Consider the following 57,671-nt stretch of genomic DNA (forward strand, 5'->3'; position numbering starts at 1 on the left):
GATATATATGATACTACTAAATATGCTTTAAATATAGGAATTAAAATGGAAAAAAGTAAATAAGGATTTTAGAATAGTTATATTTATATAAAACATACAGTTTGACACGATATTAGTTAAATCAGATGATGAATAAATTAAAATAAAATCTTGATAGTAACAACAATGGCTCATTAAATTAGGCTGGAATTAAAACCATTAAAAAAATTAATTTAGAAAGTTCGACCTTTGGAAATGTAAAAGCAGATCAAGAAAAATCTACAAAAAATAGATGAAGTTATTTCTACAAAATGGCTCTTGACAGGGTTATAGGATGCGGAAATGATAAAAGCGAATCCGTTTATGATGATAGAAGATTATTAGTTTTTTAACGTTTTTATAATAGGTTTCTAAACTTGACATACATAAGAACATTGACTTTAATAATAAAAGTGTATATAATTTAAGTGTAAATAATTAAAGTTATACAATATAAATACTATTAAAGAGTTAATTCAATAGGGTTAATTAAAATATTGTAAGGAGGCGAAATTGTGGATAACATAAACTTAGACTACCAAATGAAAGAGAGGGTATACCTAGCTAATAAAAATAATCCATACTGTGATGTATTGCCTTTTGAGCTGAAGATGAGCTTCCCAAAAGTAAACTATACTGGATTTTTTCCACAAAAGAATGAGGCAATAATCTATGTGGTTCCGGCATATTCATATGTAGAGAAGGAAAAAACAATGGGATATACTGGTAAATCTGCGGGTGTAAGCATGAGAGTTGCCAAAGGTTTAACTGTAAGAACTGGAGGTAGTGGTGGTAGTGTAGTGAGACAAAATGTTAGAGAAGAATTTGCAGGTGATTATATTATAACTAATAAAAGGATAATATTTGTTGCTGAGAAAGCTGGTTTTGAATATAAGCTTGATAAAGTGACAGCTGTAAAACTAACAAGTAGGGAGTCTTTTTATATTCAGTCAGGAAAACCTATAAAGAACATAAGGGTAGATAGTAGCGGATTAGCCTACGCTTATAGTTTAACTCAGACGGCAGTTGATAACTTTATAAATGATGTAGACTTATATAAAGATTTACAAATATCATTTAGTGAAGAACAGGAAAGATATTTATCAAGTGCAAGAAGTCAGATTAATGATTTTGCTAACAGGTCACAACTACCAGTTTATACAACAAAAACATATGATAAGAATGACTATAAGGATAATAAAAGGAAACCAAGAAGAAAGTTTACCTTAAAACAGATTATTATTATAGGGTTAATCCTTTTATTCACCGCATTTTTTGTAGATTTACTCACTTAATAAATAAAAAAACTTTGATGGTTCTGAAGATAATTTAGATAGAATTAATTTAGAGGTGTCTAAACTAGTTAAAACTGAAAATTATCCAAGAATATTTGATGATATTGATGATGTAAAAAATTTTTACGAAAGTAGAAGTGATAATGCTGTTAAAACAAATTGACGGTATCTAAGTAATGACTACAAAGCGGGAAAAGATAATGTTATTGAATACAAAAAAGCACACTCTTCTTTTTAGAAGATCCGAGTGACAATAATAGCTTAGGATATATAGAATTTTATATAAAAGATTCAAAATCCCAAAAATACACTTTAGATGAATGAATACAAATAGCTGTAGATTATTTACCTAAAAAATTTTTCTATGTTTATAAAGTTGATGCTGCATATAATATTAAGGGAATTAATACTTACTATATATGTGCATTCAGATTAAGTTATGAAGGGGTTGATTATGTTAACAGCACTAATAGTAAATGTTCATATTATTACAGTATGTATATATATACTGATGCTGATAACAAAGATATATCTAGAATAACTGGAAGATTAGAACAGATTATTTTCCATATGGAGATAGTGAAATAGATTGAATAAAGGAAAATACTGAGTCATGGGAAATTAATTTAAAAAATTATGTTAAATAATGATTATTGCATCTACGAAAGTAGATGTTTTTTTATTAAAGAATTCCCACAAAATACTTGAAAAATTTACTAAATCTAATACTTTTGTAAATTCTAGATATAAATTATCAGGAAGGTATCCTGCAAGTGGTATGATAGGGAATAATTTTTAATTAATGCTTATTTTTCGTTATTTCACTTGATTTTTATTCGCAATTGGTATATCATTATATGAGAGATTAATTTCAAATAAAGAAAGGGTGTTTAGATGAAAATTTTAGTAATTAATTGCGGAAGCTCAAGTTTAAAATATCAATTGATCGATATGGCAAACGAAGATGTTATGGCAAGTGGATTAGTTGAAAGAATCGGGATTGAAGGCTCGAAGTTGACACACAAGAAAGACGGAGAAAAGTTTGTAACAGAAACAGAAATGAAGGACCACAGAGTTGCTTTGAAACTTGTTTTGGACGAACTTTTAAACAAAGAACACGGAGCAATTTCCGATTTGAAGGAAATCAATGCTGTTGGACACAGAGTTGTTCACGGTGGTGAAAAGTTCAATGATTCAGTTGTTGTAGACGACAAAGTTTTACAAGAAATCAAAGAATGTTTTGCACTTGCACCGCTACACAATCCTGCAAACCTTATGGGAATTGAAGCTATTCAAGGTTTGATGCCGGATGTACCGAATGTTGTAGTTTTTGATACAGCTTTCCACCAAACAATGCCGGAAGAAAATTATTTATACGCTCTTCCTTATGAATATTATGAAAAATACAAGGTTAGAAGATACGGCTTCCACGGAACAAGCCACAATTTTGTTTCAAAGAGAGCTGCTGATATGCTAGGAAAGAAACGTGAAGATTTAAGAATCATCACATGTCACCTTGGAAACGGAAGCTCAATGGCTGCTGTTGACCACGGCAAGGTTATCGACACATCAATGGGTCTCACACCGCTTGAAGGTGTATGTATGGGAACAAGATGCGGAGATATGGACCCTGCAATTGTTACATTCATTATGGAAAAAGAAGGACTTTCTCCAAAGGAAATGGACAATGTTATGAATAAGAAGAGCGGTGTTTTAGCTCTTTCAGGCATTTCATCTGACTTCAGAGACATCGAAGCTGAAGTTGGCAAAAACAAGAGAGCGGAAATTGCTCTAAATCAATTTGCTAACCGTGTAAGAAAATATATCGGTGCATACGCAACACAAATGGGTGGCGTAGATGTAATCGTATTCACAGCAGGTGTTGGTGAAAACTCAATCGAAATGAGAGAACAAATTCTTTCAAAACTTGAATTTATGGGCGTTAAAGTCGATAAAGAAAAGAACAATGTTAGAGGAAAAGAAGCTATCATAAGCACAGACGATTCAAAGATTATTGCTATGGCAATTCCTACAAATGAAGAACTTATGATTGCAAGAGATACAAAAAGACTTACGGAAAATAAATAAGCTATTGACAAACACAAAAAAATAGTTTATAATATCCTATTGACTGATAAATTTTTAGGAGGTGTAATTTATGGCAGTACCTAAGAGAAGAACGGGCAAAGCTAGAAAGAACAAAAGAAGAGCTTCATCCTACACTCTTCCAAGAGTTAGCGTTATGAAATGCCCGGAATGCGGAGAACCTAAGAGACCGCATAGAGTATGCCCACACTGTGGATATTACAATAAAAGAGAAGTTATAACTGTAGAACAATAATTTGTTTGGGAGCCTTACTTTTGATGTTAAAAGTACGGCTCTTTTTTACGCTTGAAATAATATGATTTTTATCATATAATTATTATATATGGAGGTCGGTATGAAAATTTTACTTGATTCGAGTGGTCTTGATAAAGGACCCGACATTGTCATTGAGGCTGCCAAAAAAGCCAAAAATGATTTAAATATTCAAGTTGCAATTGTCGGTCTTCCCGATTTGAAAGAAAAGGTCGAGGAAGCGGGCATTGAGTTTGTACCGGCTGAAACAGAGATTACTCCTAATCACGAAAATCCGGCACTTGCAATCAGAAGAGAAAAGACCAGCACTATTGTTGTCGGACTTAATCTTTTGAAAGAGGGCAGTGTGGATGCTTTCGTTTCAGGAGGAAGCACCGGAGCAGTTCTTGCAGGCGGTATGCTTGTTGTAGGAAGACTTCCGGGCGTCAAAAGAGCGGCACTCTCGACTTATGTCCCGACAAAAAAAGGATATGTCGTTTTGATAGATATGGGTGCTAATGTCGACGTCACGCCGGATGTGCTTTATTCATTCGGGGTTATGGCAAAATGTTATGCGGAGTCGATTTTAAATATCGAAAATCCGAGAATTTCACTTTTAAATAACGGTGCCGAAGAACACAAGGGCAACGCTCTTACAAAGGAAGCATATCAGCTTTTCAAAAACAGCGATTTGAACTTTGTCGGAAATATGGAAGCAAGATATATTTTTGACGGAGATGCGGATGTTGTCGTTATGGACGGCTTTGCGGGAAATGCAATTGTCAAGGCGCTTGAAGGCGGTTTTAGATTTACAAATTATCTTTTGAAAAGTGCTGCTAAAAAAAGTTTCATAACAAAAATCGGTTTGGGACTTGCAAAAGCGGGCTTAAAAAAGGAAATGAGCATATTGGATTCTTCACAATATGGCGGTGTGCCTCTTTTGGGGCTTAAAAAACCGGTCATAAAAGCACACGGAAGTTCCGATGCTAACGCAATTTACAATTCGATTATAGTTGCGAAAAACACTATTGAGTCCAACATGATTGAAAAGATAGAAAAATCGTTTAAAGGAGAAGAATAATGGATATTGAAAAAAAGATTTATGAGTCTATAGCTTCACAATTTGGCGTTGAAGCAAACACTCTGAATGAAAACACTTCATTTAAAGAAGATTTGAATGCGGATTCGCTCGATTTAGTTGAACTTATCATGGCTCTTGAAACAGAGCTTAATATCGAAGCGGATGATGATGATTTAGAAAAGATTGAAACAATCGGCGATTGCATTAAGTTTGTTAAAAAGAGCATTTAAGAAATGGTAATTTATCCGGTGGGCATATCTACCGGATTATTTTTTGAAGTTGAGGGATTATTTTGTTTCTAAAAGAATTGACCATAAAAGGTTTTAAAAGTTTTTTGAATACAACAAAGCTTGATTTTTTTCATGGGGTTACTGCTATTGTCGGACCAAACGGAAGCGGCAAGAGCAATATTTCCGATGCCATCAGATGGGTTTTGGGAGAAACAAGTATAAAAACTCTTCGCGGAAACAAGATGGAAGATGTTATTTTCACGGGAACGGATGATATCAAGCCGGTCGGATTTGCGGAAGTTGAAATAAAGTTCAGCGAATGTGAACTCGAAAGGTTTCCATATTCTGAAATCGTTGTTTCAAGAAGAGTGTACCGCGACGGAGAAAGCGAGTACTACATAAATAAAAATAAGGTGAGACTGAAAGATGTGCGTGAGCTTTTCATGGACACAGGTTTGGGGCGTGACGGCTACAGCATCATAGGTCAGGGGCAAATCGACAATGTTCTCTCGACGAAGCCTGAGGACAGACGTTTTATTTTTGAAGAGGCAAGCGGAATAAGCAAGTTCCGTTATAAGAGAGAAGAAGCACTCACGAAAATAAAGAACGCGAATGACGATCTCGACAGACTCACTGATGTTTACAGCGAAATAAAAAAGAATTATGAACGCTTGAAGACGGAAAGTTCAAAAGCGAAAGAATATACAGAGCTTGCAATTGTAAAAAAAGATTTGGAGCTCGATTTGATGTACAAAAATTTAATCAAAAACGCCGAAGACAGAAAGAAGCTTATCGATTCTATTGAGATTTATGAAAACGACAAGAAACGTGAAAACGATAACATCGTCAAGCTCAAAGAAGACTCGAAAGAAATCGAGAAAAAAATCGACGAACTTTCAATTGTAATCGACAATGTATCAAAAGAGAAAATGGAAGTCATCAGAAGTTTCACCGAGTCAAAGGGAAACCACAGGCTCGAAGCTGAAAATATCAAGAGACTCGAGTCGGACATTTCAACTTTCAAGAGCACAATCGAGACGAATCTCGAAAAAATCGAGCAATATAAAACTGCGAACAAAGAATTGGCAATTATTTTAAATTCTACGGATGACGGCGGACTATCAAGTGACGAAAAGGAAAAGAGAACAGAACTTTTAGAAAAGTTAGATGCGATGTCGAAAAATCTCGAAGCTCTTAGAGACAAGATGATGAGCGAAAATCTTTCGTACAACAAAAGTAAACTCGATTTTGACTCGAACAAGAAGCGTGAGGAGTTTTATGATGAAAGAATCGAAAATCTCGAAAGTTCTCTCGAAGATTTAAAGAGTACGCTCGAAATTTCGAGAAAAGATTTCGAGGATTTATGCGAAAGTCTGGAGAAAAAACATGAGTCATTAAAAGAACTCGAAAGCACGATAGGCGAATCTCGAGAAACTTTAGCACGCATGCAAAAAGAGACTCAGGAGTTTAATAGAAATAAAGAAAATCTCGAGAACAAAATCAGAAACTATAAATATGAACTCGCACTAAAGAACAATATTTTAGAGCAGTATCAACTTTCGGGTTTCTCTAACAAGAAAGTGAACGAAAAGTTTAAAAATGACAAGGGCTATCTTGCCGAAGTCACATACAATATCGATGTCGATTCGAAGTACACAAAGGCGATTGAAACTGCATTCGGTGCAAAACTGGGCTATATAATAACGAGAACGCAAGACGATGCAAAGGAAATGGTTGAATTTTTAAAGACGAACAAATTCGGAAGGGCGACATTTTTACCGCTCGAGCTTTACAACAAGCCGACAAATTTCAAAGCTTTAAAACCTGACGAAGACTGTCTCGGTTATGCGGCGGATCATGTTAAAACAAGTCCGGAACTCGAGAATCTTATCAGGAGTGTTTTGGGACCGATTGTGATATTTAAAGATTTAAAAAGTGCGACTTTAAAACGCCGTGAATATAATTCGAGCATCGTGACGCTTGACGGAGAGTTTCTCCACTTTTCCGGCTCTATTACGGGCGGTGAAGGGAAGAAAGAGCAAATCACACCTCTCTCTATCAAAAACGAAATCAAGGCGTTAAAAACGGATTTAAACGCGAATGAAGAGGCTCTTAAAAAATTGGGCGATGCCGAGGCACTTATAAATAATTTCAACAGCTTTAAAGAGAAGTACGACTCGAGTGTTCGAGATTATGAAAATTATAAAATTGAATTTGCCAAAGATAAGAACGAGAAAAATCTTATGGAAGACAAACTCGGCGCACTTGAAGAGAGAAAAGCCGGACTTTTGGAGGAATTAAAAAAGATTCATGCCGAAAAGAGCTGGATTTTGATTGATGAGATTTCGGACGAAGCGTACAATAAATCGAAGACGGAATACGAAAACTACAAGTCCGAGTTCGAGAAATTCAAGGAGTCGGCCGACGAAACTTTGAGGGAGTTAAACGAAAAGGAAAACAATATAAAGCTCTTTTTATATAAAAAAGAAAACGCACAGTCGAGAATCGATGAGAACAATTTGCAAGTTAAGAATTTGGAAATTGAAAACGGAAATCTAAAGAAGACTCTCGAAGAAAACAAGAAAATGCTCGAAGAAAAGGGAGAAATAAAAGATTCACTCTTTAAGAGTATGACTGAGTTTGAAGAAAAGGAAAAATTAATCGATTCAAAAACGAATGAACTTTATAAAGAACGAAATGAGCTCAGAGCAAAGTTTGAAACTCTCTCGATTCAAGAGGACTCGATAAGAGAAAACATTACGGGGATAAACGAAAAGATAAATTCCGATAATTTAAAAATAGCGAGAATAGATGAAAATCTCGAGATTAAAAAGAATGATTTATTGAATGAATATAATATTTCATATGACGAATTTATCTCAAGCGAAAGAGAAACAGCGTCTTTAAGAGAACTCACCCAAAATATAAACGAAATCAACTCAAAGATTGAGCTGATGGGACCGGTTAATATGTCGGCAATTGCAGGATATAAAGAAGCACTTGAGAGAAAGACTTTCTATGAAAAACAAATTGCCGATTGCAAGGATTCGATTGACGACTTGCTTTCGATTTTGAAAAAAATAAATCGCGATATGAAGTCGCAGTTCAACGAGGCATTTGTAGAAATAAGAAACAACTTCAAATATGTTTTTGAAGAACTGTTTAACGGCGGAAAGGCGGACCTCACGATGACGGATCCTGATGATCCGCTGAACACAGGAATTCAAATTATTGCAAAACCGCCCGGAAAGAAAGAACAACAGCTTAGCCTTTTGTCGGGCGGAGAAAAAACATTGACCGCAATGGCACTTCTCTTTGCATTCTTAAAACTTAAACCGTCACCATTTTGTATACTTGACGAGATTGATGCGGCACTCGACGACGCAAACATCATGCGTTATACAAATTTCTTAAGAAAGTTGAGCGAAGACAGTCAATTCTTAATCATCACGCACAGAAAACCGACACTCGAAGTTGCGGACACAATTTACGGTGTGTGCATGAGAAAGAAGGGTATAAGCGATATCATAAGCATGAGAATTGAAGAATATGAAGAAGAATAATAAATAATAATATTTTGATGAAAGCGGCAGAGATGTCGCTTTTTTTGTGTGTATAATGATTGAAAAGAAATATATTTTAATGTATAATTAAATGTAATGTTAAATTAAGGAGAGATTGAATGTTTAATTGGTTTAAAAACAAATTTTCTAAGAAAAAAGAAAATGATGAGAATAAGATTGAAGAAGTTATAGAGGAGTCAACAAAAAAAGTTGATGAAGCGGAAATATCAGAACCGATTTTCCAAAAGAAAACCGAGTCACATGAAATAAAAAATGAGCCGACTTTTGAAAAGAAGGTTGAAACTCATGAAGAAGCATTTAAAAATGAAACTATAAAAACAGAAGTTCCTGAAAAGAAAGAAGAACCTGTTGTAAAAGAAGTTGTTACCGAAGAAAAGCATGTTGAACCGGCTCCAAAGATTGAAACTCATGAAGAAATAAAAGAAGAACCGAAGCAGGAAGTAGTTCAAGAAAAATATGAAGAGCCGAAAAAAGAATTGATTCATGCAGCAGTGAAGAAAGAACTTGAAAATACGAATGACGAAGAAGAGCTGAAAGATACAAAGGAAAGCATATTCAAGAGATTTATTAAAGGCGTCAACAAGACCAGAAAGAATTTCAGCTACCAAATCAACTCCGTATTTACAGAAAACGATATCGACGACGATTTCTATGAAGAACTTGAAGAAGTTATGGTTATGGGTGACATCGGAGCTTCGACAACAATGACTATTATTGACATTTTGAAGGAAAGAATTATCGATAAAGGCATACACAAAACTTCGGAAGCGAAGGAACTTTTAAAAGAAATTATTTTGGAAGTTATGAACGAACATATCGAGGACAATTATCTTCACCTCGAACCGTCACCGGCAATTTTGATGCTTGTCGGTGTTAACGGAGTCGGAAAGACAACGACATGTGGAAAGCTTGCATATCAATTTAAACAAGAGGGCAAGAGTGTTGCTATTATCGCTGCTGACACATTTAGAGCTGCCGCAATCGAACAGCTCGAAGTTTGGGGCGAAAGAGCAGGCGTTAAAATCATTAGTCAAAAAGAAGGCTCGGACCCTGCTGCAGTTGTTTTTGACGGACTCGATTATTCAATCAAAAACAATATCGACATCACAATTATCGATACAGCGGGACGTCTTCACAACAAAGTGAACCTCATGAATGAGCTCAACAAGGTAAAAAGAATTATTGACAAGAAGATGCCGAATGCAACAATGGAAGTTATATTGGCACTCGACGCAACTACGGGACAAAACGCACTCCTTCAAGTTAAAGAATTTAAAGAAGCCGCTGAAATTACAGGTGTTTCTTTAAATAAACTCGACGGCACTGCAAAGGGCGGAGTTATAATTCCGATTCAATACGAAGAAAAAATTCCGGTAAAGATTGTCGGTGTAGGAGAATCGATTTACGACCTTCAACCTTTCGAGCCGGAACTCTTTGTAAATGCTATATTTGAGTAATTTATAAATATTTATGAAAATTGCGAAAAAACTATTGACAAGCGGTTATTTATTTGATATTATATCTATGTCAACAAAAAAGGTTGACAAGGGGTTGTTGTTATGATAGAATATTTTGAGTTGGGACGGCTTTATGATTTTTACAAAGAGCTGTTGACCGATCGACAAAGAGAAGCACTTGATCTATATTACAATGACGATTTGACAATGATTGAAATTGCGGAAGAACTTGGCATAAGTAAACAGGCGGTTTCAACAAATATCAAAAACGGAGTTTCAAATCTCGAAAAATTCGAAGAAAATCTGAAACTTGCGAGAAATTATTATATTATAGAAAGTGCAAAAGATAAACTTGAGAATTTATATAATAACTCTGTAAAGAAAAAAGATTTACCGACAGATGTTGAAGAAGAAATTTTTGCAATTCTAAGTATGCTCGATGAAATTTGATTAAAGGTGATTATATGTTTGAAAGTTTAAGTGAAAAAATACAATCCAGTCTCGCAAAGATTACCGGAAAGGGCAAGCTCAACGAAAAAGATGTAGACCTGGTAATGCGAGAAGTAAAGATGGCACTTTTGGAGGCAGATGTAAACTTTAAAGTTGTTAAAAGCTTTACTAAAACCGTCAAAGAAAGAGCAATTGGAAAAGAGGTTATGGAAAGCCTCACACCGGCTCAACAAGTTATAAAAATTGTTAATGAAGAGCTCACAAATATCATGGGCGGCAAGGAAGAAAAACTTGATTTTTCGAGAAAGCCGACAGTAATCATGATGTGCGGTCTTCAAGGTGCCGGTAAAACTACAACCACAGCAAAGCTAGCAGGGCTTTTAAAGAAGGATAACAAGAGACCGCTTTTGGTCGGTGTTGACATCTATAGACCTGCAGCAATTAAACAACTTCAAGTTGTGGGTGAACAAGTTGGTGCACCGGTTTTTGAAAGGGGAACTCAAACTCCGTCAAAAACTGTTCTCGAAGCTTATGAATATGCAAAGAGAGAAAACCACGACGTAATTTTGGTCGACACGGCAGGAAGACTTCACATTGACGAAACTTTGATGGACGAGCTTAAAGATATTGAAAAAGCTGTGCCGGTGAGTGAAGTTTTACTCGTTCTTGACTCGATGACGGGACAAGATGCTGTAAATGTTGCAAAGACATTCGATGAAAGCTTATCGATTACGGGCGTTATTCTTACAAAGCTTGACGGTGACGCAAGAGGCGGTGCCGCACTAAGTATCAGATCGGTCGTTGACAAGCCGATAAAGTTCATCACAACAGGTGAAAAACTTGACAAGATCGAGTCCTTTAAACCGGACAGACTTGCAGGAAGAATTCTTGGCATGGGCGATGTTTTGAGCTTGATTGAAAAAGCTGAAGCGGTTTATGACCAAAAGAAAGCTGCAGAACTTGAGCAAAAAATGCGTGATATGAGTTTTACATTTGACGATTTCCTCGAACAGATGGCGGCTCTAAAGAAGATGGGACCGATAAAGGACATTCTGGGAATGATTCCGGGAATGAACAGTAAAGCACTTGGCAACATTGAAGTTGATGAAAAGCAAATGGGACACATTGAGGCGATAATAAGAAGTATGACACCGATGGAAAGGATAAATCCTGATATTATCGATGCTTCGAGAAAAGAGAGAATCGCAAATGGTTCCGGAACGTCACCTGTCGAAGTTCAAAAACTTTTGAAACAGTTTAAAGACACGAAGAAGATGATGAAGAAGTTCGGCAATATGACAAAGAAAAAGAAACCTGGCAAAATGGGATTTCCATTTTTTAAATAGGTAATAGATTTTTGAGGAGGTGAATGATTTGGCAGTTAAAATCAGATTAAAGAGAATGGGTTCAAAGAAAAGACCATATTATAGAGTTGTTGTTGCAGACGCAAGAGCACCTAGAAACGGACGTTTTATTGAAGAAATCGGCTTTTACAATCCGGTAAGCGAACCAAAAGCTTGCAAGATTGATAAGGAAAGAGTTGAATACTGGATTGGAGTTGGTGCAAAACCGACAGATACAGTAAATTATCTCTTAAAAACTTATAATATTAAGAGCGACAAGAAAGCAGAAAAAGCTCCAGAAGCAAAAGAAGCTGAATAAACAGAAGAATAGGTGAAATATGAAGGATTTATTGTATCATATTGTAAGTAATTTGGTTATAAATACCGAAGCCATTGAAATTACGGAAGAAGAAAAGGATAGAGAGATTACTTATTTTCTCAAAGTCGCAAATGAAGACTTGGGAAGGGTTATCGGCAAAAGAGGAAGAATTGCAAACAGCATCAGAACTATTGCACGTGCTTCCAAAAACGAATCCGGCAAAAATATTTTTGTGGAGATAGTCGATTAGTGAATAATCTCAGAGAGGTTGGAAAAATCGCTTCACCTTTTGGTCTTAAAGGTGCTTTCAAAGTCATGCCGTCGGTCGACAAAAATGAACAGTTTTTTGAATTTACAGAAATGGTTATTTTTGGAATGAGCGATAGTTTTGAAATTGAAGACGTTTGGACTAAAAAGAAAAGTCTCTATGTTAAACTAAGGGGACTTGATTCGATTGACGATATCGAAAAGAGAATCGGTTATTCGATTTATGTTTCGAACGATGAATACGAAAACAGTTTGCAGGAAGGAAGATTTTTTGTAAACGATTTGATTGGTATCAAAGTTTTTGTCGGCGAAAAGGAAATCGGCGAGGTGAAGGATGTTATAAATGGACCGGGACAAGACATATTTGTCATTACAAATGGCGAAGATGAAGCAATGGTTCCGTTTGTAAAAGCTTTTTTTGAAGATGTCGACACAAAGTCAAAGAGAGTAAATTTTAAACCTGTGGAAGGATTGATACCTTGGATATAAATATTTTGACAACATTTCCGTCGTTTACGGATTCCATAAAGGACTACTCGATGATTAAACGAGGGGTTGAGGCGGGAATTGTGAGTATTAATTCAGTAGATATTCGTGCTTTTTCGAATGATCCGAATCAGCGTACCGACGATTATCCATACGGTGGCGGAAACGGTATGCTTATGTGCTGTCAACCGATATATGACGCTCTTAAGTCGATTGAAAACCCGGGAACGGTGATTTATATGTCGCCGCACGGAAAGACAATCAACCAGGAAGTCTTGAATGAACTTTCAAAACTTCCGGCAATGACAATACTTTGTGGACACTATGAAGGCGTAGACAGAAGAATTATTGACAATTATGTGAATCTCGAATTAAGTGTTGGGGATTATGTCCTGACAGGAGGGGAATTACCGGCGATGATGCTCATTGATGGAGTATCAAGGTTGTTACCGGGACTTCTTAAATCGGAGGATTCTTATACCGAAGAGTCTTTTTATCACGGTTTATTGGAGCATCCTCAATATACGAGACCATATGATTTCAACGGATTCAAAGTACCGGATATACTTCTTTCCGGCAACCACAAGCTGGTCGATAAATATAATTTGATGGAAAGTATAAAACTTACAAAGAGATTGCGTCCCGATTTGATTGATGAATTGGACGCGGATAAATTTGAAGACAAAGAAATTAGAAATTTCATTATAAAAATGAAGGAAGGAGGATATGATGAACGTTATTAATGCACTTAATCAAGAACAGTTAAAGAATGATATTCCTGAATTTAGAGTTGGAGATACTGTTAAAGTTCACTACAAAGTCGTTGAAGGTGAAAAAGAAAGAATCCAAGTTTATGAAGGTACAGTTATTAAACGCCAAGGCGGACAAGTTCAAGAAACATTTACTGTAAGAAGACTTTCTTATGGTGTAGGTGTAGAACGTACATTCCTCTTACACTCTCCAAGAATTGCAAAATTGGAAGTTGTAAGAAAAGGTCATGTACGTAGAGCTAAACTCTTCTATTTAAGAGGCCGTCAAGGTAAAGCTGCTAAGGTTAAAGAAATCAAATTTTAATTATAAGGATGAGCCGAAGTATCTTTATGCATAGGTTCATCCTTTTAATATACTTATTTTTATTTTGCTGAAGGAGGCATTTATGAGTTGGTATCCCGGCCATATGAAAAAGGCATTGGACGAAATTAAAGAAAAGATTAAACTGGTTGATGTAGTCGTTGAAGTTATTGATGCGAGAATGCCTTATAGCACAAAGAATCCTTACGTCGCAAAAATTGCGGAAAATAAGGAACATATTTTACTTATGACAAAAAAAGACTTGGCTGACAAAGAAGAGACGGCGAAATGGTTGAAACAATTTCGTGAAGACGGTTTCAGTGCTTTTGCGATAAATACATTTGATAAAAGAGACATTTCATCGTTCAAGAGATTTTTAAAAGATGTGAAACAAGATATTCTTGAAAACAAAAAGTCAAAGCGTGAAAATTTTGAGATGAAGGTCATGGTTGTCGGCATGCCGAACGTCGGTAAGTCGAGTTTTTTGAATGCGTTTAAAGGCACAAAGAGTACGAAAGTCGGAAATACTCCGGGAGTTACGAGAAATATGCAGTGGGTGCGAACAGGTGAAGACATTCTTCTTTTGGATACGCCGGGCATTTTGATGATGAGTAGGAGCGAGGAAAACAGAGTGACGAATCTCGAGGTTTTAAACTCGATTGACACATCGGAAGTGGATGCGGCTGAAACGGCACTCTTAATGATAAAGATTTTGCAAACTCGCTATCCGGGACTTCTAAACAACAGATACGGAGTTGACGAATCGGAAGAACCGCTCGCAGTGCTCGAGGGCATTGCAAAGAGGCGCGGTGCACTCATAAAAGGCGGCGAGTATGACTACTCAAGAGCCGGTTCGATTTTGGTCGACGAATTTAGAAAGGGTGTTCTCGGCAATTTGACATTGGAGTCGGTCGATGAGATATATTGAAGAGTCGCTCGATGAAACATATATCTGCGGCATAGACGAGGTCGGTCGCGGGCCGCTTTTCGGCGATGTCGTATGTGCTGCGGTAATCATGAAAAAGAACAACTACATCGTCGGTATCGATGACTCGAAGAAACTTACCGAAAAAAAGCGAAATATATATTTTAACGAAATTTACAAAAGAGCGTGTGCAATCGGGCTTGGAAGTGCGTCAAAAGAAGAGATTGACGAAATCAATATACTAAATGCGACAAAGCTTGCGATGACAAGAGCACTCAATGAAGCAGCGAGGATAGTTCAACCTGACATAGTTCTTGTGGATGCCGTGAAGCTCGACATTCCGTACAAGACGCTCTCAATCATACACGGCGATCACCTTTCGTACAACATCGCAGCTGCGTCAATTATTGCAAAAGTTTCGAGAGACAGACTCTGCTACGGTTGGGACAAGATGTATCCGGAGTACGGCATTTTAAAGCACAAGGGCTACGGCACAAAAGCTCATCGTGAAGCGATTTTAAAATATGGAAGAACACCGCTTCACAGAGAAAGTTTCAAGGTGAAGCTATGAAATCAAATAACAAAATTGTAGGAAATCTCGGGGAGGATATGGCCGCCGAATATCTTGAAAAACATGGTTACATGATTTTTAAGAGAAATTATAGAAATCGATACGGAGAAGTGGACATCATTGCAATTAAGGATGAGTTTCTCGTGTTTGTCGAGGTTAAGGCGAGAAAAAATCGGATGTTTGGAAATCCGCAGGACGCCGTTGACGATGAAAAAATTCGTCACATTGTCGACGTTTCGGACGGCTTTATGAGAGAAATGAATTGGTCGGATATAACGGTCAGATTTGACATCGTGGAAATTGTTTTCGATGAGAATTATATAAATCATATTGAAAACGCATTTTATAGTTATAGATGATGGAGGAGTTATGTATTCAAGCATAAGAAGTGCAGTTTTACTTGGCATTGTCGGCGCGGAGCTAAAAGTTGAATGCGACCTTGCACAAGCAAAATGCAATTTTACTATAGTAGGCCTTGCGGACAAGGCGATAAACGAAAGCAGAGAAAGATGTACGGCGGCGATTTTTAACAGCGGATTTCGTTTTCCGCAAAAGAAAATCACGATAAATCTTTCGCCTGCAAACATAAAAAAAGAAGGCTCGCACACAGACCTTCCTATTGCAATTTCAATTCTTGAAGCTGACGGCGTCATCGAAGAAAGACGCACGGACGACTTTGTTTTCTTGGGCGAACTTGGGCTCGACGGAAAAATTGTCCCAATTGACGGGGTGCTCCCGATGGTTTTATCGATGAGGGATATGGGATTTAAGAAATTTGTCGTACCATATGAAAATCGAATGGAATGCTCGATTCTTGATGATGTAAAAGTATATCCGGTGAAAACTCTAAAGGAAACGGTCGACTTTTTAAACGGCAATCTAGAAATCGCACCGTCACACATTGTCGAACCGATGGACCTTGAGCCGGAATATGACGTGGATTTTTCTGAAATCAAATCGCAAGAAAATCTGAAGAGAGCATTTGAAATTGCAGCGGCAGGAAACCACAACATACTTATTATCGGACCGCCGGGTTCCGGAAAAACCATGGCGGCAAGAAGACTTCCGACAATTCTTCCGGACATGACTCTTGAAGAATCAATCGAAAGCACAAAAATATATAGCGTAAGCGGGCTTTTAAAGGAAACGGGACTCATGCGCACGAGACCGTTCAGATCTCCGCACCACACCGCAAGCTCGGTTTCAATCGTGGGCGGCGGTCGCATTCCGAAGCCGGGCGAAGTGAGCCTTGCACACAACGGGGTTCTCTTTCTCGACGAACTTCCGGAATTTCAAAGGAGCACTCTCGAAGTTTTAAGACAACCTATGGAAGACAAAGTTGTAAGCATTTCAAGAATTAACGCACAGATAAAATACCCGGCGAACTTTATGTTCGTCGCCTCAATGAACCCTTGTCCATGCGGATATTATGGGGACCCGAACCACAATTGCACTTGCACGCAAAGCCAAATCGACAGATATCTCGGAAAGATTTCAAATCCGCTCCTCGACAGAATCGACATTCACGTCGAAGTGAATGCGGTCAAATACGATGAGCTAAAGAGCGATAAGCCGGCGGAAACGTCAAAAGAAATCAGAAAGCGTGTAAACAAAGCTAGAAATCGTCAAATCGAAAGATATAAGGACATCGGCATAACTAACAACGCCGAGCTAAATGGCAAGGCGATAAAGAAGTTTATACATCTGGGCGAAGCGGAAACGCAAATTTTAGATATGGCGTACAAAAAATACAAATTCAGCGCACGTGCATACAACAAAATTTTGAAACTCTCAAGAACTATTGCGGACCTTGCGGAGTCCGACGAAATAAAGACGGAGCATGTGCTCGAAGCCCTGAGATACAGGTCGTTCGACTCGAAATATTTCTAGATATGGCTTATTCAAATTGTGATGCGTATATCTTTTTAAATTCTATAAATTTGTCGAACAAAAAAATCATTGCAATCAAAGAGAGTCTCGAAAACATCTCAGAAATTTTCGAAATGACGAAGAATGATTTTATGAGTCTCGAAATTTTGAAGGAAAAAGATATCGATTATATTTTAGAAAATAAAAACTACGATAAGCTCGAGTGGACAAAGGAATATTATAGAAATCTCGGCGTTCACGTGATGACGATTGAAGACGAGGACTATCCGTACAGTTTGAAAAATATCGAAGATGCGCCGCAGATTTTATATATCAAAGGTGAGCTGAAACCTGAAGATCACATCGCACTTGCTGTTGTAGGCTCGAGGCGTTTGAGTGACTACGGAAAAGAAGCGACAAAGTTTATTGCGAGCGAGATTTCAAAACTCGGAATAACTGTTGTTTCGGGAATGGCTGACGGAGCGGACTCAATCGCTCATCGTGCGGCTCTTAAAGAAAACAATCGAACAATTGCGGTTATGGGAACGGGTATCGACGTTATTTATCCGCAGAAAAACAAAGTGCTATATGGAGAAATTTCCGAAAAAGGTGCGGTTATAACGGAGTTTCCGGCGAAAATGAAAGGAGCGCCGTACAATTTTCCGAGAAGAAACCGGATTATAAGCGGACTTTCGCTCGGCGTTGTCGTTGTCGAGGCAAAAGAAAAGTCGGGCACACTTATCACGGCGTCGTTTGCCGCAGAGCAAGGACGAGATGTTTTTGCAATTCCGGGAAACATAAACAGCATCTATTCGAAGGGGACGAATAAGCTCATCCAAGACGGTGCAAAACTCGTTATGGGTGTTGAGGACATTGTTTCGGAAATTCGTGAGCTTCGAGAACTTGCTGAACCGAAAAAGGAAAAGAAGAGCACGAACTTTACGGATGTGCAAAACTTAATCATAAACGAACTTCAAAACGGCGAAGCAAACGTCGATAAGCTTATAGCGAGAACCGGACTTGACGTCACAACACTTCAAGTCACACTTGCGGAACTCGAACTCATGGACTTCATAGTTTCGACAAGGCGCGGCACTTATATGTTAAAAATGAAATGATTTGCATTTTAAGTATAAAAATTTTTAGAAATTTTGACATTATAAATTGATTTATAATATAATCTATTTAATGAAAATATATATTAGAAGGTGTACGTATTATGAAAGACCTGTTTGTACTTATTATACTAGTTGGAATTTTTCTGTTTTCTTGCGAGAATTGTTTACGTCTTAAAAATGATGATTACAATAGTTCAAGTAAATTTTCGAATTATGAATCAAAACATTATTATTCAAGCACTAATGATTCAAAAGATTACGATTTTGATGATTTCGATACAAATAATTATGATGGGGTAGACGCTGTTGCTGATTTTAAAAAAGCTAAACTTTCATTAATAAACGATGCTGATACATTTGAGGTTAATATAGATGGTTCTAGTACAGAAGTTAAACTTATTGGAGTTGGCACACCCAAATTACACAACTCTAACAATGTTCCGGATTATCTATTTAAAGAAACTGTTAAATGTATAGTAGAAAAGCTTAATGGCAGCAGGGAGATTTATATCGAAAAAGATTTACCTGACGATAAAGGATATCAATTAACATATAGGTATATATGGACAACTTTACCTAAACATCCATACAACCCAACTTATGAGGAATTTCAAAATCAATGTTTGAATGCTTATTTGGTACGTCAAGGTTATGCTAAAGTTTCAAAATCTATACCTTATGTAAAATATTCTGACTGGCTCGTTCAACTTGAAACTAGTGCTCGCATAGCTAATAAAGGTATTTGGAATGAAACTGAAAGAGTGAAATGGGAAAATGAAAACAATCAACAACAAGCTGTTTCAGAATCACAGGAAGTTAACACTGATCAAGTAAAATGGGTTCAAACGACCGAAGAAATTACAAACAGGGGAAAAACATATATTGCTGACACAACGCAAGGACCAATTAAGGGAAATATAAAAAGTAAGATTTATCACGTACAAGGGCAGAATAGTTATGATAAAATTTCTGTTAATAATGTTATTTGGTTTAATACTATTGGAGAAGCTGAAGCGGCAGGATATAGACCAGCTGAGAGATAAAATATAAATTATTGTGCAAGCATTTAAGGTTATATTGCGGTTAATAAAACGGCGAAGTAAACGTCGATAAGCTTATAGCGAGAACCGGACTTGACGTTACAACGCTTCAAGTCACACTTGCGGAACTCGAACTCATGGACTTCATAGTTTCGACAAGGCGCGGCACTTATATGTTAAAAATGAAATAATTTGCATTTTTTTTAATAATCTGTTAATATAAGTTTTTGAAGAATATATTGGAAGTGATCAATTGGATTTATTTATAGTTGAGTCGCCTACAAAGGCGCGTGTTATCTCAAAATTTTTGGGAAAAGATAAGAAAGTATTGGCAACAAAGGGACATATAAAGGACCTTCCGCGTTCACGCATGGGAGTCGACATGGAAACTTTGGAGCCTGAATATATAACCATTCGCGGCAAGGGACCGCTTATCAGCGATTTAAAAAAAGCGGCTGCAAAGTCGTCAAATGTCTATATCGCAACAGATAACGATAGAGAGGGAGAAGCCATCGCATGGCATGTTTCGAAAGTGCTCGATGTGGAAGGCAAAAAGAATAGAATTGTTTTTAATGAAATCACGAAACGTTCGATTTTGGAGTCGATAAAATCTCCGAGAGAAATCGACATAGACCTCGTAGACAGTCAACAGGCAAGACGTGTTCTCGACAGAGTTGTGGGCTACAGTATAAGTCCGCTTTTGTGGAAAAAAGTTAAAAATAAACTCTCCGCGGGAAGAGTGCAATCGGTTGCACTCATGCTTATCTGCAAGCGTGAAGACGAAATAAATGCGTTTGAGCCGACTGAATATTGGAATCTTAAAGCTTCGTTTGAGAAAAAGGGAGACTTGTGGTTCGATTTAAAGCAAATCATGGAAAACGGAAAAGCCAAAAATCTCACAGTTCCGAATGAAGTAACTGCAAAAAAAATAGAAAAATATTGCAGCGAAAATAAATATAAAGTCATTGAAAACAGCAAAAACAATCGACAAAAGAGTCCTCAATCTCCGTACACAACTTCGCTTTTGCAACAAGATGCAAACAGACGATTGAACTTCAAATCGGGTTTTACAATGCAAATTGCACAAAAGCTCTATGAAGGTGTGAAAGTGGGAAGAGAAGAAATCGGTCTTATCACATATATGAGAACCGACTCGAAGAGAATTGCACCTGAAGCAATCCAAGCTGCGGGTGAATTTATAGTCGATAGATTCGGAAAAGAGTATTACGAAGGCCCTAAGCACTATGTAAACAAGGGCAAAAACACTCAAGATGCGCACGAAGCGATTCGTCCGACCGACGTTATGAGAACGCCGTCGATGATGAAAAAATATCTCTCTGACACAGAATACAAGCTTTATAAACTTATCTGGGAAAGATTTGTTGCGTCACAAATGGCAAAAGCAAAAGTTATTTCTACAAAAGTTTCGCTTCAAAACGGCGACTACATTTTTAGAAATGTGGTCAACAAGCTCACATTTGACGGATATATGAAAGCGTCAGGCATCGAACCGGGCTACACGGATATCGACTTAAACATGTTTAAAGTCGGATCCCTTCTTTCACATGAAAGATTCACAAAAGAACAACAATTCACTAAACCGCCGGCAAGATACACCGAAGCAAGCTTGATCAAAACACTTGAAAGCGACGGAATCGGAAGACCGTCAACCTATGCTCCGACAATCTCTACACTTGTCAACAGGACTTATGTGGTCATAGAAAACAAGAGCATAAAGCCGACAGAACTCGGAGAACTGGTAAACAAAATTCTTCTTGAATACTTTCCGTCGATTATAAATGTTAAATTCACTGCGGAGCTTGAAGTAATGCTCGACAAAATTGCGGAAGGCAAAGAAGATTGGAGCAAAGCTTTGAGAGAATTTTACGGAATTTTTGAGAAAGACTTGAAAGTTGCAGAAGAAGAGATGGAAAAAATCGAGATAAAAGATGAAGTCTCGGATGTTAAGTGTGAACTTTGCGGCAGAATGATGGTCATTAAACAAGGACCGTACGGAAAATTCCTTGCATGCCCGGGTTTCCCGGAATGCAAAAATACAAAACCGATTGAGGATAAAATCGGAATCAAGTGTCCGAAGTGTGGCAAAGGTGACATCGTTAAAAGAAAGAGCAAGAGGGGCAGAGTCTTCTACGGTTGCAACAGATATCCGGAATGCGACTTTGCGTCATTCGATCTTCCAATCGAAAAGAAATGCCCGAAATGTGGCGGAGTATTGACGGAACGGAAAAAGGCAAAAACGAATCTCATAAAATGCTTGAACTGCGACTATGAGGAAGAATACGAAAGAAATAAAAAATAAATTGGGCGGCTAAACGCCCTTTTTTGTTGGAATGAAACTTTGGAATGATATTTTGAACATGATAAATTAAGAGAAATCGTTTGTCCGGTGCCATAAAAATTCGTTGCAGTTAATTGTTTTAACACTTCTCAGGGTATAAATAAAAACAGAGGTTGATAATATGAATAGAAATAAATATAGACTTGTCGCAATTCTTTTGGCGGCAATCATTCTTGTGGGTTGTATAAAACAGAATAAAAATCCGAAAATAAATAAAACGAAAGAAACTATCGACGCAAGTGATTTAAAGACAATTTACTTTGCCGGCGGTTGCTTTTGGGGAATCGAAGGATATATGGAAAGAATTTACGGCGTGTACGATGCGACGAGCGGATATGCGAACGGTAAAACCGAAAATCCGACCTATGAAGAAGTTTCGACAGGAGAAACGGGGCACGCTGAAACTGTGAAGGTGCAATATGAGCCGAAAAAAATCTCGCTAGAAAAACTCCTCAGTTATTTTTTGATGGTTGTGGACCCGACGAGCCTCAATAAACAGGGAAATGATGAAGGAACGCAGTACCGCTCGGGAATTTATTATGTCGACGACTCCGACAGAGATATAATTGTTGAGAAACTTAAAAAAGAACAGCAAAAATATGATGACGAAATTGTTGTTGAGGTAAAAAAGCTGAACAATTTTTATAATGCCGAAGATTATCACCAAGACTATTTGGTGAAAAATCCGAAGGGCTATTGTCACATCGACCTTTCAAAGGCAAATGAAGTGATAATCGACGAGGACGATTACAAAAAGCCGTCCAATGACGAAATAAAGAAAAAATTGACCGGCGAAGAATACAAAGTCACCCAGGAAAGTGCAACTGAGCCTGCATTCGACAATGAATTTTGGGACAACAACAAAAAGGGAATCTATGTTGACGTCGTTACAGGCGAGCCGCTTTTCAGTTCGACCGACAAATTCGACTCGGGTTGCGGGTGGCCGTCTTTTTCAAAGCCGATTTCAAAAGATGTGCTAAAATACAACAAAGACAACTCGCACAATATGGAAAGGACCGAAGTTAAAAGCAGATCCGGCGACTCGCATTTGGGACACGTGTTCAACGACGGACCGAAGGAGAAGGGTGGACTAAGATACTGCATAAACAGCGCAGCATTAAAATTCATTCCGCTCGAAAAAATGGACGAGAAAGGCTACGGATACTTAAAACACTTGGTAGAATAAATAAAGCACATGAAAATTGCATCTATCTAAGAATTCACTGTGCTTTTGATTGCGTTTAATTTATGAATATGTTGTCCGTGAAATAATGCACTGTCTGTGGTATAATAAATGAAAGGAGAGTGAATCATGTTAATTTTAAAAATCATGCTTATCCTTCTCGGAGTTTCTTTTCTCACATTCGGATACTTAATCTACTCGAAAAAAAGATATGATTTGATAAACGGCTACGAATCGGATTTAAAAGTGGGAAGAAAAACAGAAGAATATGCGAAAAAAGTTGGAAAAATCGAACTTGCAATTGGAGCGGTGCTACTCATTGTAGGGATTATAGTTATTATAAAATTGTAAGAAGGAAACTAAGGGGGAAATATGGAGCTTGTATTAGGAATCGCGGCAATAATATTCGCGGTTTTAAACATTGTTTTTACACTGAAAAAGAAAAATGCGGAACTGTACAGATATTTAAGCCTGTCGTTCACCGCAGTAACTGTGTGCGCATTCTACTCGAGTGCGGCGAGAGACGTCGCCGAAAAAGACTGGAGCGCTCTCATGGACACAGTACCGACAATTAGCACTGCACTTTGGGTGCTTGTTCTAATATCAATTTTAATAAACTCCGTTTCGCTTTTTAAGGGGAATAAATAGGCACTTATGTTTGTAGGTGCTTTTTTTGTGGGGAGATTAAGTTGAATATTTTCGGAGAATTACTATTCCAAAATTAGTAATAATAGTGCAAAAAAATAATTTATAGCAGATCCACAATATCAACGATGAGTAATGCACGGCAAATATACTTTGGATCAATTAAAAATTACAAATCGCCAAACATCATAATAACAAAAATCTCTAAACACGTGTAATCTATATCACTACACAAAAATTCAAAAACTCTAATTATGCACAATAGATATTTATTATAAAGAATCAAAATCTTTAAACCTCGTAATCTTGATAAATTCTCTAAAAATCACAATCTAGATGTTCGCAAAATAACTATCAATAAAAAATAAAATTATCTAAAGAACGTAATATCAATCAATTCTCTAAAAATCAGGAATTGCATTCTATGTTGTTAAAACAACATACAGTATAATGATAATGTGTATATTTTAGTTGTGCTATAAAATGAAGTTAATTTTGAAATAATTCACGTCGTATTTGGTTATAGAATTAATTTCAACAATAACCTAAAAATATGTAATTACATTTTATGTTGTTAAAACAACATACGATACCATCGACAATGTGTATAATTTAGTTAAGATATAAAATAAAGTTGTTTTTGGATTGATTCATGACAAATTTTATAGTCAAATTTTATAATAGTATCAAAATCTATAATTATAAAAATACAAAAAATAATTAAACTCAATATTCACAGTTACCAAAAAATAAAAAAATAAATCCTATGTTGTTAAAACAACATACGGTTCCATCGATTATATGTATAATTTAGTTATGATATAAAATAAAGATGTTTTTGGATTGATTCATGTCAAATTTTATAGTCAAATTTTATAATAGTATTAAAATCTTTAATTATAAAAAAACAAAAAATAATTATATTCAATATTTACAGTTACCAAAAAAACAAAAAAATAAATTCTATGTTGTTATAACAACATAAAGAACTATCGACAATGTGTATAATTTAGTTAAGATATAAAATAAAGTTGTTTTTGGAATAATTCGAATTATTTTATTATATATATTCAATTACTAAATCACCTAAAAACACACAAAAATTAATTAAACTCAGGCTAAACAATCAAACAAAATAAAAAAATACATGTATGTTGTTAAAACAACATACGGTTCTATCGACAATGTGTATAATTTAGTTAAGATATAAAATAAAGTTTTTTTGGACTAATTCGAATTATTTTATTATATATATTCAATTACTAAATCACCTAAAAACACACAAAAATTAATTAAACTCAGGCTCAACAATCACAAAAAATAAAAAATTAAATCCTATGTTGTTAAAACAACATACATTGAAATCAATAATGTGTATAATTTATTTGGGATATAAAATAAAGTTAGTAGCGAAATCTGCAAATTACATTATGAGTTTTGTTATAAAAACAGATAGAATTTTGTTATAAAAACGGATAGAATTTTTTTACTAAAATAGATAGAATTTTTATGTTAAAATAGATAAAATTTTGATATTAATTAGATGAAATTCTGGTATTATTATAGATATAGATATAATTAAATTATTATTGAGTATAAAATTCATGTTATAAAAATTTTTAAGGAGGATATGATGAAATATATTGATTTAAATAAGAGTGTTTACGACCTTGTTAAGGAATATCCGGAGCTTGTGGATATTATGGATGAGCTTGGTTTTTCGGAGATTAAAAAGCCTGTGATGCTAAATTCTGTTGGAAGGTTTATGACTATTCCAAAAGGTGCAAAGACCAAGGGAATTGAGATGATTGATATTATTCTTGCGCTTAAAAAGAACGGCTTTGCCTTTGATAAACCGGATACTGATGAAGCAGCAAGTTCAACTCCTGCTAATAATGCTTTGGCAAAGGACGAGCAAGGAGTTACGAATGATGAAAGGGAAAAGAGAAAGTCTCTTTTAAAGTCATATCTTCAAAGGCTTGAAGATGAGGCTCAATTGGAAGAGGTGAGGGCGGACTTTGTGAAAAATTTTGAGTCGGTCGATGCAAGCGAGATTATGGCTGCTGAAGAAGAGCTTATAAAAGATGGCATGCCTGTAGAAAAAATAAAAAAGCTTTGCGATGTTCACTCTTCGCTCTTTCATGGAATGAGCGTTGAGGAAATTCATGGAGTCGGTGCTAATGGGCTCAGCTTGGAAGAAAAAAGGGCAAATAAAAAACAATTTGCCGCCAATTATAAGACGATTGTCGGGCACCCTCTCTCAACTTTTTCAAAGGAAAATGAATGCGCATCAAAACTCATTGAAGAATTTTTATCGAATCCCGGCGAAGAGCTTCCGAAAGGCATCTCTGATTTATCAATCCATTATGCAAAAAAGGGAGATTTGCTTTATCCGCTTTTAAACAAAAAGTATGGAATGTTTGGACCGTCAAATGTTATGTGGACTGTTGACGATGAAATCAGAGACGGCTTAAGAGACCTTAGAAAATCTTATGATAAGGACAAGGCTGTCGAGGTGTTGACACGAGCCAAGGAAATGATTTACAAAGAAGAAAATATTTTATTTCCACTTTGTGCTGCAAATTTTACGGAAGAAGATTGGCATGGAATTTATTTTGATTCGAAAGATTACGATATAGCGTTTGGAATAGATGAAACTTGGGATGATGCGAAGAAAGCGGAAGAAGGCGACCTTGATATGGATTTCGAAATCAAGATGCCGGGCGGAGTTTTAAAGTTAAAAGAGTTGATTGCTGTTTTAAACACATTGCCTCTTGAAGTAACTTTTGTGGACGCCGGGGACATAAATAGATTTTTCAACGAAGTTCCAAAAGTCTTCAAACGACCGTCAATGGCACTTGGAAGGGATGTTTTTTCATGTCATCCGCCGAAGATTGAGCCGATGGTGCGTGCAATTATCGGCGATTTCAAGTCCGGAGCTCGCGACAAAGTCGAGGTCTATATGAACAAAAAAGAAGGAGATTTTCTTGTATCTTATTTTGCCGTAAGGGATAAAAACGGCACATACCTTGGCACAATGGAACTTGTGCAAAATATGGAAGGAATTAAAAAACATTTGGGTCTTTAGCTCAATAAAACACCCCCTTATTTCCGTTTTCGGATTTAAGGGGGTGTTCATTTATAGAGAAATTTATTTTTTGTTTAACTTAAAAGAATTCTTATAAAACTCCAATAGACCTTCCGACTGCATCTTGCTTAGCTCATTTGAAAGCGCGGACCTGTCCACATTCAAATAGTCGGCAAGCTCCTGGCGGTTAAATGGAATTGAAAAGAGATTGCTGTTGTTTATGGTTGCCTGCTCGGACAAATACGAACTTATGCGACCCCTAAGCGACTTTGAACTGGTGTGGATCATACGATTCGAGAAGAGCAGATTTTTTCTTGCGGCAATTCTTATAAGATTTAAAATCAGCTCATTGTGGTACGGACATGATTTTTGGCAAGTTTTAACAAGGGCGGAGAAATCAAAGAAAAGAATTTCGGAATCATGATTGGCGATAACATCGCAAAGAAGTTCTTTGCCGGGGATTGCTGCGTAATTTTCTGCAAAAATTTCGCCGGGATTTACGTGCCCGAAGATTTGTCCTTGTCCCCAATATGAAGCCACAAAAATATTTACGCCGCCCTTTAAAACCATTCCAATTTTATCGGTAACGTCGCCTCTATTAAGAACAATCTCGTTCTTCTTGTAGCTTCTTTCAACCGGCCGCAGGCAGGGGAGAACATTTTTTATATCATCTTCACTCAGACCTCTAAACAAATTTGTTTCAGATAAAAATTTATAATCCATAAATCCACCTTTCGTTGTTATAACAACATACAACATAATTTATCTTTATTATAATACATATAGACTGAGAAATAAAGGGAAGTTATTGCATGAGAATTTTTATGAATAGATTTTCTGTTATGACATTAAAAATATCTAAACTCAGTAAATTAAAAAATATACTATAAAAGTGTTTACATTATCAACATAATGATTAAGGCAAAATATGCCGAAATCAATTTATGTTTAAAAGATTTAAGGGGGAAATTATGGATTATAATATGTTTTGCTATCAATGCCAAGAAGCGGCAAATAACAAAGGCTGCACAGTCAAGGGAGTGTGCGGAAAGACACCGGAAGTTGCTCTTATGCAGGACCTTCTTGTCTATGTGACAAAAGGGCTTTCTGAAACTACTACAAGATTAAGAACTGAGGGGAAAAACCCTTGCGCATCTATAAATCATCTTGTCACACACAATCTTTTTATAACGATTACAAATGCAAACTTCGACCGCAATGCTATCATTGAAGCTATCACTTATACATTGGAGAAAAAGGCTAAACTTCTTTCGAAACTCGAATCAAAAAACGGACTCTCCGATGCAGCTCTATGGCAAGGAAATGAAGATGAATATGAGATAAAAGCTGCAAGCAATGCAGTCGGCGTTCTATCAACCGAAGATGATGACAAGAGGTCTTTGAGGGAACTTATCACTTATGGTCTGAAAGGCATGGCTGCTTATATGAACCACGCAAACATGCTTCTTAAAGATGATGAAGAAGTGGATGTGTTTATACAAGAAACTCTCTCGAAAACTTTGGATGATTCAATCAGCATTAATGATTTGATTGCTCTAACCTTAAAGACGGGAGAATATGGTGTGAAAGCGATGGCTCTTCTTGACAAAGCGAACACTGAAGCCTATGGCAATCCGGAAATCACAGATGTAAATATCGGCGTTAGAAACAATCCGGGCATACTTGTCTCCGGACACGACCTGAGAGACTTGGAAGAGTTGTTGGAACAAACAAAAGGAACGGGAGTCGACGTATACACCCATTCGGAAATGCTTCCGGCGCACTACTATCCGAAATTTAAAAAATATGACAACTTCGTCGGCAACTACGGCAACGCTTGGTGGAAACAAAAAGAAGAATTTGAAAGCTTTAACGGACCTATACTAATGACGACAAACTGTATCGTACCGCCAAAAGATTCATATAAAGACAAAATGTGGACAACAGGTGCTGCGGGATTTGCAGATATAAAGCACATCTCGGGTGGAATCGGAGACAAAAAAGACTTCTCGGCTTTGATTGAACAAGCAAAAACATGTGAGCCTCCGACAGAAATTGAAACAGGCACAATTGTCGGCGGATTTGCCCACAACCAAGTGCTCGCTCTAAAAGATAAAATCATAGATGCGGTAAAAACAGGTGCTATAAAAAAATTCGTAGTAATGGGCGGATGCGACGGAAGACACAAAGAAAGAAACTACTATACGGAATTCGCGGAAAAACTCCCGAAAGACACCGTAATATTGACAGCAGGATGTGCAAAATATCGCTACAACAAACTTGCACTCGGCGACATAGGGGGAATTCCAAGAGTATTGGATGCGGGGCAATGTAACGACTCATACAGCTTGGCGATGATTGCGCTTGCTCTAAAAGATGCATTCGGGCTTGACGACATAAACGAACTTCCGATAATCTACAACATCGCATGGTACGAACAAAAAGCTGTAATAGTGCTCCTTGCACTTCTTTCACTCGGCATAAAAAACATCCATCTCGGACCGACACTTCCGGCATTCTTGAGCGAAAACGTCGTGAACGTACTTGTAGAAAACTTTGGCATAGCACAAAGAACCACCGCCGATGAAGACATGGAAAAGTTCTTTGCATAAAAATGAGATGGTTGGGTTAAAAAACTAAAAGAACTTTAAAAATGAATAAATGATTAAAAGCGGTGCGATGTGCATCGCTTTTTTGATGGGAAAGTAAAATAAATTTAAAATTCCGGTCAAAAAACTATGGCGTTGACTTGCCAGAAAAAGATGGATTTGTAAGAGACGGTTTTGATATTCCGGAAGATTATACAATCCACCAAAGAGAACCGTTTTATATGGAAAAATTTGTTTAAAAATGGTATAATTATATCATATATTCAGAAAATAAATTTAAAAATTACAGAGTTTTAATTTGTATTATTTATAAAAGAGAGGGGATAATATGGCTATTGATTTTTCGAAATTGAAGTCTTCTTCTAACCAAGCATCTATAGAACCAAGAGATATTTTTATGGCATTGCCTAAAAAGGATAAAAGCTATGGGTATCCTCGTGATGTTCAAACAGAAGTTTGGAAAAAGTGGTTTGATAAACGCAATAAAAAAAATACAATAATAAAAATGAACACCGGAAGTGGAAAAACTGTTGTGGGGTTAACAATTTTACAGAGTTGTTTAAACGAAGGAAAAGGTCCTGCAGTGTATATTGTTCCAGATAAATTTTTAATAAAGCAAGTTTGCGACGAAGCACTAAAGCTAGGAATTAGGGTTGCTTATGATAACGAAGGTGCGAAAGGTGAAGAAGATTATTATTTCAAGAATAATAAAGCAATTTTAGTGACAAATATACACAAATTAATTAATGGTAAAAGCGTGTTTGGGTTACGCTCGAGTAATAATGTTAAAATTGGTAGTATCATAATCGATGATGTACACGCTTGTTTAGATACGATAGAAAAGCAACACACAATAACTATTGAATCTAATCATGATTTATATAAAAAAATAATTTCATATGTATCTAATTATACAGAAGTCAAGGAAAGTAAAAATTTTTGTGATATAAAAGATAGAAATGATCCGAGATATAGTTACTTGGTTCCATTTTGGATTTGGCAAAAAGAATGTCAAAATATATATAATAGTATTTCTGATGAAGATTATAAGGATGAACCATTCGTATTGTTTAATCTTCCATTGATGCGTGATAATTGGAAAACAGCTAATTGTGTTATTTCTGCTCGTAGGGTCGAAATAACATTAAAAGGTACTCCTATAAATAAAATAACTAGTTTTGAAGAAGCCCAACGTAGGATATTTATGAGTGCGACACTAGCGGATGATAGTGTATTTGTATCTAGTATTGGATTAAACGAAAAAGAGCTTTCAAATATCATTACACCTGAAAAGGCAAATGATATTGGTGAAAGGCTCATAATTTTTCCTAAACATTTAAATGCTAAGATAACAGATGAAGAGATAAAAAATGAAATTTATAATATTGCTAAGCAGCATAATGTTGTAGTTATTGTACCATCTTTTGATAGAGCTAATTTTTGGAAAGATATAAGTTCTAGTCAAATTCTTTCATCAAATGCAGATAATATACAAAGTGGTGTTGATAAATTAAAGAGTGGAGAATTCACGGGAATTACAATTCTAGTAAATAAGTATGATGGAATTGATTTACCAGATGATGCTTGCCGAATGCTTGTTATTGATGGATTACCAAGTATATGGAGTGAGCATGATTTAGCAATACAAGGGATGAATCCAAATGACAACAGATTGTGCAGAGAACAAATTCAGAAAATTGAACAGGGAATGGGTAGAGGGGTTAGATCAAATAATGATTTCTGCTCAATAGTATTAATGGGAGAAAAACTAGCGGATGTAATTGTAAATCAACATGGTAAAGAATTTTTTAGTTCAGCAACACTAGAACAATGGAATCTTTCTCAGCAACTATGGGACCAATTAATGGAATCGACACAAAGTCCTACTATAAAAAATATTTTTGATTTGACTAATTATATGTTTGAGCGTAACCCAGATTGGATTTCTGCTAGTAAATCTTATTTATCTAATGTTGTGTACAATAAATCTGGTAATGTAGATTCTTTGATTCTTACGATGCGGAAGGCTTTTGAAAAAGAATGCTTAGAAAATTATGAAGAAAGTTTTTCGATTATAGAGCAAGAAAAGAATAAAACAAATGATAATAAAACTAAAGGGTTATTGATGCAATATATGGCTGAATATAAGAACTTCAGCAATCCAGCTGAGGCACAGGAAATATTACTTTCAGCAAGAAACCTTAATTCTATGGTTTTAAAACCAATTAAGGGAATCCAATTTTCAAAATTAACTAGTACAAATAATGGACAATCTAGCTCTATTATAAAATATATTGAAGAAAATAAATTAAATGCCAATGAATATATTCTACATGTATCGGCTATATTGGAAGATTTAAAATTTTCAGATAATCCTGCGAAACGATTTGAAAAAGCACTTAATGATGTAGCATCAGTTATAGGTATTGCATCCTCTCGCCCAGAAGTTCAGTTTGGAGGAGAAGCTCCTGATAACTTACTAGCATTTTCAAATTCTGAATATGTAATTATTGAATGTAAGAATAGAACGACAACAGAATTAATTTCAAAAGATGACTGTGCGCAGTTACTTAGTTCGATACAATGGTTTAAGAATCATTATATTCTTGAAGAAAAATATACTCCAATTATGATTCATAATAGTGATACTTTCAGAACTGAGGCATCACCTAGTCCAGACATGAGAATTATGACACCTGAATTATTGGACGAATTCTCACAAGCAATAAGAGGGTTTGCAGAAGGGGTTGTCAAAAATGGAGTCTATGGGAATAACAAAGAAGTTGAAAAATTATTAAATTCATTCAAGCTAAATGGTTATCAGATAATTAATCGATATACAAAGTCATTTAGTAAAAATAAATAACTTTTAAATTTTGTATCTATAAAATTTTATAGGTGCATTCTTTAAAAAATTTCATAAATCTGGTTACCAAGAAGGATAAATTTTCACTATTAAAGTGTAGGGGAAAATTTATCCTTCTTGCTTTTGAGATAGAAGAAAAAGTTCAGTCCGTTATTAAGCAAAGAATCCTACATAGCTGATATCTAATTGATCTATGACAACTGAATAGACCAAGGTGTGACGTTATCCATTGTGGAAAATTATGAACTATGCCTAGACTTATCTGCTGAGAGATTGGTTTAAATGAATACTTTTAAGTGCCAAGGATAAAAGAAAAAGATCGATAAATTTGAATACAAAAAAGATAGGTTTGGCAATATATCTCGTGATGCATGGTACTTCAATGGTTTAAGCCGGCTCGTCTTAATAAGGGATGGTGTTGAGATTCAAATGTAGCAGCCAATGCACCTCACAATGTCATAAAACTTATTACAAACAATAGTGAGATTAAAACTATGAATAAGAAAAAAGAAATTAAAAAAGATAAGGATAAAAAGCAAATAGCAGATGATTATTCTAAGAAAATAACCTACGCTACAAGCGAAAGTAAAAAGCTTGATTTACTGGATATTGTTGAGATGTATCTATGTAAATCCTACGTAAGAATTTGAGGTGCTGACAAAGAGAAATAGGGTGCGGTAAAATATAGGTGGTAGAAGAAATCTTCCTAAACGAATATTTGCCAAAATATTATTTTAGGAGGATTGTTATGAGAAATACTGCGTGTATGTATCTTCGCCTTTCAAGAGAAGATGGAGACAGCAATGAAAGCAACTCTGTTTCAAATCAAAGACAAATAATCAAATCTTACGCTAAAGAAAAGAACGTAGATTTATCTTATGAATAAACGATTGGTTCAGCTCTAAAATCAAATCTTCGGTAAAAGAAAAGAAAGGCTACAGAGACAGCGTGTTTTGCGTGCCGGTTAAAATTGTCGAAAGATTTGAAATGGATGACAAACCTCTATGGACGGGGGATGAAATAAATAGGAGAAATAAAATTATTGCGGATGAGATAGTTGAGTTTATTTTTGAATAAATGTTGAAAAGTTTAAAGGCGGTGCTGCAGGGCATCGCTTTTTATTATGCAATACTCGAAATACAATATTATTATAGGATTTTGCTATAGATTCCTATACTTTTATTCGAAAATATAATATCGCACTTTACCTAGCTAATATCTATTTTTTGTGATATAATTTAATTAATTGGACTCATTATTTTGGAGGGTTATGTTATGTCAGAGAATTTATTATCACAAGCTGTGTTACAAGATGCACCTATAGATATTACTGCGGAAGCCAATTTTATTTGGTCGATTGCAAACAAGCTTAAATGCTGAGTTGAACCATTAGAATTTAAATATTATTTAATTTTAATTTTCTTTTATAAATATAGAAGTGATAAATATAAAGTATGCAGCTTAAACTGTTGAATCGGTTAAAACATGTGGAAAGAAGATATAGAACAGACAACGAACCATTTTATGATAAAAAAGATTTAATAGTAAAGAAGAATTATACAAAACGTATAAGAAATACAGCACAAGACCAAACATCATAGCTAAACAAATGCCGGGTTTTAAAACTTCAAATGAGATACTATAGGAATTTAAGAAATAGAAATATTTTTAAAATTTATTTTTAAGGGTTTGTGTCACATATGTTTGACAATAGTAAATGAAAATAAAATAATAAATCAATGTAAGATTGAATGAAAACAATATTTATGCTATAATTAAGTAAATCTAAAAGTGAGTAAATTAGTGATGTTATGGCACTTAAATATAAAAATTATGGATACAGCAAGTCAAAAAAGGATTAAAGAAGACTGATGTAATAGCCATGGCAGGACTTATAACAAATCTTATGGCAGAAAAGGTAAAGATAAATCAACAATATTTAAAAACTTTAAGATAATTTTAGAGAAGAGGAATAGGAAATGATTGAAAAGTGGAAACTGGAAGATGATGTAAATGATTTTGTTAAAAACACGTTATCTGAAATAGATTTAAAAAAATTAAAAGATTATAATGTCGAATCTGGTATGTCTGAATATATGAAAGATGCGTTAAAAGGCTCTGCAAAAACAAAAACAAAAACTAATTTTGGAAAGCCGGACTTTCATATCGAAAAATATGATATACCAGTAATATTTGAAGACAAATTAGGTAGCAAGAAATTAATATCTAAGAATAAAGATGGAATAAAGAATGATGAAAAATCTATTCGGAATTTTGCAACTAATGGTGCCATACATTATGCTACACAGATGATAGCTAGTGGAAAATACAAAGAAGTGGTGGCGATTGGAGTAGCAGGAGATAATGAGGAAAATGTAAAATTTGATATATATTATGTTTTCGGTTCTTCTTTCAAATCAGTTAAAAGAATGGACGAATATTTTAACATAGATTTTTTAGAGAATAAAAAAACTTTTTCTCATTTCTATAAAGACTGCGTTTTAACAGAAGAAGAAAAACATGAAATATTAATTACTAGTAGAACACTTTTGCAAAAATATGCAGGCGAATTAAATAAGTTAATGCATAATCATAATATTACAGCTCCGCAAAGAGTGTTATATGTGTCGGGAATGCTATTGTCTATGCAGGATATAGTAGATGAAAATGGGAATATGATACAAAGAGGACTTATACCTGAAGATTTACTGGGAGCAAAAACTGACACTAAAAGAGATGGGATATTAATTACAAATCAAATTAAAGAATATCTTAAACAAAAACAAATTAAGCAAGAAAAAGTGGACTTAATGTTATCTTCATTTAGTGAAATTTCAAAAGATAATCAAAGAGATGAACCAACAGATTTAGATAAGCTAGTATCTAAATTATTAGATAAAGAAGCAAGTACAAATAAGCAAATTTTCACATATATTTTTAATAATATTTTCATGTCTATTGATGCAATGGCTGGACATTTGGATATTATGGGAGAGATGTATTCCGAGTTTTTGAAATACGCATTAGGAGATGGTAAAGAAATAGGAATAGTCCTTACTCCTCCTTATGTAACAAAAATGATGGCTGAAATGTTAAATGTAAATAAAGATTCAAGAACAATGGATTTAGCAACAGGATCGGCAGGATTTTTAATAAGTTCTATGGAAATAATGATTGACGATGCTAATAAAACTTTTGGGAAAGATACAAGCAAGGCTAACAAAAAAATAGAAGAAATAAAAAAAGAACAACTTTTGGGAGTTGAACTTAATGCTGAAATGTTTACACTAGCTGCAACAAATATGATTCTCAGGGGAGATGGCTCAAGTAATATTAGAAAAGGCAACACATTTAGAACTCCGGAGGAATTATATACAAACTTTAAGTCTAATAGACTTCTTTTAAACCCACCTTTTTCATTTGAGGAAAATGGCATGCCATTTATAAGATTCGGTTTATCAAAAATGGAAAAAGGAGGTCTGGCAGCAATAATCATACAAGATAGTGCAGGAAGTGGGAGAGCTGTATCCAGCAATCAAGAAATTTTGAAAAATAATACTCTTCTTGCAAGTATAAAAATGCCAGTAGATTTATTTATTCCAATGGCAGGCGTTCAAACAAGTATCTATGTATTTGAAGCAGGAACACCGCATGACTATGAAAAAACAGTTAAATTCATAGATTTTAGAAATGACGGATACAAAAGAACAAAAAGAGGATTAAACGAAATTGATAGTCCTACTGAAAGATATCAAGATATAATAAAAATATATAAAGCAGGAAAAAACGCAAAAGTAAATGAAAATCTTTGGGATATTGATGAAATTTATATAGAAGATTTTATAAGTGATGGTGGAAATGACTGGAATTTTGAACAGCACAAGAAAATAGATACAAAGCCAAAGCTTGAAGATTTTAAAAATACCGTTGCTGATTATATAGCTTGGGAAGTATCCAATATTTTAAAAAGTGAGGAAAGTACATCAAAAAAAAGCCTAATCCCTCGTTTAGAAAAACTTGAAAAAGAGTTTATAGAAAGCGGGGGCGAATGGAAAGAATATAAAGTTGGAGATTTATTTGATATACATCCAACTAAAAATTATGGCTTAACTAATGTAAAATTATTTGAAACAAAAGGAGAAACGCCGATAATTGTCAATTCAAGCTTAAATAATGGCGTTGGTGGGTATGTGGATTTAGATCCTTTAGAGAAAAAAGGAATTATTACTTTTAGTGATACTACTACAGCAGATAGCATATTTTATCAACCCAGAGATTTTATAGGATACTCTCACATTCAAGGAATGTATCCGTATGATAGTGAAAATTGGACAAAGAAGAGTATGTTATATTTTTGTTCGGCATTTAAGAGGAGTACACAAGGTTTATTTGATTATGCAAATAAATTTAACAGAGAAAAAGCAAGAGAGATATTGGTAGCTTTGCCATTTTTAAATGGCAAGATAAATTTTTCCTATATGGAAAAATTTATCGAGGAACTCGAAGCGGACCGCATCGAGGAACTCGAAGCGTATTTAATGGCAACTGGACTTAAAGATTATAAATTGACAAAAGAAGATTAAAAAATACTTGACGACTTTGAAAAAATGTCAGATAATTCTTTAGACAGACAGACAGACAGACAAGATTAGATTAGAAGATTTATTGATATGGCAGACTGGTATTTCAGAGATAGATCCGTTGAAATTGAATGAATTATAAGATAAAACTTCTGAAAAATATCCATTTTATGGTCAAGCTACTGATAACAACGGAATAATAAGTTATGAATCATTAAAGGCAGAGGTTTTAAATAATAAAATGCTTTGCCAACTATATTGGTTCATTCAAACAATCAAAATGTTGTTTATCTACAAACACCATTTTATTTAAAAGATGGTCATGGAGCTACTAGTGTATTACAAAATGAGAATATGAACGTAGATATTGCATTATATATAATGTCATGTATTAGAAAATCAATAACAGAAAGATTTGATTATAATGCAAAAGCTACTAAGATAGGATTAAAAAATACCGAAGTAGAAATACCATATTACAATAAGGTTGTCGATTATATATTTATGGATAAATTTATAAAGGTTGTTAAGAAACTTATTATAAAAGATGTTGTAATATGGGCAGATAAAAAAATAGAAGCAACCAAACAAGTTGTATTAAAACACTAAGCTGAAAAACGATTAGAAATAAAAATCTAGTCGTTTTTTTATTTTAAGATAGTATATATTATGTCAGGTAAAAGAATAAAGTTAAGCATAGAATAACAAATTGAAAAAAATAACATACAAAACAGGTACCAGGATTTAAAATGCTAAATCGAATACTTGAAGAATTCAAAAATGCATCTCAATAGAATAATATATTTAAAAGAAGATGCAGCTTTTTTCAAATTTATTTTTAAGGGTTTTTGTCATATATGTTTGACAATAGTAGAACAATACTAGACTTTTGTAATGCTCTCAATTGAATTTTTGTCCCGGATATGATATGATATTTGGGACAAAGGAGGATTGTAATGAGTTCATACACAGAAAAAATATCAGATAAAATAAATGGTTTTGACTCAAATAAAGTATTTTTTGCTAATGACTTTTTAGACATTGCTTCTTATGAAACTGTCAGAAAGATATTAAATAGAATGGTTAATGAAGGAAAAATTAAGCGTGTTAGCGATGGATTTTATTATAATCCAAGATACAGTGAATTGATTGGAGAGTATGAAGCGGTTTCTATTCATGAGTTAGCACTTGCCATTGCAAGAAAATATAATTGGAATATTGCTCCGTGCAGTAGTACAGCTTTAAATTTGATTGGATTGTCAACACAAGTACCGACTCATTATAAGTATATTTCCAGTGGACGATATAAGAAATATACAATTGGTCATACGGTTTTAGAATTTAAAAAAGTAAATCCAGGAGAAATTGCCAATATGTCTTTAAAGACGGCGACAGTTATTCAGGCGATTAAGTCTTTGGGCAAAGAAAATATAAATAGCGAAGTTATTCGAAAGATTAGAGAGTATTTAACTGAAGAAGAAATATCGGATTTAATGGATGAAGCTAAATCGGTCCCATCATGGATATATGAGGTGATTAGGGAAATTTCTGAGGGCAAAAATGAATAAGTTTTATATAGAAAACAAAGAAGACTTAAGAGTTTTAATAGTAAATACAGCAAGAAAGAAAGGTATTTCCGAGGCGGTTATTGAAAAAGATTATTGGGTCACTTTTATTTTAGATTATTTGTTTAATGAAAATAAATGGAAAGAATATTTTACCTTTAAAGGGGGCACATCACTTTCAAAGTGTTTTGGACTTATAGAAAGATTTTCTGAAGATATAGATCTAATCTTAGATTGGCGAGTATTAGGATATCAAGAAAAAGAACCATGGATAGAAAGGTCAAATACTAAGCAAGATAAATTCAACAAAGAAGTTAATGAAAAGACACAAGTATTTTTAAGAGATGAATTTTTAACAGTTTTAGAACAAGATTTAAAGGATTTTAATTTTGAATTTTCAATAGATACAATAGATCCACAAACAATTCTTTGTAAATATCCGAAAATCTTTGAATCGAATTATTTATCACAAAATATAAGACTTGAAATAGGAAGTCTCGCAGCATGGACACCTGCGATTGATGTTGAAATTTTGCCGATAATTGGAGAAGTCTATCCGAATGTATTTAAAGAAAAAACAAAAATAAGAACTGTATCGGCAGAGAGAACCTTTTGGGAAAAAGCAACAATTTTACACCACGAAGCAAATAGACCGGAGTCTTCTCATATGCCACATAGATATGCAAGACACTTTTATGATTTATATAAAATATCAAATTCAGATTTTAAAAATAAAGCCTTGGAGAATAAGGACTTATTAAAGAAAGTGACTGAATTTAAAATGAAATTCTACCCTAGAAATTGGGCAAAGTACGAAAATGTATTAGATGGAAATTTGAGGTTAGTTCCAGATGAGTTTAGATTTTCTGAAATAGAAAAAGATTATAAAGCTATGTCAGAAATGATTTATGGAGCCTATCCAAGTTTTGAAGAGATTATAAATGCACTCAAAGAATTGGAAAAAGAAATTAATAAATAGAATTCACCCGAAAATAATACGATATTTGGGAGAAACACTTTGAGCGAGAGAGAAATCTTTCGCTCTTTTTAATATTCACGTTGTTTTATAAAACTATGAATGATATAATTTATATAAATACAATTTTGGCTTAATAAATAGAGAGGTGTTTTATGATTATTGAGGTTTGTGTAGATTCATTGGAATCTGCGGTTACGGCGATAAAGGCCGGGGCGGATCAGGTGGAGCTTGTTTCTTTGACCGAGGTTGGAGGGATTACTCCGTCGATCGGGCTTTTGGAGGCGGTCCTCGAGAGGGGGATCACGACTATGACGATGGTTAGGCCGCGTGCTGCGGGTTTTTGTTATTCGGATTTCGACAAGGAGGTTATGCTTCGAGATGTTGAGGCATTTCGAAGAGCCGGGGTGCAAGGTGTTGTTTTCGGTGCACTTAATGCGGACGGAACTGTAGATTTTGAGTTTTCAAAGAGGTTTTGCGAGAAGGCGGGCGATATGGATGTTGTGTTTCACAGGGCGTTTGAGGTTGTGAAGGACAAGATGTCCGCTGCAAGGGAGCTTTCCGAAATCGGAGTGAGGAGGATTCTTACAAAGGGAGGCAATTCACTCGTCGACGGGCAAGATATTATTCGCGAGCTTTTGACTTTGGAAAAGCCGGAGATTATTTCGGGAGGAGTTCGGGAGAATACGATTGAACTTATCAAGGATTTGGGTTTAAAGTTTGTGCATGTTTCGAGCGGCAGGGAGGTTGTTGACACTTCAACCGCCGGCACCGGGATTTATTTCGGAAAAAATGGGGATAAGAGCGATGAGGTGTATTATGTCGCAGACGCCGATTACCTTCAAAAGATAATTGGAAATTTGCGGGCCTCTTCGCGATAAACGACTGATCTCGTGTTTTAGTCGTTGCGGCATATTTACCAATATGCCTCACTCCGAAAATATTTCATCTAAGCGTTTCTCATCGAAGATTCCGGGCAAATTTGTGGTGTTTTTGTTAGGGGATATTTTGAAAGCTTTTTTGCGATAAACGATTGATCTCGTGTTTTAGTCGTTGCGGCATATTTACCAATATGCCTCACTCCGAAAATATTTCATCTAGCCGTTTCTCATCGAAGATTTCGGGCAAATTTGGTTTGAGGGTGATAGGGGGTTATACAGCGTTAAATACATAGCGTTGTTGGTGATAAAACATATTTTAAAAACTCACATATGGGCGTCGCAATGTGATGCGACGCTACTTTTTTTATAGGTGCACAGAGCGAATATAGATTTATAAATTGAAATTATGGTTATGGGAAACATATTTTATTTACACAACGTTGTTGGTGGGGTTGTACAAAAAATTAAACGACAAATATGGCGCTACCCTTCCCGTGCTCAAAAACGAAATCGAAGATTTCTTTTTCGCACGGTTGGGCACAGGCACGATACACAGTACCTGGCGCTACGTTCTTAGGAACGTGCAAAGCGAATATGAATTGGAATATGAATTAGTTTTATAATAAATATATTTTATTTACACAACGTTGTTGGTGGGGGTGTAGAAATTAAATAACGACATATATTGCGGCGGGATTCACAGAACCCGCCGTTACGGATTGGGGGACGCACCATCATTTACAAAAGACTGCCATTACGTTTTAGGTAACACTTTCTAAATATAAAAATTATAAATAAAATTTATTTTTACAATTGCAGTTATTTTGTTGAATTTATTATATAAACTATTGATATTGTCGATGATATGTGATAAAATAGTTGATAGGTAATTTTAGGAACGGAGGTGATTTGTTTTGACAACGGCATTGTATGTAATCGTTTTTTTAAGTTCATTAGCATTAATCGGACTTATGATGATTCAAGAAGGAAGCGACCAAAGCAGTGTGCTTATGGGAGTTGCTCCTGAAGCACTTTGGGGAAGAAATAAGTCAGTATCAAGAGAAGCGACTTTGAAGAGAATCACAGTTATTTCAGCTGTTATTTTCTTTGTTTCAACATTATTATTAGCAGCATTAAGCTAGGAGGAAGAAATGGAAAATGTTTTAATTGCCGGAGTCGTTATCGGACTTTTGGCACTTGTTTTTGCTTTTATCAAAGCATCATTTATTAGAAAGCAATCTGCAGGAAATGCAAGAATGGTTGAAATTTCAACTTATATTCACGAAGGTGCGATGGCATTTTTGAAACGTGAATATAGATCACTTTCATTTTTCGTTGCAGCATTATTTGTAATTTTAGGATTTGTTATCAATTGGACAACAGCAATTTGTTTTATTGTCGGAGCTATTTTCTCAATTATTGCCGGTTATGTCGGTATGAGAGTTGCAACTATGGCAAATGTAAGAACTGCAAATGCAGCTCATGAAAGCGGTATGCCAAAGGCTTTAAATGTAGCTTTTGCCGGCGGTACTGTTATGGGTATGTGCGTTGTAGGTCTTGGTCTTCTTGGTGTTGCAGGTGCTTATTTGATTTTCAAGAGCACTGATATTATCACTGGATTCGGTCTCGGTGCTTCATCAATTGCACTTTTCGCAAGAGTTGGCGGCGGTATTTATACAAAAGCTGCTGACGTTGGAGCTGACCTTGTTGGTAAGGTTGAAGCAGGTATTCCGGAAGATGACCCGAGAAACCCGGCTGTTATCGCTGATAACGTTGGAGACAATGTCGGAGACGTTGCAGGTATGGGAGCTGACCTTTTCGAAAGTTATGTAGGTGCTATTATTTCTGCATTTACACTCGGCGCTCTCGCTTATGGAGATAAGGGTATTTATTTTGTAGCTGCTATTTCAGCAATCGGAATTTTATCATCAATTATTGGAACTTTCTTCGTAAGAGGCGGCAACAATGATCCGCAAAAGGCTCTTAATACAGGAACTCTTGTAGGTTCAATTATTACAATTATTTGTTCATTCTTCCTTGCAAGATATTTCTTTGAAGGAAGTATTAAACCATTTATTGCAATTGTTTCAGGACTTGTTGTAGGTCTTATCATTGCAAAGATTACAGAAATTTATACATCAGATCACCACAAGCCGGTTCAAAAGATTGCAGAAGAATCTGAAACAGGAGCTGCAACAAATATTATTTCCGGTCTTTCAGTTGGTATGATGAGTACAGCTGTTCCTATTATTGTTATTGCAATCGGTATCATTGTGAGTTATTTCCTTGCAGGTGGAAGCGAAGATGCAGTTTTCGGTCTTTACGGTATTTCACTTGCAGCTATCGGAATGCTTTCAAACAGCGGTATGACTATTGCTGTTGACGCTTACGGACCAATCGCTGACAACGCAGGTGGTATCGCAGAAATGTGCGAACTCCCTGAAAATGTTAGAGAAATCACAGATACTTTGGACTCAGTTGGTAATACAACAGCTGCAGTTGGTAAAGGATTTGCTATCGGAAGTGCTGCTTTGACAGCTCTTGCACTTTTCTCAAGCTATACACAAGCTGTAAGCTTGTCTTCAATCGACCTTACAAAGCCGACAACAATTGCCGGTCTCTTTATCGGTGGTATGCTTCCATTCCTATTCAGTGCTCTTACAATGGACGCTGTTGGAAAGGCTGCAAATCAAATGATTGAAGAAGTTAGACGTCAATTCAGAGAAATTCCTGGAATTATGGAAGGTAAAGCAAAACCTCAATATGACAAATGTGTTGAAATTTCAACAGGTGCAGCATTGAAAGAAATGATTGTTCCTGGACTTATGGCTGTTTTATGCCCTGTTCTCGTTGGAATTTTACTTGGAACTGAAGCACTCGGCGGTCTTTTAGCCGGTGGTCTTGTAACAGGTGTTCTCATGGCTATATTCATGAGTAACGCAGGTGGTGCATGGGATAACGCTAAGAAATTTATCGAAGGCGGCGCTCATGGCGGAAAGGGCTCAAATGCTCACAAGGCTGCTGTTACAGGAGATACTGTCGGTGACCCGTTCAAAGATACTTCAGGACCGTCACTAAACATCCTTATCAAACTCATGACTATCGTAAGTCTTGTATTTGCAAGTTTGTTCCTAAACTTCAACGGCGGTTCAGGATTATTGTTCTAATATAAGGAGCTGACCGGAGGCTGATTGTTCCTTACAGTCAGCCCTGTCGGCTCTTATTTTATAGTGGTGATTATGATGAAAATTGACATTGATGGACTTCAATTGAATTATTTGGAAGAGGGCTCACTTGAGAAGAAGACTGTTCTCATTGTTCACGGTTGGGGAGCGAATATTAAGACCGTTATGCCGATTGTGAACATTTTGAAACACGATTTTCATGTGATTGCGATCGATTTGCCGGCTCATGGAGAGAGCGACGTTCCGACAGAGGTGTTTGGAACGGCGGATTATGCAGATGTGATTTCGATGTTTATGGAAAAGCTTTCCATAACGAATTGTTATTATATCGGTCACTCTTTCGGCGGCAAGTGCGGCATTTATCTTGCCGGACACAATCATCCGTCAATTGAAAGGTTGGTGCTTGTGGACGCGTCGGGCATAAAGCCTGAGCTATCAAGTAAGACCAAGTTCAAGGTGAAGATTTTCAAGATCATGAAAGCCATTTACATAAAGTTATTTGGCGAAGAGAATATCGACAAGTTCTACAAACGTTTCGGCTCTGCGGACTACAAGGCTGCGGACGGAATTGTAAGAAATATTTTAGTTAAGGTTGTGAATGAGGATTTGACGCATCTTTTTTCGAACATTGGAGTTCCGACACTTCTTGTTTGGGGCGAGAGAGACGGCGACACACCTCTTTATATGGGGAAGATCATGAATGAAAAGATTTCAAATTCAAAGCTTGTCGTTCTTGACGGCGGTCATTATTCATATCTTGACGACTCGATAAATTTTAAAAAGGCTGTTTTGGACTTTTTGTCCTAGTGGAGGTAAAAATGGAAATTCTTGAATTGATACTTTTGTGTTTGGTTGGTGCGTTGGGGCTTATGCTTATGTATATTCGCTCCAATTATTTCATTCACATGGCGCAACAAATCGGATATATTTCAAAGGAATATCGTGAGTGGATAAACAATCACCCGAACCGTGCTTTCACTTTTAAAAAGAGCAAAGACGAGTTTAAAAAGCCGCTTGTTTACACTCCGCGTGTGAAAAGACTTATATTCACGCAAATGCTTTTGAACTTTTTGATTATTGCACTCTTTGTAGTATTTTATTTTATAAGAAAACCTGACGGCATTACATTCTATTTGCTGTTGTTGGCACTTGTTTTTGCAGAAATCGTCATGATTTTCTATCAAAATGCAATCACATATATTGCGCTCAATGTGAACAGACCGATCGAGGCGTTGATTCACAGAAAGTTCTACAAACAAGCACAATCAAAGATTAAATCTTTAAAGAAGAACGGACTCACAGTCGTCGGAATCACCGGTTCATACGGTAAGACTTCGACAAAGATGATTCTTTATAACATTATAAAAGATTATATCCCGACATACACGAGCCCTGAGAGTTTTAACACTCCTATGGGTCTTTCGAAAGTTATAAATAACGAGCTCGACGAGACAGCACGAGTTTTTATTGCAGAGATGGGTGCGAGATATGTAAACGAGATTGAGGAGCTTGCAAAGCTTGTAAAGCCGGACATCGGCGTTATCACAAATATCGGTCCGTGTCACCTCGAGACATTTGGAAGCATTGAAAACATCATAAAGACAAAGTTTGAACTTGCGGATGCTGTGAAGAAAAACGGCTATCTCATTTTGAATGTGGACAACGAAAACATTAAAAACGAGATGATTAAGAGAAATCTCAACCCGGGCACAGTTTCGGTTAAAAGTGAAGATGCGACAATAAGCGCAAAGATTCTTTCAGCCGATGAAAACGGGACGAGTTTTGAAGTGCATTTTCCGGAAGAGGTTCGCGTTTTGAAGACACCGCTTTTGGGCGAGCACAATATTATAAATATTTTGATGGCAATTTTAGTCGCAAGGCGTTTTAATATTTCAAATGACCAAATAGAAGCTGCAGTTTCAAAGCTGCCGCAAGTTGAACACAGACTAAATGTTATAAAAAATCCGGCGGGGCTCATCGTTATTGACGATGCATTCAATTCAAACCCTGACGGAGCGAGAGCCGCTCTGAACGTTTTGAACAGTTTTAAGTCCGGCAAGAAAGTCATTGTGACGCCGGGCATGGTCGAGCTTGGGGATATGATGTATGATGAGAATTATAAGCTTGGTCAAGAGATTGCAAGGATGACCGACATAAGCATTTTGGTCGGTGCGGAAATAACAAAGCCGATTCAAGACGGCGTACGCGATGAAAATATCGAGACACACAAGTCCTTTGTTGTGAACAGTTTGAAGGAAGCGACAGCGCTTTTCCCAAATTTGCTCGCACCGGGCGATGTAGTTTTGTTTGAAAACGATTTGACGGATATATATTGATAAGGAGATTTTATGAAAAATATTGTTGTTATTTTCGGCGGAAGAGCCGTTGAACATGAAGTTAGCGTTATAACGGGGATTCAAGCCGTTGAAAACTTGAACAAGGAAAAATATAATGTCATTCCTGTTTTTATTGACAAGTCGGGCGTGATGTTTACGGGCGAATGCTACAAGGATTTTAAGAATTTTAAAAACAACGAATTCCCGGACAGCAAGCCATGCCGTTTCGGTACAAGCTATGGCGACCACAATCTTTACATTGAAAACAAGGGACTCTTTAAAAAAGACGAAGTTGTTGAAATTGACTGTGTAGTTTTTGGAGTTCACGGTTCACACGGTGAAGACGGAGCACTCCAAGGCATTTTTGAAACAAACGGCATTCCGTTTACGGGACCTTCCGTTATGTCAAGTGCCGTCGGAATGGACAAGATTATAATGAAAGACGTTTATAAGTCGCACAACATTCCGGTTGTGAAATATACATGGGTTTTCCGCGACAGATTTAAGGTTGAGCCGAACGATACGCTCGACTATGTCATGAGTAAACTTGAATTCCCGATTTATGTAAAGCCGGCAAGTCTCGGTTCTTCAATCGGTATAAAGGTTGCAAGGACAAAGGAAGAACTTCGCGAAGCAACTGAAGTCGCATCGAGTTTTGACAGAAAAATTATTTTTGAAGAAGCTGTTATTAACGCAACTGAATTAAATGTCGCAGTTATGGGTAGAAATGGTGATGTAGAGGTTAGTAGCGTAGAAAGTCCCCTCGGAGCCGATGAGGTTTTCAGCTATCAACAAAAATACATGTCGCAAGACGGCAAGTCGAAGCTGATTGGCGGTAAGCATAATTTTATTCGTGATGAAGACACCGTCTATAAGGCAACTGAGCTTGCAAAGTATTCGTTTAACGTTTTAGACGTTCGCGGAAATGCAAGAATCGACATTTTGATGGACGAAGCGGGAAATATGTTCGTTAACGAAATTAATACACTTCCGGGTTCATACGCATTTTATTTGTGGGAAGATGTCGGATATACATTTAAAAGTTTGCTAGATCGCATGATTGAGATTGCAATATCTGCAAAAAAAGAAGAAGAAGAAACAAATTATAGATTTGATTCGGATTTGTTCCATCACACAGGTTACGGCTCGAAGTTATAGAGCCGTATTTTTTTAAGGAGGGACCATGGGAATTAAAGAAAAGATTAAGGAGATTTTGTCCACAAAGAAGAATGTCACAGTGGATGATCTTAAAATTTTCCTCCGAATATCGAAATATGAAAAGAAAGAGTTCAAGCATATTTTAAGGCAAATGCGAGAAGAGGGGACTTTGGATATCAATGAGAGGGGATTTTTGACTCTCGGAGAGCGGAAACCACTCTACGGCGTGTTTAGCGAAACAAATTACAACTACGGATTTGTTAACACCGAGGACGGGGTGGAGTATTTTATTCCGGGCAAGGACAAAAACGGTGCGCTTGAAGGCGACGTGGTTTTGATTGAAAAGCTCGACAAGGGTCCGGGGCGCACTGTTGCTCGGGTCATCAAGGTGACCGACCGAAAGGAACGCTATGTCGTTTGCGATATAAAAAATAAAAATAGAAAAATGATTGTCACGCCGATGGGGGATTTCGACTCGTTTATTCATCTTCAAACTCCGCCGAAGGGCAGAAAATACAAAGACGGAAAATACAAGGTGCGACTTCTCGATTACGACAAGAGAAAAAAGAAATATATGGGAGAAGTGGTCGAGTTTATAGGAACGGACGACGACAAGTATTTAGATCTAAAAACACTTGTGTCGGAGTACGATTTGCCTATTGATTTTCCGGAGGATGTAATTGAAAATGCGAACTTCGTTTCGAGGGAAAAGATTTTGCCGTCAGAACGTGTGGACTATCGAGATGTTTTCACTGTCACAATCGACGGCGAAGATGCAAAGGACTTCGATGATGCTATAAGTGTCGAAAAGACGGGGGAAAATTCATATTTTCTTTATGTCCACATCGCCGACGTTAGCCACTATGTGAAAGACGGGGCGCCGCTCGACGTCGAAGCGAAGAAGAGAGACTTCAGTATTTATCTTCCGGGACTCACGATTCCGATGCTACCGCATGTGCTCTCAAACGGCGTGTGCTCACTAAATCCGAACGAGGACAGATATACGATGTCCGTCAAGATGGAAATAAGAAACGGCGGCGAGCCGAAGATGGTCTCGATTGACAAGGCGATAATAAATTCAGACTATAGACTCACATACGACGGCGTGAGTGAGCTTTTTGAAACGGGCGACAATGCGGACTATAACGATGAGCTCAAAGAATTTTTAATGACCGCAAGGGAAGTCTATAACATTTTAAAATCGCAATCCGAAGCACGAGGCACAATAAGCTTTATGTCGAGCGAAGCGAAGTTTATTATGGATGACATGAATCGAATTGTCGACATTCTTCCGCGTCCGCAAAGAGAGGCGGAGGAACTCATCGAAGAGATGATGATTGCGACAAACAGAGTTGTTTCGAAGAAATACAGAGAGATGGAGCTGCCGTTTATTTACAGAATCCACGAGGAGCCGACCGACGAAAAACTCGAAGGCATGAGAACACTTTTGAGACCGTTCGGCGTGAAAGTGCCGGAAAAAGTTTCGGCGAAAGATATACAGAAACTTCTGGAAGATTTGAGCGAACACGAATCTTTTGAAAGAATAAACGATATTGTTTTGAGGTCGATGATGAAGGCGAACTATAGCGACGAAAACATCGGACACTTTGCACTTGCACTCGCTGACTATTCGCATTTCACCTCGCCTATAAGAAGATATCCGGATCTTTTCATTCATCGTATCATTTCGCAAAAAATGTCCAACCGTTTAACGGAGAGAAATATAAAATACTTCGGAAACAAGGCGAAGGAAGTGGCGGAGGAAGCGTCAAACCGCGAAAAACAAATCGTCGACCTTGAAAGAGAAGCGGACAGCCTTAAAAAATGCGAATATATGAAGGACAGGGTCTATGAAATCTACGACGGCAAAGTGAGTGGCATAACGGATTTCGGCATGTTTGTAAAACTCCCGAACACAGTCGAGGGACTTATTTGCAACGAGGAATTTATGGACAACTATCTCTTTGACGAAAAGGAAATGACCGCAATAACGACGCACAACAACAAAAAATACGAAATCGGAACACCGGTTCGTGTAAAAGTTGTGAACGTGAACATGAATAGACGCGAAATAGATTTTATGCTTTTGGAGGATGAAGATGGCAGATAACAACGAAAAAATTCTTGCACAAAACAGAAAAGCGCGCCATGAGTACTTCATAATAAAGACATACGAGGCGGGCATCGAACTTCGTGGAACCGAAGTGAAGAGCATTCGTGCGGGCAAGGCGAACCTCAAAGAGGCGTACTGCATGGTTAAAAACGGTGAAATCATTGTTGTCGGCATGCACGTGTCGCCGTACAAAGAGGGAAACCTTTTTAACAGCGACCCGATTCGCGACAGAAAACTTCTTTTAAACAAAAGAGAAATTATTCGAATAACGTCGGAGGTTAAAGAGAAGGGGCTCACGCTCATTCCGATTTCGATGTACACGAAAGGACGCTTAATAAAGATGGAAATTGCACTTGCGCAAGGGAAAAAACTCTACGACAAGCGCGAATCCAAAAAGGAAAAAGATGTGAAAAGAGCACTCGACCGTATGAAATACTGATTGAAAAAAGCGGAGAAATGTGCTATAATAAAGGTGCGAGGGGATGTATTTGGTTTCGACAGGAATACGGATGTATCAAGAAGCGAGTCGTAGTTCGCGAAACTACGTTAAAAAAGAGCAACTAACTTTAAACGCAGAAGAAAATAATAATTTTGCATTTGCTGCTTAGTTAAAAGCGGCGCGTCTCGAATCCTATCTCTCGTGTGGAGGCTGAGACCTTAACAACTTACGAGCTGATTTATTTGGTGATGCTTTTAGCCATATAAATTAACAAAAGCTACTTCGGACGGAGTTTGATGTTTTAGAAATTTGAAGGAAACTTTAAAAACATCTGCACTCGGAGATGCTTGATGCATAGTTTTTTTGGACAGGAGTTCGACTCTCCTCATCTCCACCAAAACGAAAAGGAAGTTGAAATACACTTCCTTTTTTAGTACTTAGAGCGTTTGAATTACAAATTTAAATAAATATATTATGATTAAAGTGAATAAAATGGGTTACATAAGTAAAAATGGTTTGGAGGTAAAAGTAATGAAAAATGGATTCGGACGATTATTTTTATTTTATTGATTATTCTGATTTTTAACTACAAGGGAATTCTCATTAGACTAAGCGTAAATAATTACCTTAAAAAGAACGATATCAACGGTTATTCTATTTTTTATATTGAAAAATTCCTCGCGCAAGACGGCTATTTGATTCACTTAAAAAACAATCTTGGACAAGAAAGAAATATAACTGTCATTTCTAAATTGCTGCCACTCAATGTTATTCATGACTCTATGTTGGGTAAAGAAGATATGAAATAATAATTATAGGAACTGAAGGAATAAAGGGAGCATTTATTAAAGGTTTTATAAAGATTGGGATAGCACATATATAATGTTAAAAGAAGATGCTATAATTATTGGAGGAAAGATTTAAGATATATTGCAATGAATTTAAATTCAACATACAAGAATTAAAGAGGATAAAACATAATTTGCCTAAAATCTTACATACATTTTTAGACGAAACAGGAGCAAGATATTTTGAATTGCAATATCACGGAGAATTAAGAGTTGACGATATTTCGGAAATATGTTTTACAAAAGGTCTACGAAGCCAAAACACAATAGACAACTTAAAATCAAAAGGAATTAAATTATATAAAATTGTAGGGGGGGCGATGAATGTGTTGGAATTTAAAAAAGCTATCGGATATATTGATACCGGCGGTTTGATATGCGAATTAGAAGATGGGAGATTTGCACTGATATGGACTGAATATATAGACGAGCCTGACGATTTCAATAAAGGCGAAGTTTCATATTCAAAATATACTTTCACAAGAGGAAAGCCAATTGATGAAAACGTTTCTGTTGAAGATATTGAAAAAGCAAAAAAAATATTAGCAGATCCGAATTCAGATATATTGCAATTAAAAGATAAAGCGCATAAAGAGGCTTTTGATAAATATTTTGCAGAGCATAAATAAAAATTAATCGTGCGAATAATCTTGTGAAAATTGAATAAAACGTGTAATAATAGCGAATTAATCGTGCGAGTAATCGTGCGATTTTTTTATTGCTTTTTCTAGTAGGCGTAAAATAATCTTGGAAATATAATGTCATCGGACAGATAGCGGAGGAAAATTATTAAAGACAGATTTTTAAATCAATTTATATAAATGCTTGAAGTTATACGTATAAAGTAGTATAATAATTTATGTAAGGAGGAAACAATATGCCAATGACGCCAAGAGAGATGGTCAAGCTATTGGAGAAAAACGGCTGGAAGCCTAAGGGCAACAATGGCGGTTCTCACAGAAAGTTTGAAAATCCGAAGACAGGTAAGGTCATTGTCGTTCCATATCACGAGGGCAGAGAACTCAAAAAGGGTACGGAGCAGAAGATATTGAAAGATGCGGGGCTTAAATAGCCCTGCCCCTTACTTTAATTAAAAGGAGTGTTTTTTATGAAATTAATTTATCCGGCTATTTTTTACAAAGATAAGGAAGGCGAAGGTTACTCGATTATATTTCCGGATATACACACCGGCGCAACTTGCGGAGACAATGTAAGCGACGGGTATTATATGGCGGAGGACTTTTTGGGCTGCTCTTTGTATGATGATTATATTGACGGAAAAGAGCTTCCAAAGGCGACGAAGTTTGAAGATGTCACGATTGAAGATGATGGGTTTTCGGATATGGATTTGAGTTTTAAGACTATGGTTGATATTGATATGGACGATTATATTCGACGTACGAGTTCAAAAACGGTAAAGAAGACGGTAACAATACCCAGTTATTTAAATGAGATGGCAAAAGCAAGTGATATTAACTTTTCAAAGGTTTTGACAGAGGGATTAAAAAAAGAATTAAATATTAAGTAGAATCTATTTTTTAGATTAACGGCACGTTTTATGCGTGCTTTTTTATTTAAACTCTGCTGTGATGAATGCGGAGTTATTATGGGTAATAGATAAATAGGATTTATTTATTCGAATAAATTTAAAGCTTCAAGAGAGCGTGAGGCTGTTTAGTATAGATTAAAATATGGAGGAGTTATGAGAAACAACGATTTTAAAGATATTGTATTTAACAGACATTCAATCAAGTCATTTGATGCGAATTATAAGATTCCAAGGGAGGAAATGCTTGAGATTTTGCAGGAAGCGACACAGGCACCGTCTTCGGTGAATTTGCAACCGTGGAGGTTTGTGGTTGTGGAGTCGGACGAGGGAAAGGAAAAGCTGCGTCCGCTTGTAAAATTTAACACCAGGCAAAACGACACGTCTTCGGCAATGATACTCATTTTCGGCGATATGAAGTGCTACGAAAAAGCCGACGAGATTTACTCCGAAGCGGTGAGACGTGGGTATATGCCGCAAGAGATCAAAGAGCGCGCGATGGGTTTTTTCCTTCCGGCATACAAGAGTTTTTCGAGACAAAAGATGAACGACGTTGTGAAGATTGACTCTAGTTTGATGGCGATGCAACTACAATTTGTCGCAAGGGCGCACGGCTACGACACAAATGTGATCGGCGGCTTCGAAGAAGATATAATCGCTAAGGAGTTCGGACTCGACCCGGAAAGATATGTGCCGGTCATGATTATCGCAATCGGCAAAGCGGACTATGAATACCACGAATCCGTCAGACTTGATGTGAAAGACATTTCGAAATTTGTTTAGGCTGTCTCGATGCGTCATTATAGAAATTGAATATATTGCGAAAATTAATTGAGAGTTTTCGGAAAAATTTTTGAGTATTTAATGAAAAGCGAAGGAGAAGTCTTTCGCTTTTTTGTGTGATCTTATATATTGCAAATTTTTGTACTTATATAATGATATTGTATTGACAACGCATAGATTTAAGTGTACAATATGATTAAAGGAGATGAGAATATGGCAACAACAAATTTAAATATAAGAACAGATAGACAAGTTAAAGAAGCTGCTGAAAAATTATATACAGATTTGGGATTAAATATGACGACTGCAATAAATATGTTTTTACGAGCAAGTATAAGAGAAAACGGAATTCCTTTTGATTTAAAATTGAGTACTCCAAATAGTGAGACCGTAAAAGCTATAGAAGAAGGAAGAAGAGTTGCTTTGGACAGAGATATTAAAGCCTATGACAGCATCGAAGATTTGAGGAAAGAGCTTGAAGTATAAGATAAAAGTTACCAATAGGTTTAAAAGAGATATTAAACTTGCAAAAAAACAAGGACGGAGTGTTGACAAGTTGTTTGAAATAGTCCAAAAAATTGCAAATGGAGAGACTCTCGAATTGAAATATAGAGATCATGCCTTGTCAGGAAATTTTAAAAATGCAAGAGAATGTCATATAGAACCGGACTTTTTATTGATTTATGAAAAGATTGAAAATGTATTAGTTCTATCGCTTATTAGAGCCGGATCACATTCAGATTTATTTATGTAGTATATCTAAATTAAGAAAATAATTATACAGATAAAAAAATTTTAAGTAAAGCGAATAAATAATATTCTTAAAAGCGGGAATCCGCTTTTTTTATTTGAAAAAAATAGGATAAGTGATTTATTAGCCCATTTATGATATAATATTTTTTAACAATTAAATGGATAAGAAATTATAATATGGCAATTTCTTATAAACCATTGTGGCACTTATTGCTAGAAAGAGAAATAAACAAAAAGACTTAAAAAGAGCTGAAATGCTTGAATATCTAAATCATCTTAAAGAAATTCATATTAGATTTGTAGCGGAGGCCTTGGGCATGGGAGTTACTTGGGACAAGAATACCAGGACAGTTATCATCGAAGACTTGCTTTTTAGGGTTGAAATTCCAATCGATACCAACAAGATTATAGTTAACGGTGAAACTTATATTAGTGATGTTAAACCAGAAATTGTAGACGGCAGGACAATTATGCCTGTTGCAAATATTGCAAGAGCACTTGGACTAAAGGATGGGCAAGATATTTTCTGGGATAATGCCACTAAACAAGTAACAATAATTAGAACAATCAGTAGATAAATATAAGTCCTCGCAAGAGTCCGTGTGGTTTTTCTGCGGATGCTTTGCAAACATTATTTCTTTTTGCGGCCTTGGCTTTTTGCCAGGGCCATTTTTTTACAAAAAATCATCCTTTTGGATGATGTAATAAAACGAATTATGATTCATAATATAAATATAAGAAAGGAGAAAATTTTTTTCGACGTATATTTTCGTAAGGAATTTTTCCAACGGATATTTTTAAGAGTGTTTGTAGGGTCAATTTTATTGAAAGATGTGTTATGCAAATTTAACAAGAAATATGGACATCTCGAACACGCAGACTCGATGTCCCGCGGTCGAGCCATATTCGTCATTTAAACAAAGGAGGGTTATTATGAAATCAAACTCAAGTTTTTGATTATTATCCTGGTCTTGGCTTTGGTCTTAGCCACTAGCTGCAAGAAGGACAAGCCCATAGAAGACACGGGTTTTAAGGACAAGAAAGAAAGCGCTGCGGACGATTCAAAAGATGTCGAAGATGAAGAAGACGAAAAAACTGACAATAAAAAATCCGCTAAGGCAAAGCCCAAGAAAGACTTGAATTATGTTAAGGGTGGCGATGTTGGTTCTGTGTCTTCATATGTTGAAGACAGGGAGATTTGGAAAGGCTTTTCTGACGACCGGCACATAGCCATTGCAAAGAGGATTAATATGGGCGTTCACCTGCCGAGGATTCTATTGGATTCTGCGGATGCCGATGAGGCAAATGCTGAGATCGATAAGATGGCAGAGGACCTCATGGGAATGTATGAGAAGTATAAGGATGAGCCCGAGAATTTTGAAATTGGTTTTTACGCCAGTTTTTCCACCTATCAAGACGAAGATCTTTTGAGCATCAAGGTTAGTATTTACGATTATTTGGGTGAAGAAGTTCAATACTATAGGGCTTTCAATTTTTCCCTGCCGGACGGCAACTTTATAGGTGATGGGGACCTGATGAAGCATTTTGGAGTGGACGAGGACGAGATTTTGACCATGGTAGAAGACGCACTCATGGAAGAATGTGAGCTGACGAATGGCACCTACTACGGTAATGTCGAGGATTACGCTTTTATTTATAATTCGTCTAACCACGTTGGCAGGATTTTAAATGACCTCTGGGATAATTTTGATTCTTTGGACCGGCAAATTTATATAGACCAAGCCGGCAGACCCCAATTTATTCTCACTCAGTATCAGATTGTAAATACGATCCCTTGCCCGCTAACCCTGGAGCTCAAGGCAAATACCTTTGCCAAGGATCCAATCTCCACCGTGTACTTGCGGATGGCAAGACGGCTTGGCATCGATCCTTACGATGATAGGTACAAGGCCTTTATAATTTATCTGGGAGCCGCCTATAACGAGCCCAGCTTGGAAGAGGTTTTGAAAAAACTCCAACCTTGGTCAGCCATCTTTATGGATTACTATGACCCGCCCATGCTAATATCCATGTATTCTGACGATGGCGAAATACCTTTTATTAATGGTCAAGAATGTTATTTGATAGTTCCAAAGTACAGGAACGCATCTGTTTCATTAAAAGAATTGGAAATCGTTGACGACGGGGGAATGGTAAAATTGGCAGAGGTGGAAAATAATTATATGGACGAAACTGCTTGTGCTGGACCAACTTTTATCTGCCAAAATACTAGCGAGATCGCTCCAAATGCAAAGATTACTATCAGGTACAGGGACGATGTCTTGGAATTTACGCCGAGCATTAGCCAAAAAGACGGCAGCCCGGTTTTGCCGGACGAAGTTATAAATGCTGAAGGTCTCTTGGATTGGGACAGCCTGATCCATGAGCATGGTTATTCGGTAGATATGTATGAAATTATTAACTCGCTCATACCCAAGGATTAGAGTTTATTAAAAAATGAGTAGAGCTTATGGTTAAGCAAGTAAATTAAAAAAACAGGAGGATATAAATATGAAAAAAGGATTAGCATTATTATTAGCAGTGGCAATGATTTTCTCATTGGCAGCCTGCGGTAAAAAATCTGTAGACGAAAAGGCAGACACTGTAAAGAAAGACGAAAAGAAGGAAGAAGCAAAGAAGGAAGAAACAAAGGCTAAGGGCATGATAGATGTTCAAGGTGATGAAATGTTTACAACTCCAGAAGGTATCGAAGAGCTTAGCAATGAAAGATTAAAAGAGATATCTGAATACTTTGATGAGGACCATTTAACAAAATTTGAGGGCATGACCTACGAAGAGGTAGAAGCATACATTGGTATGCCGGGCGCCCACTTTGTAGAACATGATGACGAAGATGAAAATGGAGTGCTTACAAAAAACATTTATTGGTATTCACCAGACTACTTATTTTATACAATATTTACTGCTTACAAGGACAGTCCTGATGACTTTGGTTTAACAATGGCTGGATACATGCCAAGGAAATTTGACGAAGATGAAGAGGAAGAAGACGCATCAGAAAGTGACGAAGTAGAAGAAATAGTAGCAGAACTTTCACCTGATACAGGCATGGTGGAGGTTACAAACGGAAACCCATATATAAGTCCTGGGGATGAATGGGAGATTAGCGAAGAAGACCTTGAAGAAAAAGCTAAATACTTTGATGAAAATTATGAAGAAACAGTAGGGATGACTTATGAAGAAGTCAAAGACTACATTGGCAAGCCGGGAGCCCACTATGAAGCACTTGATGATGTGGACCCCGAAACCGGAGACCTGAAAAAACAAATTTTCTGGTATTCACCGGATCATGTCTTTGTTGTAGTATTTACTGCTGAGGAAAAAAATCCTGATGACTTTGGCCTTGACTTTACTGCCTACTATGAACAAGATTAATAAAAAATAAAATCATCAGTTGGGGTGATGTAAGAAAGCGAGAGGCCAGCTATAATATAAATAGAAAGAAGAAAAAAATAAGAAGAAAAGACTGAACAAGGCGGAGAATATGGAGAACGTATTCTAAAACTTATCTTTAGAGTTGGCAACAAGGATATGGAAAAATATATAGACTCAGTATTCTGTGAAGGAAACGAAGTATTGAACATAATATGGAAGTAGCAAAGGGAGTGAGCAATCGCTCTCTTTTAATTTACATAACAATAACCCCTTTTTTGTCATAAGTTGACGTGAGAGGGGGTTTCGTGTCATAATAGTTATAGAGGCAAATAGTTATGTAAATACAAGGAGTTCAAGACTTCTACCAAAGTTTAAAACTAAAAAAATAAATAGTTGGTGTGCTGCTTAGGAGAGTTTTACGAAAATATATGTTATAAACAGTACGTTAGGAGAGAGAGGAGATAACTATAGTGAGTAAGAAAAAAGAAAAAAATATTCAAGAACAAAATAATTTACAAATTAGATCATCAACAGCTGAATATTTATCTTATATTGCTTCAAACGGTGAAAATCAAAATACTTTTGAGGTTCGTTATGAAGATGAGAACATATGGCTTACACAAAAGATGATGGCTGAGTTATATGATGTTGCACTATCGACAATAAATGAGCATTTGAAACATATCTATGAGGATTCGGAACTTGATGAACAAGCAACTATTCGGAAATACCGAATAGTTCAAAATGAGGGTGACCGTGAGGTTTCTAGAGGTGTAAATCACTATAATCTTCAAGCTATTATTGCAGTTGGATTTAAGGTAAATAATGAGCGTGCTGTACAGTTTAGAAAATGGGCTAACCAGATTGTAAAAGATTACACCATCCAAGGATGGGTAATGG

Annotated in this window: 53 protein-coding genes, 1 other RNA gene and 4 pseudogenes (1 of these 58 cut by a window edge); 57 read left to right on the forward strand and 1 reads right to left on the reverse strand. The window is 36.2% G+C overall.

All coding sequences use genetic code 11. The features are described from left to right. The first annotated feature begins 533 nt into the window (after nucleotides 1-533). From C7381_RS04405 to C7381_RS04525, 26 genes and pseudogenes are all read left to right on the forward strand, one after another. Nucleotides 534-1,313, forward strand: a complete 780-nt coding sequence (locus C7381_RS04405) for a hypothetical protein (protein WP_116480032.1) — start codon at nucleotides 534-536, stop codon at nucleotides 1,311-1,313. Between the two features lie 894 nt (nucleotides 1,314-2,207). After that, the gene (locus tag C7381_RS04410) at nucleotides 2,208-3,401 is read left to right on the forward strand and encodes an acetate/propionate family kinase (protein WP_116480033.1); all 1,194 of its coding nucleotides are present in this window, start codon (nucleotides 2,208-2,210) and stop codon (nucleotides 3,399-3,401) included. A gap of 70 nt (nucleotides 3,402-3,471) precedes the next feature. Continuing rightward, nucleotides 3,472-3,654, forward strand: a complete 183-nt coding sequence (gene rpmF / locus C7381_RS04415; protein WP_034545278.1) for a 50S ribosomal protein L32 — start codon at nucleotides 3,472-3,474, stop codon at nucleotides 3,652-3,654. 100 nt (nucleotides 3,655-3,754) lie between these two features. Beyond that, nucleotides 3,755-4,732 carry a phosphate acyltransferase PlsX gene (gene plsX, locus C7381_RS04420; protein ID WP_034545276.1) on the forward strand — a complete coding sequence of 326 codons (978 nt, stop codon included), beginning with the start codon at nucleotides 3,755-3,757 and terminating at the stop codon, nucleotides 4,730-4,732. Then, nucleotides 4,732-4,962, forward strand: coding sequence for an acyl carrier protein (gene acpP, locus C7381_RS04425; protein ID WP_034545274.1), 231 nt, complete (start codon nucleotides 4,732-4,734; stop codon nucleotides 4,960-4,962). The genes plsX and acpP overlap by 1 nt, the downstream gene beginning before the upstream one ends. Nucleotides 4,963-5,024: 62 nt before the next feature. Further along, entirely contained in the window at nucleotides 5,025-8,525 is a 3,501-nt protein-coding gene (smc, locus tag C7381_RS04430; RefSeq protein ID WP_165803592.1) for a chromosome segregation protein SMC, read from the forward strand. 119 nt (nucleotides 8,526-8,644) lie between these two features. Next, a complete protein-coding gene (gene ftsY, locus C7381_RS04435) occupies nucleotides 8,645-10,003 on the forward strand; it encodes a signal recognition particle-docking protein FtsY (protein WP_116480035.1) in 1,359 nt (452 codons plus the stop codon). Between the two features lie 102 nt (nucleotides 10,004-10,105). Continuing rightward, nucleotides 10,106-10,453, forward strand: coding sequence for a YlxM family DNA-binding protein (ylxM, locus tag C7381_RS04440; protein WP_034545270.1), 348 nt, complete (start codon nucleotides 10,106-10,108; stop codon nucleotides 10,451-10,453). Between the two features lie 14 nt (nucleotides 10,454-10,467). Beyond that, entirely contained in the window at nucleotides 10,468-11,799 is a 1,332-nt protein-coding gene (gene ffh / locus C7381_RS04445) for a signal recognition particle protein (RefSeq protein WP_034545267.1), read from the forward strand. A gap of 28 nt (nucleotides 11,800-11,827) precedes the next feature. Next, nucleotides 11,828-12,115 (forward strand): 30S ribosomal protein S16, encoded by a 288-nt coding sequence (rpsP, locus tag C7381_RS04450; RefSeq protein WP_034545265.1) that lies wholly within the window; start codon nucleotides 11,828-11,830, stop codon nucleotides 12,113-12,115. Nucleotides 12,116-12,134: 19 nt separating this feature from the next. Beyond that, nucleotides 12,135-12,365: a KH domain-containing protein gene (locus C7381_RS04455; protein ID WP_034545261.1), complete on the forward strand. Its 231-nt coding sequence runs from the start codon at nucleotides 12,135-12,137 to the stop codon at nucleotides 12,363-12,365. Then, the gene (rimM, locus tag C7381_RS04460) at nucleotides 12,365-12,871 is read left to right on the forward strand and encodes a ribosome maturation factor RimM (protein WP_165803593.1); all 507 of its coding nucleotides are present in this window, start codon (nucleotides 12,365-12,367) and stop codon (nucleotides 12,869-12,871) included. The genes C7381_RS04455 and rimM overlap by 1 nt, the downstream gene beginning before the upstream one ends. Continuing rightward, nucleotides 12,862-13,611 carry a tRNA (guanosine(37)-N1)-methyltransferase TrmD gene (gene trmD, locus C7381_RS04465; RefSeq protein ID WP_116480037.1) on the forward strand — a complete coding sequence of 250 codons (750 nt, stop codon included), beginning with the start codon at nucleotides 12,862-12,864 and terminating at the stop codon, nucleotides 13,609-13,611. Before rimM ends, trmD begins: the two co-directional genes overlap by 10 nt. Further along, nucleotides 13,598-13,942: a 50S ribosomal protein L19 gene (gene rplS / locus C7381_RS04470; RefSeq protein WP_034545254.1), complete on the forward strand. Its 345-nt coding sequence runs from the start codon at nucleotides 13,598-13,600 to the stop codon at nucleotides 13,940-13,942. The genes trmD and rplS overlap by 14 nt, the downstream gene beginning before the upstream one ends. 82 nt (nucleotides 13,943-14,024) lie before the next feature. Next, nucleotides 14,025-14,867, forward strand: a complete 843-nt coding sequence (gene ylqF, locus C7381_RS04475) for a ribosome biogenesis GTPase YlqF (RefSeq protein ID WP_116480038.1) — start codon at nucleotides 14,025-14,027, stop codon at nucleotides 14,865-14,867. After that, on the forward strand, nucleotides 14,854-15,435 hold the full coding sequence (locus C7381_RS04480) for a ribonuclease HII (RefSeq protein ID WP_116480039.1): 582 nt from the start codon (nucleotides 14,854-14,856) through the stop codon (nucleotides 15,433-15,435). The genes ylqF and C7381_RS04480 overlap by 14 nt, the downstream gene beginning before the upstream one ends. Beyond that, on the forward strand, nucleotides 15,432-15,794 hold the full coding sequence (locus C7381_RS04485; RefSeq protein WP_034545250.1) for a YraN family protein: 363 nt from the start codon (nucleotides 15,432-15,434) through the stop codon (nucleotides 15,792-15,794). Before C7381_RS04480 ends, C7381_RS04485 begins: the two co-directional genes overlap by 4 nt. A gap of 10 nt (nucleotides 15,795-15,804) precedes the next feature. Beyond that, nucleotides 15,805-17,325: a YifB family Mg chelatase-like AAA ATPase gene (locus tag C7381_RS04490; RefSeq protein WP_034545248.1), complete on the forward strand. Its 1,521-nt coding sequence runs from the start codon at nucleotides 15,805-15,807 to the stop codon at nucleotides 17,323-17,325. A gap of 2 nt (nucleotides 17,326-17,327) precedes the next feature. Continuing rightward, the gene (gene dprA / locus C7381_RS04495) at nucleotides 17,328-18,422 is read left to right on the forward strand and encodes a DNA-processing protein DprA (RefSeq protein ID WP_116480040.1); all 1,095 of its coding nucleotides are present in this window, start codon (nucleotides 17,328-17,330) and stop codon (nucleotides 18,420-18,422) included. A gap of 101 nt (nucleotides 18,423-18,523) precedes the next feature. Then, the gene (locus tag C7381_RS04500; RefSeq protein WP_116480041.1) at nucleotides 18,524-19,465 is read left to right on the forward strand and encodes a sunset domain-containing protein; all 942 of its coding nucleotides are present in this window, start codon (nucleotides 18,524-18,526) and stop codon (nucleotides 19,463-19,465) included. A 68-nt stretch (nucleotides 19,466-19,533) separates the two neighbouring features. Then, nucleotides 19,534-19,653 (forward strand): annotated as a pseudogene (locus tag C7381_RS08845) (DprA-like winged helix domain-containing protein); the annotation flags it as partial. Nucleotides 19,654-19,715: 62 nt separating this feature from the next. Further along, nucleotides 19,716-21,782 carry a type I DNA topoisomerase gene (topA, locus tag C7381_RS04505; RefSeq protein ID WP_116480042.1) on the forward strand — a complete coding sequence of 689 codons (2,067 nt, stop codon included), beginning with the start codon at nucleotides 19,716-19,718 and terminating at the stop codon, nucleotides 21,780-21,782. A gap of 160 nt (nucleotides 21,783-21,942) precedes the next feature. Continuing rightward, nucleotides 21,943-23,007: a peptide-methionine (R)-S-oxide reductase MsrB gene (msrB, locus tag C7381_RS04510; protein ID WP_116480043.1), complete on the forward strand. Its 1,065-nt coding sequence runs from the start codon at nucleotides 21,943-21,945 to the stop codon at nucleotides 23,005-23,007. 126 nt (nucleotides 23,008-23,133) lie between these two features. After that, nucleotides 23,134-23,355, forward strand: a complete 222-nt coding sequence (locus tag C7381_RS04515) for a DUF3784 domain-containing protein (RefSeq protein ID WP_116480044.1) — start codon at nucleotides 23,134-23,136, stop codon at nucleotides 23,353-23,355. 21 nt (nucleotides 23,356-23,376) lie between these two features. Beyond that, nucleotides 23,377-23,652, forward strand: coding sequence for a hypothetical protein (locus C7381_RS04520; RefSeq protein ID WP_116480045.1), 276 nt, complete (start codon nucleotides 23,377-23,379; stop codon nucleotides 23,650-23,652). Between the two features lie 1,630 nt (nucleotides 23,653-25,282). Continuing rightward, entirely contained in the window at nucleotides 25,283-26,737 is a 1,455-nt protein-coding gene (locus C7381_RS04525) for a DUF438 domain-containing protein (RefSeq protein ID WP_425433152.1), read from the forward strand. A gap of 63 nt (nucleotides 26,738-26,800) precedes the next feature. On the opposite strand, the gene C7381_RS04530 is transcribed toward C7381_RS04525, so the two are convergent. Further along, the gene (locus C7381_RS04530; RefSeq protein WP_116480047.1) at nucleotides 26,801-27,460 is read right to left on the reverse strand and encodes a Crp/Fnr family transcriptional regulator; all 660 of its coding nucleotides are present in this window, start codon (nucleotides 27,458-27,460) and stop codon (nucleotides 26,801-26,803) included. 248 nt (nucleotides 27,461-27,708) lie between these two features. Between C7381_RS04530 and hcp the strand changes: the two genes are divergently transcribed. The 31 genes and pseudogenes from hcp to C7381_RS04670 all read left to right on the forward strand — a co-directional run. Beyond that, a complete protein-coding gene (gene hcp, locus C7381_RS04535) occupies nucleotides 27,709-29,349 on the forward strand; it encodes a hydroxylamine reductase (protein ID WP_116480048.1) in 1,641 nt (546 codons plus the stop codon). A 325-nt stretch (nucleotides 29,350-29,674) separates the two neighbouring features. Continuing rightward, a complete protein-coding gene (locus C7381_RS04540; protein ID WP_116480049.1) occupies nucleotides 29,675-32,212 on the forward strand; it encodes a DEAD/DEAH box helicase family protein in 2,538 nt (845 codons plus the stop codon). A 494-nt stretch (nucleotides 32,213-32,706) separates the two neighbouring features. Beyond that, nucleotides 32,707-32,862 carry a hypothetical protein gene (locus C7381_RS08570; protein ID WP_165803594.1) on the forward strand — a complete coding sequence of 52 codons (156 nt, stop codon included), beginning with the start codon at nucleotides 32,707-32,709 and terminating at the stop codon, nucleotides 32,860-32,862. Between the two features lie 98 nt (nucleotides 32,863-32,960). Further along, nucleotides 32,961-33,098 carry a recombinase family protein gene (locus C7381_RS08575; RefSeq protein ID WP_165803585.1) on the forward strand — a complete coding sequence of 46 codons (138 nt, stop codon included), beginning with the start codon at nucleotides 32,961-32,963 and terminating at the stop codon, nucleotides 33,096-33,098. A gap of 925 nt (nucleotides 33,099-34,023) precedes the next feature. Then, nucleotides 34,024-34,171, forward strand: a pseudogene (locus tag C7381_RS08705) (helix-turn-helix domain-containing protein); the annotation flags it as partial. Nucleotides 34,172-34,191: 20 nt separating this feature from the next. Further along, nucleotides 34,192-36,201: pseudogene (locus tag C7381_RS04550) on the forward strand (HsdM family class I SAM-dependent methyltransferase); the annotation flags it as partial. Nucleotides 36,202-36,294: 93 nt separating this feature from the next. Continuing rightward, nucleotides 36,295-36,795: a restriction endonuclease subunit S gene (locus C7381_RS08710; protein ID WP_245893755.1), complete on the forward strand. Its 501-nt coding sequence runs from the start codon at nucleotides 36,295-36,297 to the stop codon at nucleotides 36,793-36,795. Between the two features lie 243 nt (nucleotides 36,796-37,038). After that, the gene (locus tag C7381_RS04555; protein ID WP_165803596.1) at nucleotides 37,039-37,401 is read left to right on the forward strand and encodes a hypothetical protein; all 363 of its coding nucleotides are present in this window, start codon (nucleotides 37,039-37,041) and stop codon (nucleotides 37,399-37,401) included. 347 nt (nucleotides 37,402-37,748) lie between these two features. Then, nucleotides 37,749-38,360 carry a DUF6088 family protein gene (locus C7381_RS04560; RefSeq protein WP_116480051.1) on the forward strand — a complete coding sequence of 204 codons (612 nt, stop codon included), beginning with the start codon at nucleotides 37,749-37,751 and terminating at the stop codon, nucleotides 38,358-38,360. After that, nucleotides 38,353-39,336, forward strand: coding sequence for a nucleotidyl transferase AbiEii/AbiGii toxin family protein (locus C7381_RS04565; RefSeq protein WP_116480052.1), 984 nt, complete (start codon nucleotides 38,353-38,355; stop codon nucleotides 39,334-39,336). The genes C7381_RS04560 and C7381_RS04565 overlap by 8 nt, the downstream gene beginning before the upstream one ends. Nucleotides 39,337-39,488: 152 nt before the next feature. Further along, complete coding sequence (locus C7381_RS04570; protein WP_116480053.1) at nucleotides 39,489-40,214, forward strand: copper homeostasis protein CutC; 726 nt, start codon at nucleotides 39,489-39,491, stop codon at nucleotides 40,212-40,214. A gap of 914 nt (nucleotides 40,215-41,128) precedes the next feature. Then, entirely contained in the window at nucleotides 41,129-41,356 is a 228-nt protein-coding gene (gene secG, locus C7381_RS04575) for a preprotein translocase subunit SecG (RefSeq protein WP_034547797.1), read from the forward strand. 9 nt (nucleotides 41,357-41,365) lie between these two features. Continuing rightward, nucleotides 41,366-43,381: a sodium-translocating pyrophosphatase gene (locus tag C7381_RS04580; RefSeq protein ID WP_116480054.1), complete on the forward strand. Its 2,016-nt coding sequence runs from the start codon at nucleotides 41,366-41,368 to the stop codon at nucleotides 43,379-43,381. Nucleotides 43,382-43,453: 72 nt separating this feature from the next. After that, the gene (locus C7381_RS04585) at nucleotides 43,454-44,206 is read left to right on the forward strand and encodes an alpha/beta fold hydrolase (protein WP_245893742.1); all 753 of its coding nucleotides are present in this window, start codon (nucleotides 43,454-43,456) and stop codon (nucleotides 44,204-44,206) included. A gap of 11 nt (nucleotides 44,207-44,217) precedes the next feature. Continuing rightward, the gene (locus C7381_RS04590; RefSeq protein ID WP_116480055.1) at nucleotides 44,218-45,735 is read left to right on the forward strand and encodes a UDP-N-acetylmuramoyl-tripeptide--D-alanyl-D-alanine ligase; all 1,518 of its coding nucleotides are present in this window, start codon (nucleotides 44,218-44,220) and stop codon (nucleotides 45,733-45,735) included. Nucleotides 45,736-45,747: 12 nt separating this feature from the next. Then, nucleotides 45,748-46,893, forward strand: a complete 1,146-nt coding sequence (locus C7381_RS04595) for a D-alanine--D-alanine ligase (protein ID WP_116480056.1) — start codon at nucleotides 45,748-45,750, stop codon at nucleotides 46,891-46,893. 25 nt (nucleotides 46,894-46,918) lie between these two features. Then, nucleotides 46,919-49,003, forward strand: coding sequence for a ribonuclease R (gene rnr / locus C7381_RS04600; RefSeq protein ID WP_116480057.1), 2,085 nt, complete (start codon nucleotides 46,919-46,921; stop codon nucleotides 49,001-49,003). Further along, nucleotides 48,993-49,445 (forward strand): SsrA-binding protein SmpB, encoded by a 453-nt coding sequence (gene smpB / locus C7381_RS04605; protein ID WP_116480058.1) that lies wholly within the window; start codon nucleotides 48,993-48,995, stop codon nucleotides 49,443-49,445. Before rnr ends, smpB begins: the two co-directional genes overlap by 11 nt. Before the next feature lie 39 nt (nucleotides 49,446-49,484). After that, nucleotides 49,485-49,842: a transfer-messenger RNA gene (ssrA, locus tag C7381_RS04610) on the forward strand. A 169-nt stretch (nucleotides 49,843-50,011) separates the two neighbouring features. Next, the gene (locus C7381_RS04615; protein WP_116480059.1) at nucleotides 50,012-50,254 is read left to right on the forward strand and encodes a hypothetical protein; all 243 of its coding nucleotides are present in this window, start codon (nucleotides 50,012-50,014) and stop codon (nucleotides 50,252-50,254) included. Nucleotides 50,255-50,352: 98 nt separating this feature from the next. Further along, nucleotides 50,353-50,922 (forward strand): hypothetical protein, encoded by a 570-nt coding sequence (locus tag C7381_RS04620; protein ID WP_133240927.1) that lies wholly within the window; start codon nucleotides 50,353-50,355, stop codon nucleotides 50,920-50,922. A gap of 248 nt (nucleotides 50,923-51,170) precedes the next feature. Next, nucleotides 51,171-51,365, forward strand: coding sequence for a type II toxin-antitoxin system HicA family toxin (locus tag C7381_RS04625; protein WP_116480061.1), 195 nt, complete (start codon nucleotides 51,171-51,173; stop codon nucleotides 51,363-51,365). A 36-nt stretch (nucleotides 51,366-51,401) separates the two neighbouring features. Beyond that, nucleotides 51,402-51,821, forward strand: coding sequence for a type II toxin-antitoxin system HicB family antitoxin (locus C7381_RS04630; protein ID WP_116480062.1), 420 nt, complete (start codon nucleotides 51,402-51,404; stop codon nucleotides 51,819-51,821). 174 nt (nucleotides 51,822-51,995) lie between these two features. Continuing rightward, a complete protein-coding gene (locus C7381_RS04635; protein ID WP_116480063.1) occupies nucleotides 51,996-52,622 on the forward strand; it encodes a nitroreductase family protein in 627 nt (208 codons plus the stop codon). Nucleotides 52,623-52,835: 213 nt separating this feature from the next. Continuing rightward, on the forward strand, nucleotides 52,836-53,108 hold the full coding sequence (locus tag C7381_RS04640; RefSeq protein WP_034547766.1) for a type II toxin-antitoxin system RelB/DinJ family antitoxin: 273 nt from the start codon (nucleotides 52,836-52,838) through the stop codon (nucleotides 53,106-53,108). After that, nucleotides 53,098-53,376, forward strand: coding sequence for a type II toxin-antitoxin system YafQ family toxin (locus C7381_RS04645; protein WP_116480064.1), 279 nt, complete (start codon nucleotides 53,098-53,100; stop codon nucleotides 53,374-53,376). The genes C7381_RS04640 and C7381_RS04645 overlap by 11 nt, the downstream gene beginning before the upstream one ends. 199 nt (nucleotides 53,377-53,575) lie before the next feature. Further along, complete coding sequence (locus C7381_RS04650) at nucleotides 53,576-53,953, forward strand: copper amine oxidase N-terminal domain-containing protein (protein WP_052085505.1); 378 nt, start codon at nucleotides 53,576-53,578, stop codon at nucleotides 53,951-53,953. 393 nt (nucleotides 53,954-54,346) lie between these two features. Continuing rightward, complete coding sequence (locus tag C7381_RS04655) at nucleotides 54,347-55,819, forward strand: hypothetical protein (RefSeq protein ID WP_133240928.1); 1,473 nt, start codon at nucleotides 54,347-54,349, stop codon at nucleotides 55,817-55,819. Nucleotides 55,820-55,886: 67 nt separating this feature from the next. Beyond that, nucleotides 55,887-56,771, forward strand: coding sequence for an LptM family lipoprotein (locus C7381_RS04660; RefSeq protein ID WP_116480066.1), 885 nt, complete (start codon nucleotides 55,887-55,889; stop codon nucleotides 56,769-56,771). 301 nt (nucleotides 56,772-57,072) lie between these two features. Continuing rightward, nucleotides 57,073-57,180 (forward strand): annotated as a pseudogene (locus C7381_RS08795) (type I restriction-modification system subunit M N-terminal domain-containing protein); the annotation flags it as partial. Nucleotides 57,181-57,241: 61 nt separating this feature from the next. Then, nucleotides 57,242-57,671 carry the 5' portion of a virulence RhuM family protein gene (locus tag C7381_RS04670; RefSeq protein ID WP_116480067.1) on the forward strand. Its footprint extends 668 nt past the window's final position, so only the first 430 of its 1,098 coding nucleotides appear in the window; the start codon lies at nucleotides 57,242-57,244; the stop codon falls past the right edge of the window.

The sequence above is a fragment of the Ezakiella coagulans genome, from assembly GCF_003096635.1.
Lineage (GTDB): Bacteria > Bacillota > Clostridia > Tissierellales > Peptoniphilaceae > Ezakiella > Ezakiella coagulans.

Coding starts and splice junctions, on each gene's coding strand:
- C7381_RS08570 (WP_165803594.1), top strand. CDS start 32,707: ATGAATAAGAAAAAAGAAATTAAAAAAGATAAGGATAAAAAGCAAATA.
- C7381_RS04410 (WP_116480033.1), top strand. CDS start 2,208: ATGAAAATTTTAGTAATTAATTGCGGAAGCTCAAGTTTAAAATATCAA.
- ylxM (WP_034545270.1), top strand. CDS start 10,106: ATGATAGAATATTTTGAGTTGGGACGGCTTTATGATTTTTACAAAGAG.
- C7381_RS04540 (WP_116480049.1), top strand. CDS start 29,675: ATGGCTATTGATTTTTCGAAATTGAAGTCTTCTTCTAACCAAGCATCT.
- C7381_RS04585 (WP_245893742.1), top strand. CDS start 43,454: ATGATGAAAATTGACATTGATGGACTTCAATTGAATTATTTGGAAGAG.
- C7381_RS04520 (WP_116480045.1), top strand. CDS start 23,377: ATGGAGCTTGTATTAGGAATCGCGGCAATAATATTCGCGGTTTTAAAC.
- C7381_RS04570 (WP_116480053.1), top strand. CDS start 39,489: ATGATTATTGAGGTTTGTGTAGATTCATTGGAATCTGCGGTTACGGCG.
- rplS (WP_034545254.1), top strand. CDS start 13,598: ATGAACGTTATTAATGCACTTAATCAAGAACAGTTAAAGAATGATATT.
- C7381_RS04635 (WP_116480063.1), top strand. CDS start 51,996: ATGAGAAACAACGATTTTAAAGATATTGTATTTAACAGACATTCAATC.
- C7381_RS04595 (WP_116480056.1), top strand. CDS start 45,748: ATGAAAAATATTGTTGTTATTTTCGGCGGAAGAGCCGTTGAACATGAA.
- smpB (WP_116480058.1), top strand. CDS start 48,993: ATGGCAGATAACAACGAAAAAATTCTTGCACAAAACAGAAAAGCGCGC.
- ylqF (WP_116480038.1), top strand. CDS start 14,025: ATGAGTTGGTATCCCGGCCATATGAAAAAGGCATTGGACGAAATTAAA.
- C7381_RS04515 (WP_116480044.1), top strand. CDS start 23,134: ATGTTAATTTTAAAAATCATGCTTATCCTTCTCGGAGTTTCTTTTCTC.
- rpmF (WP_034545278.1), top strand. CDS start 3,472: ATGGCAGTACCTAAGAGAAGAACGGGCAAAGCTAGAAAGAACAAAAGA.
- C7381_RS04500 (WP_116480041.1), top strand. CDS start 18,524: ATGAAAGACCTGTTTGTACTTATTATACTAGTTGGAATTTTTCTGTTT.
- msrB (WP_116480043.1), top strand. CDS start 21,943: ATGAATAGAAATAAATATAGACTTGTCGCAATTCTTTTGGCGGCAATC.
- acpP (WP_034545274.1), top strand. CDS start 4,732: ATGGATATTGAAAAAAAGATTTATGAGTCTATAGCTTCACAATTTGGC.
- C7381_RS04640 (WP_034547766.1), top strand. CDS start 52,836: ATGGCAACAACAAATTTAAATATAAGAACAGATAGACAAGTTAAAGAA.
- C7381_RS04580 (WP_116480054.1), top strand. CDS start 41,366: ATGGAAAATGTTTTAATTGCCGGAGTCGTTATCGGACTTTTGGCACTT.
- C7381_RS04480 (WP_116480039.1), top strand. CDS start 14,854: ATGAGATATATTGAAGAGTCGCTCGATGAAACATATATCTGCGGCATA.
- C7381_RS04660 (WP_116480066.1), top strand. CDS start 55,887: ATGAAAAAAGGATTAGCATTATTATTAGCAGTGGCAATGATTTTCTCA.
- C7381_RS04630 (WP_116480062.1), top strand. CDS start 51,402: ATGAAATTAATTTATCCGGCTATTTTTTACAAAGATAAGGAAGGCGAA.
- hcp (WP_116480048.1), top strand. CDS start 27,709: ATGGATTATAATATGTTTTGCTATCAATGCCAAGAAGCGGCAAATAAC.
- ftsY (WP_116480035.1), top strand. CDS start 8,645: ATGTTTAATTGGTTTAAAAACAAATTTTCTAAGAAAAAAGAAAATGAT.
- C7381_RS04560 (WP_116480051.1), top strand. CDS start 37,749: ATGAGTTCATACACAGAAAAAATATCAGATAAAATAAATGGTTTTGAC.
- rnr (WP_116480057.1), top strand. CDS start 46,919: ATGGGAATTAAAGAAAAGATTAAGGAGATTTTGTCCACAAAGAAGAAT.
- C7381_RS04565 (WP_116480052.1), top strand. CDS start 38,353: ATGAATAAGTTTTATATAGAAAACAAAGAAGACTTAAGAGTTTTAATA.
- C7381_RS04490 (WP_034545248.1), top strand. CDS start 15,805: ATGTATTCAAGCATAAGAAGTGCAGTTTTACTTGGCATTGTCGGCGCG.
- C7381_RS04590 (WP_116480055.1), top strand. CDS start 44,218: ATGGAAATTCTTGAATTGATACTTTTGTGTTTGGTTGGTGCGTTGGGG.
- C7381_RS04485 (WP_034545250.1), top strand. CDS start 15,432: ATGAAATCAAATAACAAAATTGTAGGAAATCTCGGGGAGGATATGGCC.
- ffh (WP_034545267.1), top strand. CDS start 10,468: ATGTTTGAAAGTTTAAGTGAAAAAATACAATCCAGTCTCGCAAAGATT.
- plsX (WP_034545276.1), top strand. CDS start 3,755: ATGAAAATTTTACTTGATTCGAGTGGTCTTGATAAAGGACCCGACATT.
- C7381_RS04525 (WP_425433152.1), top strand. CDS start 25,283: ATGAAATATATTGATTTAAATAAGAGTGTTTACGACCTTGTTAAGGAA.
- dprA (WP_116480040.1), top strand. CDS start 17,328: ATGGCTTATTCAAATTGTGATGCGTATATCTTTTTAAATTCTATAAAT.
- C7381_RS08575 (WP_165803585.1), top strand. CDS start 32,961: ATGAGAAATACTGCGTGTATGTATCTTCGCCTTTCAAGAGAAGATGGA.
- C7381_RS04530 (WP_116480047.1), bottom strand. CDS start 27,460: ATGGATTATAAATTTTTATCTGAAACAAATTTGTTTAGAGGTCTGAGT.
- C7381_RS04455 (WP_034545261.1), top strand. CDS start 12,135: ATGAAGGATTTATTGTATCATATTGTAAGTAATTTGGTTATAAATACC.
- C7381_RS04625 (WP_116480061.1), top strand. CDS start 51,171: ATGCCAATGACGCCAAGAGAGATGGTCAAGCTATTGGAGAAAAACGGC.